We start from the raw sequence: 56,777 nt of genomic DNA on the forward strand, positions 1-56,777 counted from the left end.
ACGCCCGCCATCCCCCGGGGAGGGGGGGGCCGGGGGGGGGGTTGTGGGGGCGCCCCGGTTTTGTTATACCCCGCGGGGGCCCCCCCCCCGCCCCCCGCGGCGGGGGCGCCCCTGTCTTGTGCCTATGCGGGCCTAGATGCGGACCTGGACGGCGCGCGCGAGGCGGTCGTGCAGGCCGCGCCCGTCCCGGTCCCAGACCAGCGCCGGGATGACCAGGGCGAGCAGCACCGTACGCAGCACGACCCGGCCGAAGCCGAGGCGGCCGCCGCCCTCCGCGACGACGCGCAGGCCCACGAGCCGCTTCCCGGGGGTGAATCCCACGGTGCCGACGGTGAGGATGCTCAGCACCACGAAGAGGGCCAGCGTCCAGTTGCCCGTGGCGCTCGCGCTGCCGTGCGTGATCAGCCCGTATGCGATCACCTGGCAGCCGATCCAGTCGATGGCGAGAGCGCCGAGGCGGCGGCCGAAGCGGGCCACCGAGCCGGGCCCCTCCTGGGGCAGGCCGAGCCGCTGGCCCCGGTAGCCGAAGTCGACGCCCATGTCCTCGGCGGCCGCGCGGGGGCCGGAGAGCCAGGATCCGATTGCCTGTCTGTTGTCCACCCGACCACGGTACCGGTGGTGTCCGACAGCGTTCCGACGGGACCCTGGTTAACTTGAGCGAAACAAATGGGTCATGCTTGAGAAATCCCGCCTGCTTATGGTCTGGTCAGCGTGCGGCACCGCACTGACGCACCACGAGCTATAAAGCCCGCCCTGCCCCGGGGCCGGGAGTAGGAGGAGTTGGATGTTCCAGAACGCCGACGAAGTGAAGCAGTACATCGAGGAGAACGACGTCAAGTTCGTCGACGTCCGCTTCTGTGACCTGCCTGGTGTGATGCAGCACTTCACCATCCCGGCGCGAGCGTTCGACCCGGCGGAGGAGCTCGCCTTCGACGGCTCCTCGATCCGCGGCTTCCAGGCGATCCACGAGTCGGACATGGCGCTGCGCGCCGACATCACGACCGCGCGCCTGGACCCGTTCCGCAAGGACAAGACGCTCAACATCAACTTCTTCATCCACGACCCGATCACGGGTGAGGCCTACAGCCGCGACCCGCGCAACATCGCGAAGAAGGCCGAGGCGTACCTCGCCTCCACCGGCATCGCCGACACCGCGTACTTCGGCCCCGAGGCCGAGTTCTACGTGTTCGACAGCGTGCGCTTCGCGACCTCCGCGAACGAGGGCTTCTACCACATCGACTCCGAGGCCGGCGCCTGGAACACCGGCTCCGAGGAGAACAACCGCGGCTACAAGGTCCGCTACAAGGGCGGTTACTTCCCGGTCGCCCCGGTCGACCACTTCGCCGACCTGCGCGCCGAGATCTCCCTGGAGCTGGACGCCCAGGGCCTCCAGGTCGAGCGCCAGCACCACGAGGTCGGCACCGGCGGCCAGGCCGAGATCAACTACAAGTTCAACACGCTGCTGGCCGCGGCCGACGACCTGATGCTCTTCAAGTACGTCGTGAAGAACGTCGCCTGGCGCAACGGCAAGACCGCGACCTTCATGCCGAAGCCGATCTTCGGTGACAACGGCTCGGGCATGCACGTCCACCAGTCCCTGTGGGCCGGCGGCGAGCCGCTGTTCTACGACGAGGCCGGCTATGCGGGCCTGTCGGACACCGCCCGCTACTACATCGGCGGCATCCTCAAGCACGCCCCGTCGCTGCTCGCCTTCACCAACCCGACGGTGAACTCGTACCACCGCCTGGTCCCGGGCTTCGAGGCGCCGGTCAACATGGTGTACTCGCAGCGCAACCGCTCCGCCGCGATGCGCATCCCGATCACGGGCTCGAACCCGAAGGCCAAGCGCGTCGAGTTCCGCGCCCCGGACCCGTCCTCGAACCCGTACCTGGCGTTCGCGGCCCTCCTGCTGGCCGGCCTCGACGGTGTGAAGAACAAGATCGAGCCGATGGAGCCGATCGACAAGGACCTCTACGAGCTCTCCCCGGACGAGCACGCGAGCGTCCCGCAGGTCCCGACCAGCCTGGAGGACGTCCTCAAGGCCCTGGAGGCCGACCACGAGTACCTCCTGGCCGGCGGCGTCTTCACCCCGGACCTGATCGAGACCTGGATCGACTACAAGCGCACGCACGAGATCGCCCCGATCGCCCTGCGCCCGCACCCGCACGAGTTCGAGATGTACTTCGACATCTAAGAAGCGGCAACAACACAGCGGCCCCGCCACTCTCCCCGGAGAGCGGCGGGGCCGCTGTGTTGTTGCCGCTTCTCGTCCGCTCCGTAGACCACGCTCAGGGCGCAGGAGGGGCGGCTGCCCTGGCCTTGCGGAGCAGGGGCATCGCGGATGTCAGGTCGTGGAGGCAGCGGACCGCCAGTTCGGGTGGGGAGCCCGGGCCCGAGACCGGGGCGTCCGTCGTCGACCAGAGTTCCAGGGCGATGCGGATGGCGTCCGTCGCGGCCGCCGCGAGGAGGCGGACGCCCAGGGGGTCGGCGTCCTCGCCGGCCAGCCGGGCGATCACCGGGACCAGGCGTTCCTCGGAGTCCTGGTTCACGCGGTACCAGACCGCGCGCAGCGCCTCGTCGGTCGCGGCCGCGCGGAGCAGGCCCCGGGTCACCTCCAGGCCCTCCTCGACCGTCTGGGAGTCGCTCAGTGAGCGGGTCACCGCGCGTTCCAGGGACTCCGCGAGGGGGGTGGCGGGGTCTTCCTCGGCGAGCAGGGCGCGCCAGGCGTCACCGCCTCCCGCGAGCAGCGGGGCCACGGCCTCCTGCTTGTTGCGGAAATAGCGGTAGAACGTGCGCAGGGCCACGCCGGCGCGGTGCGCGATGTCCTCGGCGGTGGTGCCGTCGGGGCCGTGTTCGGCGAACAGTTCGCAGGCCGCGCGGGCGATGTCGAGCTGGGTGGCGGCCTTGCGGCGCTCGGTCAGCGACTGGGCTCCGGGGCCGGCCAGGGGAGAGTACGGACGTGGGGATCTCACGCGTGAAGCCTACCTTCCCGGTTCCCTGGTGAGTGCATGTTCTGACAGGCTGGCAAAACGTGTCATCTGACGAGTACGCTCGCGCCATGAACCGTTACGAAGGACGTCGCGTCCTCATCACCGGCGGCGGCTCCGGCATCGGCCGGGCCACCGTCCACCGCATCCTCGCCGAGGGCGGCCGCGTCCACACCGTGGACGTCAACGAGGAGGGGCTGCGGGGCACCGCGGCGCAGGCCGCCGCCGACGGGCACGCGGACCGCCTCACCACCGCCGTCCTCGACATATCCGACGAGGCGGCCGTGCAGAGCGGTGTCGCCGCCGCCGTGGACCTCCTCGGCGGGCTCGACGTGCTCGTCAACGCCGCCGGCATCCTGCGCTCCGCGCACACCCACCAGACCACGCTCGACTTCTGGAACAAGGTCATCGCGGTCAACCTCACCGGCACCTTCCTGGTGATCCGCGAATCGCTCCCGGCGCTCCTGGAGGGCGACCAGCCGGTCGTCGTGAACTTCAGCTCCACCTCGGCGTCCTTCGCCCACCCCTACATGTCCGCGTACGCGGCCAGCAAGGGCGGCATCCAGTCCATGACCCACGCGCTGGCCGCCGAGTACAGCAAGCAGGGCCTGCGCTTCGTCGCCGTCGCGCCCGGCTCCATCGAGAGCGGCATGACCACGGGCAACGGCCCGGGCCTGCCCGAGGACACCGACTGGAGCCTGTTCGCCAAGCTGGCCCCGGCCCTCGGCCAGGGCTTCGCCGGCCCGCAGACCGTCGCCGGAGTCGTCGCCATGCTGGGCTCCGAGGACGGCGCCTTCATCACCGGTACCGAGATCCGCATCGACGGCGGGACCCACTACTAGGGGGTCCTGGACGGTCAGCCTCTGAAGCGGTCCCACAGCCGGGGGAAGCGCTCCGCGAGCACGGCTTCGTTCTCGAAGTCCAGCGGGGTGCCCTCCGGCTCCGCCGCTTGCAACGGAATGCCCAGATCCGGCGCCACCGCCCCCGTCAGCTGCTCGTACGCCTCGTCTGCCGCGTACCCCAGCTCCTCGCCGTCCCCGTCGATCTCCTCGTCGAACTCGTCCAGGAGCTCCGCGAGCGAGTCGGGATCGTGCACCCCTCCCTCGAACACCTCCCGGCCCTGGCCGATCAGCCAGCACCGGAAGTAGTCGAACGCGTCGTCGCTCGCCCCGTCGAGCAGCACCCACGCCGCGCCCCACAGGTCCCACCTGTACGCCCGGTTGTACCGGGACTCGAAGTGCCGGGCGAAGTCCAGGACGGAGTCCGGATCGAGCTGCGCCAGCCGCTCCACGAGCAGCTCGGCGTGTTCCTCGGGGTCGCCCTCGGCGGCCTCGCGGGTACGGTCGACGATCTCCCAGAACTCCGTCTCGTCCATCACCGCTCCAGCATCACGGGTGCGCCCCCTCGCCGCCACTGCTCATACGGCCAAAGGCCGGTGTCCGACCCCCTGGAATCGGGGGTCGGACACCGGCCTCTGTCTTACGGTGTGCGTGCCTTACAGGCCGTAGCGCTCGCGCGCCTCCTTGATGGCGGACGCAGGCACCTCGCCGCGGCGGGCGAGCTGGGCCAGCGCGGCCACCACGATCGACTGCGCGTCGACACCGAAGTGGCGGCGGGCGCCCTGGCGGGTGTCGGACAGGCCGAAGCCGTCCGTACCGAGCGAGGTCCAGTCCTGCTCCACCCACTGGCTGATCTGGTCCGGGACCTGGCGCATCCAGTCGGATACGGCCAGCACCGGGCTCGTGACGCCCTCCAGCGCGCGGGTGACGTACGGGGTGCGCACCTCGCCGCGCAGCAGCGCCTCGTCGCACTCCAGCGCGTCGCGCCGCAGCTCGCCCCAGGAGGTGGCGGACCATACGTCGGCGGCCACGTTCCAGTCGGCTGCGAGCAGCTTCTGCGCCTCCAGCACCCAGTGGATCGCCGTACCCGAGGCCATCAGCTGGATCTTCGGGGCGTCGGCGGCCACGGCGGCGGCCGCCTCTGCCACGTCGGCCGCCGTGTTGAAGCGGTAGAGGCCGCGCAGGATGCCCTCTTCCACGCCCTCCGGCATGGCCGGCTGCACCTTCGGCTCGTTGTAGACCGTCAGGTAGTAGAAGACGTCTTCCGGCTTCTCGCCGTACATGCGGCGCAGACCGTCCTTGACGATCACCGCGATCTCGAACGCGAACGCCGGGTCGTAGTTGAGCGACGCCGGGTTCGTGGACGCGATCAGGTGCGAGTGGCCGTCCGCGTGCTGCAGGCCCTCACCGGTCAGGGTCGTACGACCGGCCGTGGCGCCGACGATGAAGCCCTTGCCGAGCTGGTCGGCGAGCTGCCACATCTGGTCGGCGGTGCGCTGCCAGCCGAACATCGAGTAGAAGATGTAGAAGGGGATCATCGGCTCGCCGTGCGTCGCGTACGACGTGCAGGCGGCGATGAAGTCGGCCATGGCGCCGGCCTCGGTGATCCCCTCGTTGAGGATCTGGCCGTCCTTGGCTTCCTTGTAGTACATGAGCTGGTCGCGGTCGACCGGCTCGTACGTCTGACCCAGCGGCGAGTAGATGCCGGCCGACGGGAAGAGGGACTCCATACCGAAGGTGCGGGCCTCGTCGGGGACGATCGGCACCCAGCGCTTGCCGGTCTCCTTGTCCCGCATCAGGTCCTTGACGAGCCGGACGAAGGCCATGGTGGTGGCCATCTCCTGCTTGCCGGAGCCCTTGATGAGCGGGGCGAAGGAACGCTCCGCCGGGGCGGGCAGGGCCACGTGCTTGACCTTGCGGGCCGGGGCGGGGCCGCCGAGCGCCGCGCGGCGCTCGTTCAGGTACTGGACCTCGGGGCTGTTCGCGCCCGGGTGGCCGTACGGGACGACGCCGTCGGCGAAGGCGCTGTCCGGGATCGGGAGCCCGAGCAGGTCGCGCATGCCCTTGAACTCGTCGATCGTCAGCTTCTTCATCTGGTGGTTCGCGTTCTTCGACTCGAACCCGGCGCCCAGCGTGTAGCCCTTGACGGTCTGCGCGAGGATGACCGTCGGCGCGCCCTTGTGCTCCAGGGCGGCCTTGTACGCGGCGTAGACCTTGCGGGGCTCGTGGCCGCCGCGGGAGCTGTGGAAGCACTCGGCGATCTTCGCGTCGGAGAGCACGCCGGCCAGCTGCACGAGCTCGGCGTCGGCGCCGAAGAAGTGCTGGCGGATGTAGGCCACGTCGCGGGTCGCGTACGTCTGGAACTGCGCGTCGGGTACCTCGCGCAGGCGGCGTACCAGGGCGCCCGTGGTGTCGAGCTGGAACAGCTCGTCCCAGGCGGAGCCCCACAGCGACTTGATGACGTTCCAGCCGGCGCCGCGGAACTGGGCCTCCAGCTCCTGGACCACGCGGAAGTTGGCGCGGACCGGACCGTCGAGGCGCTGCAGGTTGCAGTTGATGACGAAGGTCAGGTTGTCGAGCTGCTCGCGGGAGGCCAGGGCCAGGGCGGCGGTCGACTCGGGCTCGTCCATCTCGCCGTCGCCGAGGAAGGCCCAGACGTGCGAGTTGGCGGTGTCCTTGATGCTGCGGTTCTGCAGGTAGCGGTTGAAGCGCGCCTGGTAGATCGCGGAGAGCGGGCCGAGGCCCATGGAGACCGTCGGGAACTCCCACAGCCACGGCAGGCGCCGCGGGTGCGGGTAGGACGGCAGGCCGTTGCCGCCGGACTCCTGGCGGAAGTTGTCGAGCTGCTGCTCGGAGATGCGCCCGTCGAGGAAGGCGCGGGCGTAGATCCCGGGGGAGGCGTGGCCCTGGATGTAGAGCTGGTCGCCCGATCCGTCGGCCTCCTTCCCGCGGAAGAAGTGCTGGAAGCCGGTCTCGTAGAGCCAGGCCGCCGAGGCGAAGGTGGCGATATGGCCGCCGACGCCGTACTTGGAGCCGCGGGTCACCATGGCGGCCGCGTTCCAGCGGTTCCAGGCGGTGATCCGGGCTTCCATCGCCTCGTCACCGGGGAACTCCGGCTCCGCGGCGGTGGGGATGGTGTTGACGTAGTCCGTCTCCAGCAGCTTCGGCAGGGCGAGGCCGGCGGCCTCGGCGTGCTGGAGGGTGCGGCGGAGCAGGTATTCGGCGCGGCGCGTACCGGCGGCCTTGGCGACGGCGTCGAGGGAGGCCGCCCATTCGGCGGTCTCCTCGGTGTCGCGGTCCGGGAGCTGGTCGAGCTCGCTCGGAAGCTTTCCTACGGGGTCGGACATCGGTGTGCGCCGCCTTCCGGACAAAGGAGAGGTGGTGAAAAATCCCTGACGGGCAGGACAGGGTCGGTGGGCCCGGTTGGGGTCCGTCGACGACTGTAAATCGCTGATCGATGATCGATCAAATGAATGTGACATTGAAATGGCCATCCGGCCAAAAGTCGGCACCCGGTGCCATGGAATCAGGCACCCGGTGCCGGGCAAACCGGGACAGAACAACCCGTCAGGCGCGGGGGGCGCACCCCAGGACATGCCGCTTCACGAGCACCCCGATGTCCGGATCCTGACTGCGGAACGCCTCCACGAGGGCCGCGTGCTCCTCCGCGTACGACTTCTGGACGGTTCCCAGCCAGCGGATGGACAGGGCCGTGAAGACCTCGATGCCCAGGCTCTCCCAGGTGTGCAGCAGCACGCTGTTCCCGGCCGCCCGCACCAGCTCCCGGTGGAAGCCGACGGTGTGCCGCACCTGCGCGGTCCCGTCCTCCGTCCGGTCGGCCTCCCACAGCGCCGCCACGTGCGGCTCCAGCGCCGAGCAGTCCGCCGCCAGCCGCGGCGCGGCCAGTTCGGCCGCGATCTGCTCCAGGCCGGCCCGGACCGGGTAGATCTCCTCCAGGTCGGCCGCCGACAGGTTCCGTACGCGCACGCCCTTGTTCGGCGCCGACTCGATCAGCCGCAGCGTCTCCAGCTCGCGCAGGGCCTCGCGCACGGGCGTCTGGCTGACCTCCAGCTCCACGGCGATCCGGCGCTCGACGATCCGCTCGCCGGGCTTCCAGCGCCCGCTGACGATCCCCTCCACGATGTGCTCGCGGATCTGCTCGCGCAGCGAGTGCACGACGGGTGGGGTGATCATCGGGGCTTCATCTCCTGTGGGGCCGCGCATCGCTTCGATGCGTAGACAATACGGCGGAGTCGGCCGCGGGGATGCGTTCCTGGTCAGGGCCGTTGGGTGAGGCTGGTTACAAGGCGCTGCGCCGGATCACGCTCAGGGCCGTGACCGGACCCACCGACAGCCGGTACGCGCCCGGTTCGGGCGGCGGGAACGCGACGCCGTAGCGGCCGCCGCCCAGGCTCCGCAGGGCGCGGGCCGCCGGACGGCCGCCGTCGGCCGGGCGGAGTTCCGCCATGAGCAGCCGCGCGTCGTCGGGGGCCGTGACCGTGACCTCGTACGGGACCCCCGCGGGCAGTACGGGCGACACCTGCACCCCCAGCCGGGCGGCCGGGTCCGCGCCGTCCCCGCCGTCTCCGCCGTCCCCGTCGTCCGCGGCCCCGGGGAGCGGGGATCCGTCGCCCAGGAGGCCGCGCAGGGCCTCCCGTACGGCCCGGTTGTTCTGGAGCGAGCCGTGCTGCTCGTACGGGGTGCACGGGGCGTACGCGGTACCGGGCCCGGTGACCCCGCCGGCCCCGCCGAGGCGGGGGACCGTGCCGTCGCCGTCGCCGTCGGCCCCCGGGAGGAGGATCAGGCGGTCCCCGGCGTACCTCGCGGTCGTCGCCGTGGGCTGGCCCGTGCCGGCGATCGCGTACAGCCCGGCCCGCGGCGGGGCGCCGCGCAGGTCGGCGTGGAAGCGCGCCGCGTCCGCGAGCAGCGCCTCGTCCACGCCCGGCAGCCCCGGCAGGTCGCGGAGGTGCGCGAGCCCGTCCGGGCCCTCCACGCAGGCGTAGTCGGGGGCCAGCTGGTGCAGGGACGGCAGGCTGCGGGCGAAGGGGCCGAGGTCGGGGCCCGCGGTGTGCCCGCCCCCCACCAGGTCGGCCAGGGCCCGCACGGAGCCCCGGTGCGGGGTGCCCAGGGTGATCACGCGGCGGGTGATCCCGTGCCCGCCGAGGCGTTCCACGTAGTGCCGGGCCACGAGCCCGCCCATCCCGTGGCAGAGGAAGACCACCCGGGCCTCACGGCGCTCGGGGGCCGAGGCCCGCCAGCGCTCCAGCTCCAGGTCGATCCGGCCCTTCAGCCGCTCCGCGCTGTGGCGGCAGGACAGCCGCCAGTCGTACGGGAACGTGAGGAGGTTGTCCGATACGGACAGGGTGAAATGGCGTTCCAGCCAGCGCAGCAGGTCCGTGTAGCCGTCCACCGGGTGCCAGATGCCCGGCAGGGCGTGCAGATCGGGCATGAGGCCCACGGGGACGACCCCGTCGCCCGGGTCGCCGTCACCGATGTCCTTCGGGAGGCGCAGGGCGCCCATGGAGCGGCCGAAGCCGCGCAGGCCGCGTAACAGGGCCGGGCCGGACAGGTCCCAGACCGCTCTGCCGTCGGCGTCCGCCAGCCGGCTGCCCAGGATCCCCGGCAGTACCACGACGAGATCCGTCACCTGTGTCCGTGCCATACGCAGCCCCCCGAGATGTCACACATGGACCCACCAGGGTATGACGACGGCGCCCCCGCCCGAAGTGGTTCCGGGCGGGGGCGCCGTACGAGTCGCGCGCAGTGGGGCCTGGGCCTCAGAGGCCGAGCTCGACCTCGAACTCGCCGGCCTCAAGGATCGCCTTGACGGCCGAGAGGTACCGGGCCGCGTCCGCGCCGTCCACCAGGCGGTGGTCGTAGGACAGGGTCAGGTACGTCATGTCGCGGACGCCGATGACGGTGCCCTCGGGGGTCTCGATGACCATCGGGCGCTTGACCGTGGCACCGATGCCCAGGATGGCGACCTGGTTCGGGGGCACGATCACGGTGTCGAACAGCGCACCGCGCGAGCCGGTGTTGCTGATGGTGAAGGTCGCGCCCGACAGCTCGTCCGGCGTGATCTTGTTGCCGCGGACCTTGGCGGCCAGGTCGGCCGTGGCCTTGGAGATGCCCGCCAGGTTGAGGTCACCGGCACCCTTGATGACCGGGGTCATCAGGCCCTTCTCGGAGTCCACGGCGATGCCGATGTTCTCCGAGTCGAAGTAGGTGATGGTGCCCTCGTCGTCGTTGATCCGGGCGTTGACGACCGCGTGGGCCTTCAGCGCCTGGGCGGCGGCCTTGACGAAGAACGGCATCGGCGAGAGCTTGACGCCCTCGCGGGCCAGGAAGGAGCCCTTGGCCTGCTCGCGCAGCTTCATGATCTTGGTGATGTCCACCTCGACCACGGAGCTGAGCTGAGCCTGCGAGTGCAGCGCCTTCATCATGTTGTCGCCGATGACCTTGCGCATGCGGGTCATCTTGACGGTCTGACCGCGCAGCTCCGAGACCGCGGCGGCCGGGGCCTTGGCGGCCGGGGCGGCGGCTGCCGGAGCCGGGGCGGCAGCGGCGGCCTTGGCGGCCTCGGCGGCGGCCAGGACGTCCTGCTTGCGGATACGGCCACCGACGCCGGTGCCCGAGACCGACGCCAGGTTGACGCCGGACTCCGAGGCGAGCTTGCGCACCAGCGGGGTCACGTACGCGCCCTCGTCACCGGCGGAGACCGGGGCGGCGGGGGCGGCGACCGGCGCCGGGGCGACCGGAGCCGGAGCGGCCACGGGAGCCGGGGCGGCGACCGGAGCGGCAGCGGCCGGGGCGGCCACGACCGGAGCCGGGGCGGCGACCGGTGCCGGGGCGGCGACCGGGGCGGCGGCGACCGGTGCCGGGGCGGCGACCGGGGCGGCGGCGACCGGTGCCGGGGCGGCGGCCGGAGCGGCACCGGCGGCGCCGATGACGGCCAGGACGGTGCCGACCTCGGCGGTCTCGTCCTCGTTGATCCGGATCTCCAGCAGGGTGCCGGAGACCGGCGCGGGGATCTCGGTGTCGACCTTGTCCGTGGAGACCTCGAGCAGCGGCTCGTCGGCCTCGACGGACTCGCCGACCTGCTTCAGCCAGCGGGTGACGGTGCCCTCGGTGACGCTCTCGCCCAGGGCGGGGAGAACGACGTCCGTGCCGGAGGCGGCGGGCGCAGCGGCGGCGGCCGGAGCCTCGGCCACCGGGGCCGGAGCCGCGGGGGCCGCGGCGACCGGAGCCGGAGCGGCGACCGGAACCTCGGCCACGACGGTCTCGGCCTCGGCGGCAGCCGGCGCGCCGGAGCCGTCGTCGATGACGGCCAGCTCGGCGCCGACCTCGACGGTCTCGTCCTCGGCGACCTTGATGGAGGCCAGGATGCCGGAGACGGGCGACGGGATCTCGGTGTCGACCTTGTCGGTCGAGACCTCGAGCAGCGGCTCGTCGGCCTCGACGCGCTCGCCCTCGGCCTTCAGCCAGCGGGTGACAGTTCCCTCGGTGACGCTCTCGCCGAGCGCCGGAAGGGTTACGGAAACCGACATGGTTTCAGTTGCTCCTTACGAAAGTGCGGAAGTGGTCGTCGCGCCCGTGACTGTGGATTAGTCGTGGGAGTGAAGCGGCTTGCCGGCCAGGGCCAGGTGGGCCTCGCCGAGCGCTTCGTTCTGGGTCGGGTGCGCGTGGATGAGCTGCGCGACCTCGGCCGGCAGAGCCTCCCAGTTGTAGATCAGCTGGGCCTCGCCGACCTGCTCGCCCATCCGGTCACCGACCATGTGGACGCCGACCACGGCACCGTCCTTGACCTGGACGAGCTTGATCTCGCCCGCGGTCTTCAGGATCTTGCTCTTGCCGTTGCCCGCCAGGTTGTACTTCAGGGCCACGACCTTGTCCGCGCCGTAGATCTCCTTGGCCTTGGCCTCGGTGATGCCGACGGAGGCGACCTCGGGGTGGCAGTACGTGACGCGCGGAACACCGTCGTAGTCGATCGGGACGGTCTTCAGACCGGCCAGACGCTCCGCGACGAGGATGCCCTCGGCGAAGCCGACGTGCGCGAGCTGCAGGGTCGGGACGAGGTCACCGACGGCCGAGATCGTCGGCACGTTGGTCTGCATGTACTCGTCGACCAGGACGTAGCCGCGGTCCATCGCGACGCCCTGCTCCTCGTAGCCCAGGCCCTGGGAGACCGGGCCGCGGCCGACGGCGACCAGCAGCACCTCGGCCTCGAAGGTCTTGCCGTCCGCGAGGGTGACCCGTACGCCGTTCTCGGTGTACTCGGCCTTGTCGAAGAAGGTGCCCAGGTTGAACTTGATGCCGCGCTTGCGGAAGGCGCGCTCCAGCAGCTTCGAGCTGTTCTCGTCCTCGACCGGGACGAGGTGCTTGAGGCCCTCGATCACGGTGATGTCGGAGCCGAAGGACTTCCACGCCGAGGCGAACTCGACGCCGATGACGCCGCCGCCCAGGACGATCGCCGACTCGGGGACGCGGTCCAGGACCAGCGCGTGGTCCGAGGAGATGATGCGGTTGCCGTCGATGTGCAGGCCCGGCAGCGACTTCGGCACGGAGCCGGTCGCCAGCAGGACGTGGCGGCCCTGGATGCGCTGGCCGTTCACGTCGACGGAGGTCGGCGAGGAAAGGCGGCCCTCACCCTCGATGTACGTCACCTTGCGGGAGGCGACCAGGCCCTGCAGGCCCTTGTACAGGCCCGAGATGACCTCGTCCTTGTACTTCTGCACGCCCGCGATGTCGATGCCCTCGAAGGTGGCCTTCACGCCGAACTGGGCGGCTTCGCGCGCCTGGTCCGCGATCTCGCCCGCGTGGAGCAGTGCCTTCGTGGGGATGCAGCCGTTGTGCAGGCAGGTGCCGCCGAGCTTGTTCTTCTCGATCAGGGCAACGTCCAGACCCAGCTGGGATGCGCGCAGAGCCGCGGCGTAACCGCCACTGCCACCGCCGAGGATCACTAGGTCGAAAACGGTGCTGGCGTCGTTCGCCACGTCACGTCCTCCATGCATGTGCGCCGGGCACCGGTCCTCTGTGACCGGGCGGCGGCTGGTAATCGGCCGCTAGTTGTTCGGCCCTGTGGTGGGGGCCCTGTCCTGCCGAGAACCCATCTTCGCATTTGTCGGGGGAACGCGGGACGCCGGGCCCAGGATGTGGCAGGTCGTTCTGCCCGAAGTAAGGGTTACCAGTGCGTAGAAACCTACGGATTTCGTTGTCAGTGAACATGCCTCAAGCCTTGATCGAGTGTGTGATCAAGGCTTGAGACATGTCACAGACGGCGCTGTGGGGCTGCGTCAGCCCAGGTCGCCGGTGGCCGTACGCTCGGCCAGCCGCACCAGGGTGCGCACGGCCGAGCCGGTGCCGCCCTTGGGGGTGTAGCCGTACGGGGCGCCCTCGTGGAAGGCGGGGCCCGCGATGTCGAGGTGCGCCCAGGTGATGCCCTCGCCCACGAACTCCTGGAGGAAGAGGCCGGCCACCAGGCCGCCGCCCATGCGCTCGCCCATGTTCGCGATGTCCGCGGTGGGGGACTCCATGCCCTTGCGCAGGTCGGCGGGGAGCGGCATCGGCCAGGAGGCCTCGCCGACCTCCTCGGCGATCTCGTGGATCGAGGTGCGGAAGGCGTCGTCGTTGGCCATGATCCCGAAGGTCCGGTTGCCCAGGGCCAGCACCATCGCGCCGGTCAGGGTGGCGACGTCGACGATCGCGTCCGGGTTCTCCTCGGAGGCCTTGGTCAGCGCGTCGCCCAGGACCAGGCGGCCCTCGGCGTCGGTGTTCAGGACCTCGACGGTCTTGCCGCTGTACATGCGCAGCACGTCGCCGGGGCGGGTGGCGGAGCCCGACGGCATGTTCTCGGCGAGCGCGAGCCAGCCGGTGACGTTGACCGGGAGGCCCAGCTTGGCCACGGCCACGACGGAGGTGAACACGGCGGCGGCGCCGGACATGTCGCACTTCATCGTCTCGTTGTGGCCGGCCGGCTTCAGGGAGATGCCGCCCGAGTCGTAGGTGATGCCCTTGCCGACGAAGGCGAGGTGCTTCTCCGCGTCGGGGTGGGTGTAGGCGATCTTCACCAGGCGCGGCGGGTTCTCGGAGCCCTTGCCGACGCCCATGATCCCGCCGAAGCCGCCCTTGGTCAGCGCCTTCTCGTCCAGGACCTGGACCTTGATCCCGTGCTCCTTGGCGGTCGCGGACGCGACGGCGGCGAAGGCCTCGGGGGTGAGGTCGTTCGGCGGGGTGTTGATCAGGTCGCGGGCGATGTTGACCTCGGTCGCGACGACCGAGGCGCGCTCGACGGCGGCCTTGTGCTCCTTGTCGCGCGGCTTGGCGCCCAGCAGGACCACCTCGGCGAGCGGCTGCTTCGGGCCGCTGTTCTTGTCGGCGTCCTTGCCGCCCTTGCCGGCCTTCTGCTCGCCGCCCTGGTAGGCGGTGAAGGCGTACGCGCCCAGCAGCGCGCCCTCGGCGACGGCGGTGACGGCGGAGGCGTCCTCCAGGGGGAGGGCGAAGGCGGCCTTCTTGGTGCCGTGCAGCGCGCGGGCGGCGGAGCCGGCGGCGCGGCGCAGGGCCTCCTCGTCGAACGACTCGTCCTTCTCGGGGACGGGGCCGAGTCCGACCGCCAGCACGACCGGGACCTTCAGGCCGTCCGGCGCCGGCAGCTTGGTGGTCTCGCCTTCGGCGCCCGTGGCGCCGAGTGCGTCGAGCACGGCGGCGAGCTTTCCCTCGTACGCCTTGTCCACGGCCTCGGCGCCCGCGGCGACGACCGGGCCCTTGGGGCCCTTCGCCACGCCGACCACGAGGGCGTCGGCGCGCAGCGTCGCCGCGCCGGCAGTGCTGAGAGTCAGAGCAGTCACGGTGGTGAAGTCTCGCTTCCGTTTGTGTTGTGGGCCGAGTGGGTGGCCGGCCATCCGCAGCGATCGTATTCCGGCCCGACGGCCGCCAGAAATGAGCCTACGCGTACCGGCTCGTGCGCACGGCACTCGAAGGTTTGGCAAGTTGTTCGATCAAGACGCCGGGAGATTCACCCATCCGTGGTTTCCGCCCCAGGTTTGCCCCTTGGACCTGACGAGGTCCGAGAGACTCGACCCACTCTCGCAAGGGGACGCGGGGTCTCTTTGCATGATTTCCACAGAGCCTCCTCGGCCCGGCCGACCGCCATAGGGCCGTAGTCGAGTGATGCCTGCGGGGGGAAAGGCCGAAATGGTCAACAAGAACCGGATGAACAGGGCTGCCGCCGCGATGGGGGTGGCAGCGCTGATGTCCGTGGCACTGCCCGCCGCGACCGCGCACGCGGCCGTGACACCGCGCATCGACCTGAAGGTGCTCGTCGTCGACGACGGCGGCAGCTCGGTCGAGGCCATCACCGCGGAACTCCGGGACACCGGAGTCCCCTACACCAGGGTTCCCCTGGGCAGCGCAGGGCGCCCGGTGATCAACGCCGGGTTCCTCGGCGACACCGTCGACGGCCGGCCGCGCGCCAAGTACCAGGGCGTCGTGCTGCCGAACGAGAACCCGTTCGGCGAGGGCTCGGCCGAGATGGCCGCGCTCAGCGCGTACGAGACGACGTACGGCATCCGCCAGGTCGACGCGTACACCTGGGCCCACCCGGGCGTCGGCCTCGAGTACACCGACAACGGCGGCTACAGCGGGCAGCTCGACGGCACGCAGGCCGCCGTCACCGCCGCCGGCAAGGCGGGCCCCTTCAACTACCTCGGCGGCCAGGTCGCCTTCGAGGACAACTCCGCCCTGGTACCCGAGAGCTACGGGTTCATGGGCAAGCCGCGGGCCGGCTACACCAGCTACCTCGACGCACCCGTCGCCGGCGGCCGGGCCTCCCTCGTCGGCGAATACGCGCACGACGGGCGCAGCGAACTGGTCGTCACCTTCGGCTACAACCAGTACCAGCAGCAGTTCCGGCTGCTGGCCCGCGGCATCGTCGACTGGCTCACCCAGGGGGTCCACCTCGGCCAGGAGCGCAACTACTTCGCGGTCCACGTCGACGACGTCTTCGCCCCGGACGCCCGGTGGAGCAAGGAGCTCAACTGCACGCCCGGCGACTACGCCTGCGCCGGCGGCGAGGGCAAGGAGAGCACCATCCGGATGACCGCCGCCGACGCCCAGTACGCGGCGCAGTGGCAGACGAGCAAGAACTTCAAACTCGACCTCCTCTTCAACGCCGGCGCCGGCGAGGAGTGGAAGACCGAGAACGGCGGCACCGACGCCCTCACCGCGCAGCTCGTCGCCGACCGGGCCAAGTACCGCTGGATGAACCACACGTACACGCACCCCTTCCTCGGCTGCGTCCAGGACACCGCCACCATCCCGTGGACCTGTACGAAGAACGCCGCGGGCGCCGTCAACTGGATGAGCCGGGCCGACATCTCCGCCCAGATCCGCGACAACAACAACTGGGCCGCCGCCAAGGGCATCACCACCGACCGCACCGAGCTCGTCACCGGCGAGCACTCCGGCCTCAAGACCCTGCCGCAGCAGGCCCAGGACAACCCCAACCTGGCGGGCGCGCTCGCCGACAACGGGGTCAAGTGGGCGGGCAGCGACAGCTCGCGCGAACCCGCGCAGCGCGCCGTCGGCGCCGCCCTGACCGTCCCCCGCTACCCGATGAACGTGTACTACAACACGGGCACCAACGCGGAGATGGCCGACGAGTACAACTGGATCTACGCCAGCCGCGCCGACGGCGGCAGCGGGGTCTGCGAGGACAACCCCGCGAGCTCCACCTGCCTCCCGGCCCCGCTGAACACCAGCACCGGCTACCTGGACTACATCGTCCCCGCCGAGGCGCGGACCGCCCTGCGCCACGTCCTGGCCAACGACCCGCGTCCGCACTACGTCCACCAGTCCAACCTCGCCGAGGACCGCACCCTCTACCCGGTGCTCAACCAGGTCCTCGACACCTACCGCGCGCTCTACGCGCCCAGCGCCCCCATCGTGAACCAGAGCATGAAGGACACCGGCGTCGAGCTCAGCCGCCGGGCCGCCTGGGACAAGGCCATCGCCAACAACCAGGTCACCGCCTACCGCATCGGCACCGCCGTCACCGTCAAGGCGCCCTCGGGCGTCGTCGCCCCGGTGACCGCGCCCAACGGCACGAAGAAGCAGCTCCTGCTGGGCACCGCCGACTTCGGCACCGCCTACGCGGGCAGCCGCTCGGCGTGGACCGCGCCCGAGCTGCTGCAGAGCGCGGTCACCCTCAAGCTGCCCAGCTGACCACTGTCCGGCTGACCACTGTCCGGCTTCGACACCGGGTACCACCCAGCGCCGGCGCTCCGCACACGGGCGCCGGCCCCTTTTCCGTCCTGGGGGGACACAGCACATGAGCCATGGGCGCCACGTCACCATGCTCACCGAAGGCACCTATCCGCACGTCCACGGGGGAGTCAGCACCTGGTGCGACCAGCTGGTGCGCGGGATGCCGGAGGTCGACTTCAACGTCATAGCCCTGACCGGCTCGGGACGCGAGCCGGTCACGTGGGAGCTGCCCCGCAACGTCTACCGGCACACCGCCGTCCCGCTCTGGGGACCGGTGCCCGGCCGCGGCCGCCGCTCGCCCCTGCGGGGCAAGGCGCACCGCCGGTTCACGGCAACGTACGAAACCTTCCTGCTCTCCCTGCTCGACCCTCCCCCGCCCACCGCCGGGGGCGCCCCCGCCCACGGCGGGTTCTCCGAGGCCCTGCACGAACTCGCCGTCCTGGCCCGGGCCGGCCGCCTCGCCCCGGCCCTGCGCTCCGAAACGGTCCTGCGCCTGCTGATGGCCGTGTGGACCCGCCCGGGCCTGCCCACCGCCGCCGCGGAGCCCACCATCCACGACGCGCTCACCGCCACCGACCTGATCGAGCACGCGCTGCGGCCGCTGTCCGTACGGATCCCGCCCGACAGCGTCGCGCACGCGGTGAGCAGCGGGCTCGCCACCCTCCCGGCCCTCGCCGCCAAGTACCTCGACAAGGTGCCCTTCCTCCTCACCGAGCACGGCATCTACCTGCGCGAGCGCTACCTCGGCTACCGCACCGCCGAGCAGCGCTGGCCCGTCAAGGCCCTGCTGCTCGGCTTCTACCGGGAGCTCAACACCGAGGGCTACCGGCAGGCCGACCTGATCACCCCGTGCAACCAGTACAACCGCCGCTGGGAGGAGCGCGGCGGCGCCGCCCCCGACCGCATCCGCACGGTCTACAACGGCGTCGACCCGTACGCCTTCCCCGACGCCGGACCCGAACCCGAGGTGCCCACCCTCAGCTGGTGCGGGCGCATCGACCCGATCAAGGACCTCGAAACCCTCATCCGGGCCTACGCGTTCATGCGCGAGGAGCTGCCCGCCCTGCGGCTGCGCCTGTTCGGCCCGGTCCCGGCCGGCTGCGAGGAGTACAAGCTGCGCCTGGAGGAGCTCGCCGCCGGACTCGGCGTGGCCGACGGGATCTCGTACGAGGGCCGCATCGAGCAGGTCGCGCAGGCCTACGCGGCGGGCAGCATCGTCATGCTCTCCAGCATCAGCGAGGGCTTCCCCTTCAGCATCATCGAGGCCATGTCCTGCGGCCGCACCACCGTCTCCACCGACGTCGGCGGGGTGCGGGAGGCCGTCGGCGACACCGGGCTCGTGGTCCCGCCGCGCGAACCGGAGACCATGGCCCGCGCCACCCTCGCCCTGCTCCGCGACGACGAACGCCGGGCCGAACTGGGCCGCCGCTCGCGCAAACGGGTCGTCGAGAAGTTCACGCTCCACCAGTCCGTGGACGGCTTCCGGCACATCTACCGCGAACTCGCCGGACAGCCCGTCCTGCCCGCCCGCGCGGGCGGCGACTGGACGCAGCGGCTCGCCGACCCCTGGTACCGCGAACTCGCCGCCGACGGGAGCCTGTGGTGAGCGGATCCCTCTGGCTGCGCGTCCCCGGCGGCGACACCCTCCCCGCCATCCCCCGGCCCCGCCGCACCGGGCCGGGGGACCCCGGCCCGGCCGGCGACCCCATGGACCAACTCGCGGAACGCCTCGACGGGTTGATCGCGGCGGCCGTCCACCCCGACGAGATCGCCGCCGTCCTCGAATCCGACGGGATGACCGACGAGCACATCCGGCTCGCCTACGGCCGCCACGACTCCTTCGGCCTCGCCGAGGAGCTCTACGCCCGGGTGCCCCGGGCCTTCCCGGAGCCGGAGCACGTCCCCGACCCCTGGAAGGTCTCCCTCACCGCCTGCCTGCTGCGCGGGGTCGTCTTCGCGCTGCCCGGCCTCGCCTACGTCCTCGGCGCCCCCCTGCTGGAGGGCCCCAAGGACCGGCTCGGGCTCCCCGCCGGGACGCTGCCCCTGCTCGCCGGGGCGCTCATCGGCTGGGTGTGGGACCAGACCCTGTCCCACCGCGCCTACACCTGGCTGGGCCTCGGTGACCGGGCCGCCGCCGGGCGGACCCTGCTCGTCGGGGCCCCCGTCGGCGCCCTGCTCGGCATCGCCGCCGCGCTGACCGTGCCCGGCGGGCCGCCGTTCAGTTACGCGTTCGCAGCCGGCCAGGCCCTGTACGTCGGCGCCGCCACCGTGCTGCTGGTCCTCGGCCGGGAGCGGGTGCTGCTCGCCGCGCTCGGCCCGATGGCCGCGGGGGCGCTGTTCGCGCTCTTCACCGACCTGCCCGTGCGCGTACGGGTGGGCCTGCTGGTGGCGTCCCTGCTGGCCGCCTGCACCCTCGCCGTACGGGAGCTGCCGGTGGCCGAGGGCGTACGGGCCGGCGTGCGCCGGATCCGGGACCGCGCCGGACACCGGCACGGCGAGGGCCCGGTGCGCTGGCGGATGCTGCGGGGGGCCGAGGAGGAGTACGGCCCGCGCGGACCCCGGATCGGGGACTCCGTGCCGTACGGGATGTTCGGCCTGGGCACCGGCCTGCTGGTGCTGTACGCCGCCCTGGGGGAGGTGCTCGCCGGGGGGCCCACCGAGGCCGTCGCCGCTCCCTCGGCGGTGGCGCTCACCCTCAGCATGGGGCCCGCCGAATGGCTGCTGCACCGGTTCCGCAGCGGGAGCCTGGCCGGGCTGCGGGCCGCCCGCTCGCCCCGGCAGTTCTGGCTGCGGATGCTCGGCACGCTGGGCCGCTGCCTCGCCGCGTACCTGGCGGTGCTGCTGGCCCTCGGGCTGGCCGGCACCCTGCTCTGGCCCGGCGCCCCCGGCCTGACCGGGGTCCGGGCCGCGACCCTGCTGCTGCTCGGCGCCGTCATGTGGACCGGGCTGCTGCTCCAGTCCTTCGGGGCGGTCCGGCCCGCGGCCGTGGTCTGCGCCTCGGCGGCGCTCGCCCAGAGCCTGGCGCTGCTGCTGGGGCTGGGGCAGCCGCGGCTGGTCCAGCTGGTGGTGGCGGGCGCGGCCGCGACCCTGCTGGGTGCGCTCGTCTGTCTGCTGCTGGGCCGCGCGACGGCTCACCGCTGATCCCGCCGATGCCGTTGATCCCGCCGATGCAGTTGATCGCGTACAACGTCCTCGTACAACGTGACTTGGTACAACGTGACCCCGTACAAGAAGAAGGTCCCGATGCTGCTGGTGCCCCTCTACGAGCACCCCGCCGACCGGCCGGAGGACTGGGAGCGGCTGATCCGCTCCGCCGGCCGGCTGCACTCCGTGGTCCTCAACCCCGCCAGCGGGCCGGGCGAGGCCCCCGACGAGCGGTTCGCCGCCGTGGCGCGGCGGCTGCGCGACGCCGGGGTGCCCGTCCTCGGGTACACCGACACCGACTACGGGCGGCGCCCGCACTCCGCCGTGGTGCAGGACCTGCTGCGCCACCGCGACTGGTACGGCGCCGACGGGGCCTTCCTCGACCAGGCCTCCGCCGATCCGGCGCTGCTCTCCCACTACGGGCGGCTCGGCATCGCCGCCCGGGCCGCCGGCGCCCGTACCGTCGTCCTCAACCACGGGGTCCACCCGCACCCCGACTACGCCGAACTCGCCGATCTGCTGGTCACTTTCGAGGGACCCTGGGACGCCTACCGGGACGCGTCGGTGCCGCCCTGGACGGCCGACCACCCCGCCCAGCGGTTCTGCCATCTCGTGTACGCGGTCCCGCCGGGCGCGCCCGCGGCCGAGCTCGCCCGGCAGCGGGGGGCCGGGGTGCACTGCGCGGTCCCCGGGACCGGCGCGCACCCGTGGGGGACCCTCCCGTACGCCCTGGAGGCCGCCGGATGACCCGCCCGCCGCGCGGGGCGGTGGGGCGCGGCCGCGTCCTGCCGCTCGCCCTGCTGCTCCTGCTGGCCGCCTGCACCACCGTGGGGCAGGAGCCGGACGACGTGTCGCCCGCCCCGGCGCCGGGGGAGCGCTGGCAGCCCAGGCCCGGGGTCAGCTGGCAGTGGCAGCTCACCGGGAAGCTGGACACCTCGGTGAAGGCGGCGGTGTACGACGTCGACGGGTTCACCACCACCAAGGAGCAGGTCGACGGGCTCAAGAAGGCCGGCCGGCGGACCGTCTGCTACCTGTCCACCGGCGCCTGGGAGGAGTTCCGCCCCGACGCCGGCGCCTTCCCGAAGGTGCTGCTCGGCGAGGGCAACGGCTGGGAGGGCGAGCGCTGGCTGGACATCCGGCGGCTCGCCGAGCTGGAGCCGCTGATGGCGAAGCGGTTCGACATGTGCCGCGAGAAGGGCTTCGACGCGGTGGAGCCGGACAACATGGACGGCTACCGCAACACGTCGGGCTTCCCGATCACCGCCGGGGACCAGCTGGCGTACAACCGGCTGATCGCGAAGCTGGCGCACGACCGGGGGCTGGCGGTCGGGCTGAAGAACGACCTCGACCAGATCCCGCAGCTGGTGGGGGACTTCGACTTCGCCGTCAACGAGCAGTGCGCCCAGTACGAGGAGTGCGAGCGGCTCACCCCGTTCATCGCGGCGGGCAAGGCCGTCTTCCACGTGGAGTACGAGAACCGGATCGGCCAGTGGTGCGGGCAGTCGCAGGAACTGAAGCTCAGCTCGCTGCAGAAGAAGTACGAACTGGGCGCCTGGCGGCAGTTCTGCCCGCCCGGGGGCCCCTAGGTGACGGGCAGGACGGCGTGCACCCGGTAGCCGCCGCCGAACCGGGGCCCGGCGAAGCAGGAGCCGCCCAGGGCCGTGGCCCGCTCGCGCATGCCGAGCAGTCCGTGGCCGCCGCCCTCGCCGTCGTCCTCCCCGGCCGCGGCGGTGCCGCCGTCGTCCAGCACCGTCACCTCCACCGAGGCGTCGACCCGGACCACGCTGACCTCGGCCCGGACCTCGGGCCCGGCGTGCTTGCGCACGTTGGTCAGCGCCTCCTGGATCACCCGGTACGCCGCCAGGTCCACGGCGGCCGGCAGCGGATCCCGCTCCCGGCCCAGCTCGACCATCACCTTCACCGGCAGTCCGGCGTGCCGGAAGGTGTCCACCAGCTCGTCCAGGACGGCCAGCCCCGGCGCCGGTTCGGTCGGCGCCTCCGGGTCGCCGGACTGCCGCAGCAGCCCGACCGTGGCCCGCAGCTCGTTCAGCGCCGAGCGGCTCGCGTCCCGTACGTGGGCCAGGGCCTCCTTGGCCTGGTCGGGACGCCTGTCCATGACGTGCGCGGCCACCCCCGCCTGCACGTTGACCAGGGCGATGTGGTGGGCCACCACATCGTGCAGGTCCCGGGCGATCCGCAGCCGCTCCTCGGCGACCCGCCGCCGGGCCTCCTCCTCGCGGGTCCGCTCGGCCCGTTCGGCCCGCTCCCGTATGGCGTCGATGAACGCCCGCCGGCTGCGCACGGCGTCGCCGGCGGCCGCGGCCATCCCGGTCCAGGCGAAGATGCCGATGTTCTCCTGCGCGTACCAGGGCAGCGGGCCGGCCAGCATGGCCACGCCCGTCAGCCCCGCCATCGTGAGCAGGGCGATCCGCCAGGTGGTGGGCCGGTCGGTACGGGAGGCCAGCGTGTACAGGGCGATCACCGTGGACATGGCGACGGGGGCCCGCGGCTCGCCGGTGGCCAGCTCCAGCAGGCACAGCCCGATGGTCACGGCGAGCACGGTGCGGGTGTGCCGGCGCCGGAACACCAGCGCGGCCGCGCCCAGCACCATCAGCAGCAGGGAGAGCGGCTCGGGCGTCTGGGTCCCGAAGGTGGGCCCGTGCGGGCCGTGCGGATCGGCGAAGGAGCCGACGACCATGGAGACGAGCGCCCCGAGCGCGAGGACGGCATCGGTGGCGAGCGGATGGGCCCGCATCCACTGCCGGGTGGGGGCGAACGGCCCGAGGTCTGTCGTCACCCCGATACGGTACGGCCTGCTCCGGGCGGCGCGGGCGGGCCCGTCAGGTGCCGGGACGCTGCGGGGGCAGGGGGGCCGTCGGGGGCGGGCGCCGGCCGAGGGGGACGCGGGAACGTTCCGGCCCCCATCTCGCGCGGACCAGGCACACCGCCATGACGGCGGCGATGGCCGCGAGGTGCTCCTTGCCGGCCAGGTTGTCCTTGACCAGCACCTCGCCGATCATCACCGCGATCACGATCGCGCCGGTCAGGTACGCCCGGTACCGCCAGCACACGTAGATCGCGAGGCCGACCACCGCCGCCGAGGGCCCGGTGTCGTTGACGACGCGGTCGGACACGGGCAGGCCGAAGGGGTGGTCGGCGCCCAGCGAGAGCCCGATCCGCGCGTACGTGGTCCCGGCGAGGGTGGCGACGTAGCCGATGGCCAGCGTGCGCCACCAGCCGATGCAGATCTCCGAGATCCCGAAGACCAGCAGCATCTGGGCGAGCGCCCCCCACACGGGAAGGTCGAGGGCGGGGACGAACACGGACAGCGGGGTCCGCAGCAGGGCCAGCCACAGCGGGTCGACGGCTTTCACCGATCCGAGGTTCTGGACCGGCTGGAACCCCCAGGACGTGTTCTGGACGATCTGGAAGACCGAGGTCAGGCAGACGGCCCCCAGGGTCATCGGCGCCGCCCGCCACTTGTCGCGGACCAGGGCGTCCCGGACGGTCCAGAACAGGGGCCCCCACTCGCGGCGGGCGAACCGCCGCAGGGGGGTGGTCGTCCAAGCCGTCAACGATTGGTCTCCAGATGTTTGCGGTTCAGCCACTTCGGCAGCCCGGGAGCCTCCAGGAAGCCCTCGGCCCGGCCCGCCGCGATACCGATCCGCAGCAGGTCGGAGCTCTTCTCGAAGAGCATGAACCGCGGCTCCCAGATCGGCCGGTATTTGGCGTTGGCCCGGTAGAGGGACTCGATCTGCCACCAGCGGGAGAAGAAGCTCAGCAGCGAGCGCCACATGCGCAGCACCGGACCCGCGCCGAGCTTGGACCCCCGCTCGAAGACGGAACGGAACATCGCGAAGTTGAGCGAGACCTGTGTGACGCCGATCTCCTTGGAGCGTTCGAGGAGTTCGATGACCATGAACTCCATCAGGCCGTTCTCGGAATCGCGGTCGCGGCGCATCAGGTCCAGCGACAGCCCCTTGGGGCCCCACGGGACGAAGGACAGCACGGCGCGCAGATCGCCGTTGCCGTCGGTGCACTCCAGCATCACGCACTGGCCGTCGCCGGGATCGCCCAGTCGGCCCAGTGCCATCGAGAAGCCGCGCTCGGTGGCGCCGTCGCGCCAGTCGTCGGCCCGGGTGAGGAGTACGTCCATCTCGTCGGCCGGGATGTCGGCGTGGCGGCGGATCCGCACGGTGTAACCGGCGCGCCTGACGCGGTTGTAGGCCTGCCGGACGGTCCGCATGGCGCGGCCCTCCAGGGTGAACTCGTCGGTCTCGACGATGGCTTCGTCGCCCAGCTCCAGCGCGTCCAGTCCGTGGCGCGCGTAGATCTGCCCGGCTTCCTCGCTCGCGCCCATGACGGCCGGCACCCAGCCGTGCTCGCGGGCCTCGGCCAGCCAGGGCTCGATGGCGCCGGGCCAGGCCTCGGGGTCGCCGATCGGGTCGCCGGAGGCCAGCGAGACGCCGCCGACGACGCGGTACGTGACGGCCGCCTTGCCGGTCGGGGACCAGATGACGGACTTCTCGCGGCGCAGCGCGAAGTAGCCGAGCGAGTCGCGGTCGCCCTGCTTGGCGAGCAGCGCGCGCAGCTTCTCCTCGTCCTCCGCGGTGAGGGGGTCGACGGCGCGGCGCGAGCGGAAGGCGGCGAGCAGCACGGCGATCAGGAGCAGCGTGGACATGACGTTGATCACGATGTCCACCCAGCCGGGCGTGGTGATCGCGGCGTAGTCGCGGGCGTTCGGCTCCAGGGTGATCAGCCGCATCACGCCGTACCGCCAGCGGGCCAGGAAGGTGGCCTCGGCGGCGTCCGGGTCGGTGTTGGCGGCGCCGACGATCAGCGCGGCGAGCAGCGAGGTGCACAGCAGGCCGACGGCGCCGACCGCGGTGGCCAGCTTGGGGTTGGAGCGGTCGCCCTTGGCGTAGAACTCGCGGCGGCCGAGCAGCAGGGCACCGACGAAGGCCGCGGTCAGGGCGAGGGAGACCCAGTTCTGGGTGTGGTCGCGGAACTCCGGGTAGCAGAGGTTGAAGTCACCGCTGGTGCACGGGGCGAAGGCCGCGGTGGCGAAGGCCAGCAGCAGCATGCCGCTGAGCACCAGGTTCAGGATCCAGGCGGCCCGCTTGCGGCGGCCCATGGTGACCGCGAGCAGCAGTGAGAACAGGCCGGAGGCGAAGCCCGCCGTGAGCAGGTACGGGGTGTAGAAGTCGGCGGTGTTGTGCCGGCGCAGGTCCTGGCCGAGCGAAAGCCACACCGCGCTGAGGAAGTTGACGAAGGTGACGGCGCGCAGGTACCAGACCGCGAACGCGGCGCTGCGCCGCGAGCGGGCCGATCCCCGGCCGGTCTCCCGGCCGCCCCCCTCGTCTCTCTTCTCGTCTTTCCTGCTGTTCGTGTCCTTGCCGGATCCCCGGGCCGCCTTGGCGGCCTGTACGGCGGTCCGGTCGATGTCTGCGCTGGTCAAGCGGGCCTCTCCCATGAAACGCGATGATATGGGGCGCCGCCGTCCATGGGTGGCCCGGTCCGGGGCGCGCGGCCGGTCAAGCCGCCACCCCGGAGCGGGCGCCCGGGGGATTCCCCCCTTACTCCTTCGGCTCCTGCGCCGCCTGTTCCGGGAGCTGCGCCGCGAGTGCGGCGGCCGCCTGGACCAGGGGGAGAGCCAGCAATGCCCCGGTTCCTTCTCCCACAGTGACGCCGTGGTCGAGCACGGGGTTGAGTGCCATCCGGTCCAGGGCCTTCGTCTGGCCCGGCTCGCCGCTGGCCTGTCCGGCCAGCCACCAGTCGGGCGCCCGGAACGCGGCGCGCTGGGCCACGAGCCCGCACGCTGCGGAAACGACCCCGTCGAGGATGACCGGCGTACGGCGCACCGCGCACTGGAGCAGGAAGCCGGTGATCGCGGCCACGTCCGCACCGCCGACCGCCGCGAGCAGGGCCACCTGGTCGCCGAGGACCGGGCGGGCCCGGCGCAGCGCGTCGCGGATCGCCGCGCACTTGCGCATCCAGGTCAGGTCGTCGATGGGCCGACCGCCGCGCCCGGTGACCACGGAGGCATCAGTTCCGCACAGGGCCGCGACGAGCGTCGCCGCGACCGTGGTTCCACCGACGCTCAAGTCCCCCAGGACCACGAGGTCGGTGCCGGAGTCGGCCTCCTCGTCGGCGATCCGCATGCCGAGCCGCAGGGCCGCGTCGGCCTCTTCGAGGGTGAGCGCGTCCTCGACGTCGATGCGCCCGCTGCCGCGGCGCACCCGGTGGCGGACCACGTCCTCGGGCAGCAGCCCGGGCTCGCAGTCCAGACCGGCGTCCACGACCCGTACCCCGGCGCCGAGGCGCCCGGCGAGGATCGACACCGGGCTGTTCCCGTCGAGCACCGAGCGCACCAGCTCGTGCGCTCCGCCGGCGGTCCGGGCGGACACCCCCGCGGCGGCGATCCCGTGGTCGGCGGCGAACAGCACGACGCGGGGCCGCTCGATCGGGCGGACGGGCACCCGCCCCTGCGCGGCGGCGAGCCACTCGGCGAGCTCGTCCAGCCGCCCCAGCGCCCCGGCCGGCACGGCCAGCCGTTCACGGCGTTCCTCGGCGTCACGCCGGACGCCCCCGTCGGGGCGCTCGATCAGATCGGAGAAGTCGTCGAGATTCAGCGTGGTCATCTGCCAGAGCGTACAGCGGGTAAGGCCCTCCCCAAGCCCCGTCCCGCGACCTCTCCGGGCGGTGCGCGCACTCACTCCTTCAGGACCACCGCCTGCCCGGCCACCACCAGCAGGACGTGCTCGCACTCGCCCGCCACCAGGCTGTTCAGGCGCCCCAGTTCGTCACGGAAACGCCGCCCGGAAGCGGTCGCGGGAACGACCCCCGAGCCCACCTCGTTGCTGACCGCCACCACGGTGCGGCGGGTCGCGCGCACCGCGGCCACCAGCTCCGCCACCCGCTCCCGGAGCTCCTTCTGCCCCTGCCCCGTCCAGACGGCGTCGTCCCAGGCGCCCGCCCGGTCCATCGCGTCCGTCAGCCACAGCGCCAGACAGTCGATCAGCAGCGGCGGCCCTCCCTCCACCAGCAGCGGCGCCAGCTCGCAGGTCTCCACCGTGCGCCAGCTCGCCGGCCGCCGCTCCCGGTGCAGGCCGACACGCGCCGCCCATTCCGCGTCGCCGTCCCGGGAGCCGCCGGTGGCCACGTACACCACCTCCGGGAAGCCGGCCAGGCGCCGCTCCGCCTCGACGGACTTCCCCGAGCGGGCCCCGCCGAGCACCAGCGTCCGGCGCGGCAGGTCCGGCACCGAGTGGTGCTCGCCGACCGTCACCGTCGTCCCGTCCGGCACCGCCCGCGCCCCGGCCGCGGCGCACCGGCGCTCCAGCTCCCGGCCGGGCGGGACGTCGTGGTCCAGGTGCACCGCGATCACGTCCGTGGTCGGCCCGGCGGCGCCGCTCGCCCGCAGCCGGGCCAGCGCCTCCGGCCGGCCCAGCACGTCCGCGAGGACCATGTCGTACGGGCGCTGCCCGACCGCACCGTTCGTCCCGGCAGGCGCCCCGCCGGGCGGGAGGTACAGCAGCCGGCTCCCGTCCGGGCCGGTCACCTCGTACCCGGTGCCCGGCGCGTCCATCGGCACCGCCCGCACCCGGTGCCCGCTGATCACCGCGAGCTCCCGCCCGTCCGGCACCCGCCCGGCGGCCGGCAGCCCCGGGGGCAGCTCGACCGGCGGTCCGTCGTGCGGATGGGTGAGCAGGACCTGCCGTACGCCGGCCAGCGAATGCCCCGCGCGGGCGCCGGCCAGTACCGCCCCGGGGGTCAGGTCGAGCAGCAGCGCCCCGTCGACGAGCAGGGACGTCGCGGTGCGCGCCCGGGGGCCCACGGAGACCGCGCAGGCCGCGCAGGGACAGCCGGGGCGGGGCAGTCCTTCGGGTGTGCCGGTGCCGAGCAGAGTGAGTTCCACAGGAAGATCCTCCCGCGTCCCCGAGACTGCTGCGCGCCCGGCTACTCTGCGGGCAGACTCAAGGCGAGAAACGTGCGAGCAGCGGACGAGCAACGGAGGCGGACATGGCGTGGACGTGGCGGTTCGAGACGGCCGACGGCACCGAGACGAGCCCGGCGGTCGTGCCGGAGGAGTTCACCACGCAGGGCGACGCGGAGTCGTGGATCGGCGAGGTGTGGAAAGAGCTGCTGGAAGGCGGCACCGAGGCGGTGAAGCTGTCCGACGACAACGGCACCGAGCTGTACACGATGAGCCTGCGCGCGGCGCTGGACGCCTGAGCGGCAGCCGCTGACGCGAGAGGCCCGGACCCCGTACGGGGTCCGGGCCTCTGCCGTTGCTCCGGCGGTCCGGGGGTTCGCGGACGTCAGCCCCGTACGCCGCACAGGTGCAGCAGCGCGGCGACCCCGCGGTACGGGTCGGTCCGCCCGGCGCGGTCCTCGGCGGCCAGCAGCCGCTCCAGCTCCTCGTCCGGGGGCAGGTTCTCGCCGGCCTCGGTGCCGTCGGTGAAGACGCGTACGCCGTACCAGGTCGACAGCGGGGCGCCGATCCCGGACAGCGTGGCCGTGAGCCCGGCCAGCCGGTCGGCCCGTACGTCCAGGCCCAGCCGGTTCGTGTAGTCGGTGGTGTCGAAGGCGGCCAGCGCGGCCGACCAGTCGGCGCCCAGCCCCGGCCGCATCGCGAGGGCGTCGCCGTTGCGCACCAGCAGGGACAGCAGTCCGCCGGGCGCCAGCATCCGGGCCAGCCCGGCCAGCATCGCGTCCGGCTCGGGCACGTACATCAGTACGCCGTGGCAGAGCACCACGTCGAAGCTGCCCGGCAGGAAGTGCGCGCCGGTCTCGCGGCCGTCGCCCTCCAGGAGCTCGACCCGGTCCCGGATCCCGGCGGGCTCGGCCGCCAGCGCCTCCTGGGCGACGGCGAGCATGGCGGGATCCTGTTCCAGTCCGGTGACCTTGTGCCCGGCGCGGGCGAGACGCAGCGCCTGGGTGCCCTGGCCCATGCCGACGTCCAGGACGCGCAGCCGCTGCCCGACCGGGAAGCGGTGCGCGATCTGTTCGTCGACCTGCCGGCCCACGAGTTCCTGACGGACGGCGTTGCGCAGTCCGCCCAGCCCCTCGAGCCACAGCCTGGCGCCCCCCGCGAAACCGTCCCCCGACGCTCCGGGCTTCCCTCCGGTCAGGGCCGTTCCCCGCGCTTGACCTGCGGCTTCGGCAGACGCAGCCGGCGCATCTGAAGGGTGCGCATCAGGCCGTACGCGACCGCGCCGCGGCGCGGCTCGTCGGGGAAGCGCTGGGCGAGGGCCTTGTTCAGGCGGAAACCGAGGCCGACGGAGTCGACGAGGATCAGGGCGATCACCGCGAGCCACAGCAGCAGGGCGATGTTCTGGATGGACGGCACCCGCACCATGCTCAGCACCAGGATGATCACTGCCAGCGGCAGGAACATCTCGGCGACGGAGAAGCGGGAGTCCACGTAGTCGCGGACGAACTTGCGCACGGGGCCCTTGTCGCGGGCCGGCAGATAGCGCTGGTCGCCGTTGGCGAGGGCCTCGCGCTGCTTCGCCATCTCTTCGCGACGGCGCTCGCGGGCGCGCTTTGCATCCTCCTTGCGATTGCCGGTAGATGCCACGACGGTCTTGCGCTGCGACTGGGCCACAGCACGCTTCGGCGTCGGGCGGCCCTTCGGGGCCTGCGGGTCACGGGGCTGCGAGAGGTCGGCGCTCACCTTGTCGGTGGCGGCGGCCTTCTCTTCCTTGGAGGAACGGCTACCAAACACAAAACCCAAGCGTACGTGGTCGCGGCCGGGTACCCCACTCCGCCGGGGAACGATCCGGCAACGGCGGGCGTCTTCCCTGTGCAGGGTTCGTGACGCGGGCGCGCTCGGGGGAGCACCTACTCCCTAGGCCTGACATGGGCGGGGGTGGAGTCGTCCTGGAGGAGGAGCGCATCCGTACACGAACAGTGCGGTAATGGAGACAGGGCCCGTACTGTGGGTTCTGTTGGTGACCTGGAGCACAGTCCGTCTAGAAGGGGGCGCGCGAAGCCCATGAGCGGTGTCATGAAGCGTATGGGGATGATCTTCCGCGCGAAGGCGAACAAGGCCCTGGACCGGGCCGAGGACCCGCGCGAGACCCTCGACTACTCGTACCAGAAGCAGCTGGAGCTGCTGCAGAAGGTGCGCCGCGGCGTCGCCGACGTGGCGACCTCCCGCAAGCGCCTGGAGCTGCAGCTCAACCAGCTCCAGGGCCAGTCCGCCAAGCTGGAGGACCAGGGCCGCAAGGCCCTCGCCCTGGGCCGCGAGGACCTGGCCCGCGAGGCGCTGTCCCGGCGCGCCTCGCTGCAGCAGCAGGTCAGCGACCTGGAGGTGCAGCACCAGACCCTCCAGGGCGAGGAGGAGAAGCTGACGCTGGCCTCGCAGCGCCTGCAGGCCAAGGTGGACGCCTTCCGTACGAAGAAGGAGACCATCAAGGCGACGTACACGGCGGCGCAGGCGCAGACCCGCATCGCGGAGTCCTTCTCCGGCATCTCGGAGGAGATGAGCGACGTCGGCCTGGCCATCCAGCGGGCCGAGGACAAGACCGCCCAGCTCCAGGCCCGAGCCGGCGCGATCGACGAGCTGCTGGCCTCCGGAGCCCTCGACGACCAGAGCGGCCTCGGTTCCAAGGACGACATCCAGGCCGAGCTCGACCGCCTCTCGGGCGGTACGGACGTGGAGCTGGAGCTCCAGCGGATGAAGGCCGAGCTGGCGGGCGGCCCGTCGGCGCAGCAGCAGGCCATCGAGGGCGGTGCCCCCGGCAACGCCCAGCAGCCCTCCCAGACCCAGCACCGCTTCGACAAGCAGTAGGACGGGGCCCGTCATGATTGTCCGCATCATGGGGGAAGGCCAGGTGAAGGTCGCCGACAGCCACTTCGCCGAGCTCGGCAAGCTGGACGACGAGCTGCTCGCGGAGATGGAGAGCGGTGACGAGGTGGGCTTCCGGCGCACGCTGGGCGCGCTGCTGGAGGCGGTGCGGCGGCTCGGCGAGCCGCTGCCGGACGATGCGCTGGAGCCGTCCGAACTGATCCTCCCGGCGGAGGACGCCTCGCTCGACGAGGTCAAGGAGATGCTCAGCGACGACGGGCTGATCCCGGGCTGACACGGATGTGACGGCGCCCGGCCCGCCCCCCTGCGCGGGGGCGGGCCGGGCGCCGCTGTGCGTTCCGCTGTGTTCCGGGGTCTCGTCAGTGCTTCGTCGGCTTCGAGACCTGTGCCCGCACCGGGTCCGGCGTGCCACCGATGAAGTTCTCGAACTTGCGCCGCGGGGCGGCCCAGCGCCGGTCGTGGTGGAACGCGCGCAGCCTGGCCTTGGCCCGGGCCCGCGGACGTTTCGAGTAGAACCTCTTCGCGTACGGGGAGCCGGGCCGGGCCAGCCGGACCGCCCCGATCAGAGCCAGGAAGGGGATGACCGTGCCGAAGAACGCGGTGCGCGCCTTGCCCTTCCACAGGGCGATCAGGGCAAGGAAGAAGTTGAAGGCGGTGTTCATGACGACGAGCCCGCGACTCTGCAGCTCCTCGGAGGTCAGGTCGTTGACGCCGAAGGGCAGGAACCCGCCCAGCACCAGCGCCACCAGCGCGGCCGTCAGGACCACGATCTCCACGCTCTTGCGGCCCTGCTCGCTCCAGTAGACGTCGTCGAGGTGCAGGATCAGCGCGAACTCGTCCAGCACCAGCCCAGCGCCCAGCCCGAAGATCACGGCGGAGAGCATGGCGCCGAAACCGTGCCGGCCGCTGCCGACGGCCCCGAACCCGCCGATGATCACGAGGATGACGCCGGGCACCACGTGGTGGATGTGCACGCCGCCCGGGGTGATGTTCTTGAACGGCCCCCGTCCCGCCCGGATCAGGCGGGTGATCACGCGGGTGACCAGGAACGACAGAACGAACGAGAGCAGGGCGATGAGCAGCGGGAGTTTGCCCGGCTCGACGATGTTCCGGTACCACCAGTGACCCATACCGTCGGCTCCCCTGTTGTGGCAGCTCCCCGATTCTTCCCGTATGCGGCAATTTACCGCCCGCGGCGAGCGGGTAGCGTTCGCGCCGATGAAAGATTCGTTCGAAGACCAGCCACCCGAGCCGCCCGAGCCGCCCCTGACGCCGCCCGACGAGCGCGCCTCGCTGCGTGACGGCGTGCGCTTCGCCTTCGGCACGCTCACCGTGCTGCCCGCCCGCATCACCCGCTGGGACCGGCCCGCGGCCCGCACCGGCATGGCCTGCGCGCCGCTCGCCGGGCTCGTCGTGGGCACCCTCGCGGCCGTGCCGGGGGTGCTACTGCTGGTCCTGGGCGGCGGCCCGCTCCTCGCGGCGGCCGTCACCGTCGCCGTACCGGCCGCCCTGACGCGGGGGCTGCACCTCGACGGGCTCGCCGACACCGCCGACGGGCTGGGCAGCGCGAAGCCGGCCGAGGCGGCGCTGCGGATCATGAAGCAGTCCGACATCGGCCCCTTCGGCGTGGTGGCGCTGCTCCTGGTCCTGCTGGTCCAGGCCGGGGCGCTGGCGGACCTCTACGCCGAGAGCTGGGTCCACGGGGCCCTGGCGACGGTCATCGCGGCCGTCACCGCCCGGCTGGCCATGACGCTGGCCTCCCGTGACGGCGTTCCGCCGGCCCGCCCCGAGGGGCTGGGCGCGGCGGTCGCCGGGGTGCTCCCCAAGCGCTCGGCCGCCGGGCTCGCCGTACTGGTGACCGTGCTGGCCGGGGCCGCCGCCCTGCCGGTGGGGCCGGGCGCCGCCGTCCAGTGCGCGGGTGCGGTCCTGATCGCCCTGGCGACGGCGGAGCTGTTGCTCCGGCGGTGTGTGGGCCGCTTCGACGGAGTCACCGGAGACGTGTTCGGCGCCCTCGCCGAGATCTCGGCGACCGCGGCCCTCGTCGTCATGGCCCTGGGCTGACCGCCCTCCCCGGGGAGGGGAGCGCGTAGGGTGCGGGGCGTGGAAGAGACGCCGACGACCATCAGGGTGCTGCTCGCCGACGACCAGGCCCTGCTCCGCAGCGCGTTCAAGGTGCTGGTCGACTCCGAGCCCGACATGGAGGTCGTCGGCGAGGCCTCCGACGGCGCCCAGGCCTGCGCGCTCGCCCGGGAAACCCGGCCCGACGTGGTCCTCATGGACATCCGGATGCCCGGCACGGACGGGCTCGCCGCCACCCGCATGATCAGCGCCGACCCCGAACTCGCCGCCGTCCGCGTGGTCATGCTGACGACCTTCGAGGTCGACGAGTACGTCGTCCAGTCCCTGCGGGCCGGGGCCTCCGGCTTCCTCGGCAAGGGCGCCGAGCCCGACGAACTCCTCAACGCCATCCGCGTCGCCGCCGCCGGGGAGGCGCTGCTCTCCCCGGCCGCCACCAAAGGGCTCATCGCCACCTTCCTCGCCCAGGGCGGCGGCGCCGACCCCGGTGCCCCCGCCGCACACGCCGAGCGGCTCGCCGCGCTGACGGTCCGCGAGCGAGAGGTGCTCGTCCACGTCGCCGCGGGTCTGTCCAACGACGAGATCGCCGGACGGCTCGAAGTCAGCCCGCTCACCGTCAAGACCCACGTGAACCGGGCCATGGCCAAGCTGGGCGCCCGCGACCGGGCCCAACTGGTGGTCATCGCCTACGAATCGGGACTGGTCCGGCCCCGGGCCGACTAGGGGGTGTCCGGCACCGCGGCCGCCCACCGGGACCGGGAGCACGGCAGGGGGCAGAGCCGTGGAGTACGGCCGCGTACTGCGGACGCGGTACGCCGCACATAAAGACGCGGCACCTGGGGGCGACGCAGCGCCACCCCGGCGTACGGAAGGCTGAAGGCCCGCGGCCTTCAGGCCCAGCCCCGCGCACGCCACTGCAGAGAGATCCCACACCCATGTCCTGGCTGTCCCGCTTCAGCCTGGCCCAAAGAGCGCTGATCGGCCTCGTGTCGCTCACCGCACTGCTCTTCGGCGCCATAGCCATCCCGCAGCTCAAGCAGCAGCTGCTGCCGTCCATCGAACTGCCGATGGTGTCCGTGCTCGCGCCGTACCAGGGCGCCTCGCCCGACGTGGTGGAGAAGCAGGTCATCGAGCCGATCGAAGCCACCCTCAAGGGCGTCGACGGCATCACCGGCATCACCTCCACCGCCAGCGAGGGCAACGCCCTCATCATGGCCAAGTTCGACTACGGCGACAGCGGCACCAAGCAGCTCGTCGCCGACGTCCAGCAGGCCGTGAACCGGGCCCGCGTACGGCTGCCCGCCGAGGTGGACCCGCAGGTCGTGGCCGGCTCCACCGACGACATCCCCACCGTCGTCCTCGCCGTCACCTCGGACAAGGACCAGCAGGCGCTCGCCGACCAGCTGAACCGTTCCGTCGTCCCCGTCCTCGAAGACATCGAGGGCGTCGGCCAGGTCAGCGTCGACGGGGTCCGGGACCTCCAGATCGCCGTCACCCCCGACAACGCCAAGCTCGCCGCGGCCGGCCTCGACGGCGCCTCCCTCGCCCAGGGCCTCCAGGCGGGCGGCGCGACCGTCCCCGCCGGCTCCTTCGACGAGGCCGGCAAGAACCGGACCGTCCGCGTCGGCGGCGGCTACACCTCCCTCGCCCAGCTCCAGGACCTGCGCCTGAGCGCCGGCCCCGGCAAGCCGGCCGTGCGCCTGGGCGACGTCGCCACCGTCACGCAGGAGCCCGCCAAGGCCGTCTCCCTCACCCGGACCAACGGCAGGCCCAGCCTCGCCCTCGTCCTCACCATGGACAAGGACGGCAGCGCCGTCGCGATCTCCGACGCCGTCCAGGACAAGCTGCCCGGGCTGCGCTCCGCACTCGGCGCCGGCGCCGAGCTGACCGTCGTCAGCGACCAGGGCCCGCCCGTCGCCAAGTCCATCTCCAGCCTCACCACCGAGGGCCTGCTCGGCCTGCTCTTCGCGGTGATCGTGATCCTGGTCTTCCTGGCCTCGCTGCGCTCGACGCTGGTCACCGCGGTCTCCATCCCGCTGTCCGTGGTCCTCGCGCTGATCGTGCTGTGGACCCGCGACCTGTCGCTCAACATGCTGACCCTCGGCGCCCTCACCATCGCCATCGGCCGCGTCGTCGACGACTCGATCGTGGTCCTGGAGAACATCAAGCGCCACCTCGGCTACGGCGAGGAGCGCGAGGCCGCGATCATCGCCGCGGTCAAGGAGGTCGCCGGCGCGGTCACCTCCTCCACGCTCACCACCGTCGCCGTCTTCCTGCCGATCGGCTTCGTCGGCGGCATGGTCGGCGAGTTCTTCGGCCCGTTCTCCCTCACCGTCGCCGCGGCCCTGCTGGCCTCGCTGATCGTCTCCCTCACGGTCGTCCCGGTGCTCTCGTACTGGTTCCTGCGCGCCCCCGAAGGTGCCGCTGAAAACCCGGAGAAGGCGCGGCGCGAGGCCGAGGAGAAGGAAGCGAAGAGCCGCCTCCAGCGCTTCTACGTACGGGCCCTGGGCCTGGTCACCCGTCGCCGGATCGCCACCCTCGTCGTCGCGGCCGTCGTCCTCATCGCCACCTTCGGGATGGCGCCCCTGCTGAAGACCAACTTCTTCGACCAGGGCGAGCAGAGCGTCCTGACGGTCAAGCAGCAGCTGCCCCCGGGCACCTCGCTGTCCGCCTCCGACGCGGCGAGCCTGCGGGTCGAGAAGGCCCTGACCGAGATCAAGGGCGTCAAGGACTACCAGGTCACCATCGGCTCCTCCGGCTTCCTGGCCGCCTTCGGCGGCGGTACGGGCTCCAACCAGGCCTCGTACCAGGTCACCCTGGAGGACTCCGGCGACTCCGAGGGCGTCAAGAAGCGCATCGAGGACGCGCTCGGCAAGCTCGACGGCATCGGCGACACCAGCATCTCGGCGGGCGGCGGCTTCGGCAGCCAGAACCTGAGCGTGGTCGTCAAGGCCGGCCAGGCGGACGTCCTCGCCAAGGCCGCCGAGCAGGTACGGGCCGAGGTGGCCACGCTCGACGACGTCAGCGACGTACAGAGCGACCTCTCCCAGTCCGTGCCCCGGATCTCGGTGACCGCCACCCCGAAGGCCGCCGAGGCGGGCCTGAACCAGGCCGCCCTCGGCGCGGTCGTCGCCCAGGCCGTACGGGGCAACCCGGCGGGCAAGGCCGTACTGGACAACACCGAGCGGGACATCGTCATCAAGTCCGCGCACCCGGCCACCACCCTGGCCGAACTGCAGGCGCTCCCCGTCGGCCCGGTCAAGCTCGGCGACATCGCCGAGGTCAAGGAGGTCCCCGGCCCGGTCTCGATGACCCGGATCGACGGCGCCCGCGCCGCCACCATCACCGCGAAGCCGGTCGGCGACAACACCGGCGCGATCGGCGCCGAACTCCAGACGAAGATCAAGGCGCTGGACCTGCCCGACGGGGCCACCGCCACCATCGGCGGCGTCTCCGAGGACCAGAGCGACGCGTTCGCCTCCCTGGGCCTGGCCATGCTCGCGGCCGTAGCGATCGTGTTCATGCTGCTCGTGGCCACGTTCCGGTCGCTGATCCAGCCGCTGATCCTGCTGGTGTCCATCCCCTTCGCGGCGACCGGCGCGCTCGGCCTGCTGCTGGTGACCGGCACCCCGCTGGGCGTCCCGGCGATGATCGGCATGCTGATGCTCATCGGCATCGTCGTGACCAACGCGATCGTCCTGATCGACCTGGTCAACCAGTACCGCGCCCAAGGGCTCGGCGTGGTCGAAGCCGTCATCGAGGGCGGTCGGCACCGCCTGCGCCCGATCCTCATGACGGCCCTCGCGACGATCTTCGCGCTGCTCCCGATGGCGCTCGGCGTCACCGGCGAGGGCGGGTTCATCTCGCAGCCGCTCGCCGTGGTGGTGATCGGCGGCCTGGTCAGCTCGACCCTGCTGACGCTGCTCCTGGTGCCGACCCTCTACACGATGATCGAGCTCCGCAAGGAGCGCCGCCGCGCGAAGCGCGAGGCCAAGCGCACGGCCCGCCTGACGGTGGTCCCGACCCAGGAGGAGTCCTCGGACGAGGAGTCCCCGGTCAGGGTCTGACGCACGGTCCGGTGAACGCCGAAGGGCCGCCCCTCCCCGATCGGGGAGGGGCGGCCCTTCGGCGTACGGGAGGGGACGGCTACGGGAGGGCGAGCATGCGCTCCAGGGCGAGCTTCGCGAAGCTCTCCGTCTCCTTGTCGACCTGGATCTGGTTGACGAGGGTGCCCTCGGCCAGGGACTCCAGGGTCCACACCAGGTGGGGGAGGTCGATGCGGTTCATCGTCGAGCAGAAGCAGACCGTCTTGTCGAGGAAGACGACCTCCTTGTCCTGCGCGGCGAATCGATTCGCCAGGCGGCGGACGAGGTTCAGCTCGGTGCCGATGGCCCACTTGGAGCCGGCCGGGGCCGCCTCCAGCGCCTTGATGATGTACTCCGTCGAGCCGACGTAGTCCGCGGCCGCGACGACCTCGTGCTTGCACTCGGGGTGGACGAGGACGTTCACGCCGGGGATGCGGGCGCGCACGTCGTTGACCGAGTCGACCGAGAACCGGCCGTGCACCGAGCAGTGGCCGCGCCACAGGATCATCTTGGCGTCCCGCAGCTGCTGGACGGTCAGGCCGCCGTTCGGCTTGTGCGGGTTGTAGAGCACGCAGTCGTCCAGGGACATGCCCATGTCGCGGACGGCGGTGTTGCGGCCCAGGTGCTGGTCCGGCAGGAAGAGCACCTTGGTCTGCTGGGGCTCCCCTTGCTCGAAGGCCCACTCCAGGGCCTTCTTCGCGTTGGACGAGGTGCAGATCGTGCCGCCGTGCTTGCCGGTGAACGCCTTGATGTCGGCGGAGGAGTTCATGTACGAGACGGGGACCGTCGCACCGGCTATGCCGGCCTCGGTGAGCACGTCCCAGCACTCGGCGACCTGCTCGGCGGTGGCCATGTCGGCCATCGAGCAGCCGGCGGCCAGGTCCGGCAGGACGACCTTCTGGTCGTCCGAGGTCAGGATGTCCGCGGACTCCGCCATGAAGTGGACGCCGCAGAAGACGATGTACTCGGCCTCCGGCTTGGCGGCCGCGTCCTTGGCCAGCTTGAAGGAGTCGCCGGTGACGTCGGCGAACTCGATCACCTCGTCACGCTGGTAGTGGTGGCCGAGGATGAAGACCTTGTCCCCGAGCTTCTCCTTGGCCGCGCGGGCGCGCGCGACGAGGTCCGGGTCCGACGGCGACGGCAGGTCGCCCGGGCACTCCACCCCGCGCTCGCTCTTGGGGTCGGCCTCACGGCCGAGCAGCAGCAGGGCAAGGGGCGTCGGCTGGACGTCCAAAGGCTGGGCGGTGGTCACGACACGCACCCTTTCTGTTCTGCGACAAGGGGACTTCTGAAGCAGAGCTTCGACTTCTCGTCTATTTGACGCTATCTATGATAGCCGCTTCACGTCACTTTGACGATGCCGATAGTGTCGATGTGACGAATTCGCCCGGGATGAACCCCGCGGTCCGTCAGGTCCACCTCCGCGCGACGGTGTGCGAGCATGAATATCTGAAACATGCGTCGGGTCCGGAATGAATCCGCGGCCCCGCTCGTTGCCATCGACGGCAAGAGTCCGACGTTTCCCTGCCTTGGGTGGGGAGCCGCCCACTTCGGGAGTGAATGCAGATGTCCGTACAGGACGACAAGACCACTGTGAGCGACGGCATCCTCCTGTCCGACGCCGCCGCCGAGAAGGTCAGGACCCTGCTGGAGCAGGAAGGCCGCGAGGACCTGGCGCTCCGCGTCGCCGTCCAGCCCGGCGGTTGCTCCGGCCTGCGCTACCAGCTCTTCTTCGACGAGCGCTCCCTCGACGGTGACGTCGTCAAGGACTTCGACGGTGTGAAGGTCGTCACGGACCGGATGAGCTCTCCGTACCTGCACGGTGCCTCGATCGACTTCGTCGACACCATCGAGAAGCAGGGCTTCACGATCGACAACCCCAACGCCACCGGCTCCTGCGCCTGCGGCGACTCCTTCAGCTAAGCCTGTAGCGAGTACGGACGACGGGAGGCCCCCGGCACCGAAGGTGCCGGGGGCCTCCCGTGTGCTCGGCGGGCTACTGCCGGGGGAGCGGCTTGCCCGTCGTCGCGTCGATCACCTTGCGCTCGCCGAGAGGCTGCTGGAGGGTCGTCGACACCGTCATCTCCTGGGCGAGCATGATGCAGGCCCGGCCCGGCTCGTTCGGGGTGTCGGTGATCCTCACCGACACCGACCCGGCCTCCTCCCGCGCCTCCAGGGCGTACGTGCTGCACACGCCGCCCCAGAAGTTCACGGTCAGCTTCCGGTCGGCCTCCTGGTACGAGAACCCGGGCACGGTCCGCCCGCCCTTCGGAGCCGACGGCACGGCCGTGGCGTTCTCACCGGCCGGCTGGACCACCGTACGGCCGGGCCCGCCGTTGCTGCCCGCCACCTCGAACAGCCAGGCCGGCACCAGGCCGCGCGCCCCGTCCACGGTCCCCGGGGCCAGTCCGAGCACGGCCCCCTTCACGGTCTCGGTCCGCGGCGGCTTCATCGGCCGCGGCTCCGGGTTGCAGGGAGGCGTGTCCCCGGGGCCGACCGGGGTGTCCGGGGTCAGCGGGACCGAGGTCGCGCAGCCGCTGGGCCCCGGGTCCGTACCGCCGGATCCGGCCGAGGACCGGTTCAGCCGGGCCAGCGCCTCGACGGCCCCGACCACCGGCTGCTCGGCGGAGCGTACGGGGGCCTTCAGCTCACCGCTGCCCGCCACCACCTGGGAGTCCGCGCCCACGCTGACCTTCGTGGCCCAGCCCTGGGTGGGCAGCCCGTCGATCACCGGGTCTGCCGTCACCACGCGTACGGAGCCCTGCGTGAGCCGGGCGTCCAGCTTGGCCCCGCTCTGGCCGAGCGCCGCGAGCACCGGGGCGGCGGCGGCCTTGGCCGCCTCCTCGCTCACCGGGGTCCCGCCCTTGGCGTCCGTCCCGCTCCTGGCGTCCGTCCCGGCCTTGCCGTCCGCGCCGTCCGCCTGGGGGAGGGTGGCCGGGCCGCAGGTGTCCTTGCCGCGCTTGCAGTCGTCACCGGCGCCGCCCGTCCCCTGGAAGCGGGAGAAGTTCCAGGTCCCGGGGGCCTTGTGGTTCACCGTGAGCCGGGGTCCGGAGCCGTCGGCGCCCTCCCCGGCCTGCCAGGTCTCGCCGGTGAGCCGCGGGGTGCCCGGGATGCCCAGGGCCGCCGCGAGCCGCGCCGCCTCCTCCGGGCCGACCTCGCCGGTCGCGGCGAAGGACGGCGCGGTCGCCGGGGCGTCCGGGAGCTTCACGTCGGCCCGGTACGTCACCCCGCTGCCGTGCGGGTCCGGCTCACCGGGGGCGATGCCCGGACCGGAGGGGTTCGGCGCGACGCGGGGCGCCGAGGCCGCGCTGTCGGCCGTACGGGCGCCCTGCTTGCCGTCGCCCGAGGCCGCCGACGCCCAGTACGCCGTACCGCCGCCCGCGATCAGGACGGCGGCCGCGATCGAGCCGATGGCCCAGGCCGGCCGCCGCCGTGTGCCGCGTGATGTGTCGGGTTGTTCGCTGGTCACCGCTTGCTCCTTCGCCCTCGCCGCAGTGGCTGATGCGGCTGTGACGGAACAGACGGCGAACCGGTTCCCCTGTCCCTCGCTAGTCCCCGTACGCGGCCGTCGAGGCGATCAGGCGGGCCGAGGCCGGCGGGACGCTGATCCCGTGGATCTGCGAGGGCGCCACGCGGTCCGGCCGGGGGTCCGCCGGGACCGCCCAGTGCGGAGCCATCCTGGCGCAGTCACCCAGCAGCCGTGCGAAGCCGGGCCGCGTGTCGGCGGCGCCCTTCTCGGCCGTACCCGCGTACCCGAAACCATCGGTGTAGGTCATGGGGGCACGGTAGGCACGGCGCGGCGGGCGAAGAAAGACCTACTACGGGGTAGTTTCGTGCGGTCGGCGACCGGGCAGCGACCGGGTAGTTTTGAATGTCCCCCTCGCCGTCCTCCGCAGGAGCGTCCACGCCGTGCGTATCGCAGTCACCGGCTCCATCGCCACCGACCACCTCATGACCTTCCCCGGCCGCTTCGCCGACCAGCTCGTCGCGGACCAGCTGCACACGGTCTCCCTCTCCTTCCTCGTCGACAACCTCGACGTGCGCCGGGGCGGCGTCGGCCCGAACATCTGCTTCGGCATGGGCCAGCTCGGCGTCCGCCCGATCCTGGTCGGCGCGGCCGGGTACGACTTCGACGAGTACCGCGCGTGGCTGGACCGGCACGGCGTCGACACCGAGTCCGTGCGGATCTCCGAGGTGCTGCACACCGCGCGCTTCGTGTGCACCACGGACGCCGACCACAACCAGATCGGCTCCTTCTACACGGGCGCGATGAGCGAGGCCCGCCTGATCGAGCTGAAGGCGGTCGCGGACCGGGTGGGCGGGCTCGACCTCGTCCTCATCGGCGCCGACGACCCCGAGGCGATGCTGCGCCACACGGAGGAGTGCCGGACGCGGGGGATCCCGTTCGCGGCGGACTTCTCGCAGCAGATCGCCCGGATGGACGGCGAGAACATCCGCACGCTGATGGAGGGCGCGACGTACCTCTTCTCGAACGAGTACGAGAAGGGCCTGATCGAGTCGAAGTCCGGCTGGACCGACGAGGAGATCCTGGGCAAGGTCGGCACGCGCGTGACCACGCTGGGCTCGCGGGGCGTGCGGATCGAGCGGGTCGGCATGGAGCCGATCGTGGCCGGCTGCCCGGACGAGACGGCGAAGGTGGACCCGACGGGCGTCGGCGACGCGTTCCGCGCCGGGTTCCTGACCGGTCTCGGGTGGGGCGTGGGGCTGGAGCGCGCGGCGCAGGTCGGCTGCATGCTGGCCACTCTCGTGATCGAGACGCTCGGCACGCAGGAGTACACCCTGGCGCGGGCGCACTTCATGGAGCGCTTCACGAAGGCCTACGGCGAGGACGCGGCGTCCGAGGTCCGCGCCCACCTGGCGGCGTAGCCCTCCCACGCCTCATACCCCGGCGGGGGCCGGATCCGGCCCCCGCCGGGGTCATACCCGGCGGCGGACCGTGTACGCGACCCCCGCCGGGCGCGGGGCTTCGCCCACGTACGTGTGGCCGCGCATGGTGCACCAGGCCGGGATGTCCAGGCGGGCCACCTCGTCGTCCGAGAGGACGGTGACGGTGCCGCCGATCGGAACCGTGCCGATGGCGCGGGCCAGCTCGATCACCGGCTGCGGGCAGCGCAGGCCCAGGGCGTCGATCTCCAGCGCGTCCGACACCGGCGCCACGGCGGCCGGTTCGCCGACGCCGAGCGTGGCGCGGACCCCCGCCACCACCCCCGGCAGCACCTCCAGGAAGCCGTTCACCTCCTGCGCCGTCGTCCCCGACGGCAGGGAGACCCGTACGTTCCCCTCCGACAGCACGCCCATCGCCCGGAGCACGTGACTGGGGGTCAGCGTGGAGCTGGTGCAGGAGGAGCCGGAGGAGACGGAGTAGCCCGCCCGGTCCAACTCGTGCAGCAGCGTCTCGCCGTCGACGTACAGGCAGGAGAAGGTGACCAGGTGCGGCAGCCGCCGCTCCGGCTCCCCGACCACCTCCACGTCCGGCACCAGCCGGGCCACGCGCCGCCGGATGCGGTCCACCAGGATCCGCAGCCGGGCCGCCTCCGCGTCGGCCTCGGCCCGTACGGCCCGCAGCGAGGCCGCCGCCGCCACGACGGCCGGGAGGTTCACGAAGCCGGGGGAGCGGCCCGACTCCCTCTCGTCGGCGGGGAATTGGGGCGAGAAGCGGACTCCCTTGCGGACCGCCAGCAGCCCGACCCCCGCCGGACCGCCCCATTTGTGCGCGCTCGCGGTGAGCACCGACCAGCCGCCCTCCACCGGGCCCCAGCCCAGCGACTGCGCCGCGTCCACCAGCAGTGGCACCCCGGCCGCCGCGCAGACCTCGGCCACCTCCGCCACCGGCTGGACCGTGCCCACCTCGTGGTTGGCCGACTGGAGGCAGGCCAGGGCCGTCGACGCGTCCAGTGCGGAGGCGTATCCGGCGGGGGAGACCGCGCCCGCGCGGTCCACCGGGACCTGGGTCACCGTCCCCCCGGCGGCCTCGTGCGCCGCCGCCGCGTGGAGTACAGAACTGTGTTCGACCGCCGATACGACCAGATGACCGCCGACGCGCCGGCGACCGGCGAGCGCTCCCGCCACCCCCGTGTGAACCGCGTGCGTCCCCGAAGGAGTGAACACGAGCTCGTCGGGGCGACAGCCCACGGCCTCCGCCGCAGCCTCGCGCGCCGCGTCCAGCAGCAGCCGGGCGCGCCGGCCCTCCCGGTAGAGCCGGGCGGGGTCCGCCCAGCCCTCGTCAAGGGAGGCCTGCAACGCCTGCCGGGCCACGGGGTGCAGGGGAGCGGCGGACGCGGTGTCGAAGTACGGCATACGGGCACGCTAACCGGCGGCCGGCGACATTCGAGGTCAGGGGTCGTCAGATGGCCTCCGGAGGCCGCCATTCAGGGGGTGTTGCGCCGTCCCCCGTACGGCGGATCCATCCCTTCGGGGGCAGTAGCGGCGCGTTGGGCACCCTCCCCGCGCGACCCCAAATAGCGTCCAGTAGGGTTTGGTCCGCATAAACATCCAAACCCCTGCCTGCGTCAGGGCCGGCGACCGACCCGAATACGGCCGCGGCCGGCCGCGCGGGCCGAGACTCTCGGGAAGGCGCTACGTGAGTCCCTACGGCTCCGACCGCTCGCCGCGGCGCCCGATGCGGCGGAAGCTGCTGCAGGCGCTGACTGCGGGCGCGGTCCTGGCGACCGCCACTGGTTGCTCGTACAACTGGCAAGACTTCCCCCGGCTCGGAATGCCCTATCCGGTCACGGAGGAGGCGCCTCGCATCCTGTCCCTGTGGCAGGGGTCGTGGGCAGCTGCCCTCATCACGGGCATCCTGGTCTGGGGCCTGATCATCTGGAGCGTCATCTTCCACCGGCGCAGCCGGACGAAGGTGGAGGTCCCCCCGCAGACCCGGTACAACATGCCCATCGAGGCGCTGTACACCGTGGTCCCGCTCATCATCGTCTCGGTGCTCTTCTACTTCACCGCGCGTGACGAGTCGAAGCTGCTCGCCCTCACCCCGAAGCCGCCTCACACGATCAACGTGATCGGCTTCCAGTGGAGCTGGGGCTTCAACTACGTCGAGAACGTCGACGGCGATGCGGCGACCCCGAAGGCGGGCGAGGTTCCCAAGGAGCTCGCCAACATCCCGGACCGCTTCACCAAGGAATTCCCCGCGGGCGCCGAGGGCGTCTACGAGAAGGGCGTTCCCGGCGACCGGAACCTGGAGACCGGCAACCCCGGCCCCACGCTCTGGCTGCCCAAGGGTGAGAAGGTCCGTTTCATCCTGTCGTCGAACGACGTCATCCACTCCTTCTGGGTGGTCCCCTTCCTGTTCAAGCAGGACGTCATCCCGGGCCACACCAACGTCTTCGAGGTCACCCCGTCCCAGGAGGGCACCTTCGTGGGCAAGTGCGCCGAGCTCTGCGGCGTCGACCACTCCCGGATGCTCTTCAACGTGAAGGTCGTCTCGCCCGAGGTCTACCGGGCGCACCTCAAGGAACTGGCCGAGAAGGGGCAGACCGGCTTCCTCCCGGCCGGCATCAAGCAGACTGACCCGGCCCGGAATGCGGAGACGAACAAACTGTGAGCATCCTCAACGAATCTCAGGGTGCCGCCGCCGACTCGTATGAAAACGAGCTGCCGGTGCGGCGCAAGCAGCCGGGCAATGTCGTCGTGAAGTGGATGACCACTACCGACCACAAGACCATCGGCACGATGTACCTGGTCACGTCGTTCGTGTTCTTCATCATCGGCGGCCTGCTGGCGCTCCTCATGCGCGCCGAGCTGGCTCGTCCGGGCACGCAGATCATGTCGAACGAGCAGTTCAACCAGGCGTTCACCATGCATGGCACGATCATGCTGCTGATGTTCGCCACCCCGCTCTTCGCGGGCTTCGCAAACTGGATCATGCCGCTGCAGATCGGCGCGCCCGACGTGGCGTTCCCGCGGCTGAACATGTTCGCGTACTGGCTGTACCTCTTCGGCTCGACCATCGCGGTGGCCGGCTTCGTGACGCCGAACGGCGCCGCCGACTTCGGCTGGTTCGCCTACTCCCCGCTGTCGGACGCGGTCCGCTCGCCGGGCATCGGCGCCGACATGTGGATCATGGGTCTGGCCTTCTCCGGCTTCGGCACGATCCTCGGCTCGGTCAACTTCATCACCACGATCATCTGCATGCGCGCCCCCGGCATGACGATGTTCCGCATGCCGATCTTCACCTGGAACGTGCTGCTGACCGGTGTCCTGGTCCTGCTCGCCTTCCCGGTGCTGGCCGCCGCGCTCTTCGCGCTGGAGGCCGACCGCAAGTTCGGCGCCCACGTATTCGACGCCTCAAACGGCGGCGCATTGCTCTGGCAACACCTCTTCTGGTTCTTCGGACATCCAGAGGTGTACATCATCGCGCTGCCATTCTTCGGAATCGTCTCCGAGATCATCCCGGTCTTCTCCCGCAAGCCGATGTTCGGTTACATCGGCCTGATCGCGGCGACGATCGCGATCGCCGGCCTCTCCGTGACCGTGTGGGCCCACCACATGTACGTCACCGGCGGTGTGCTGCTGCCGTTCTTCTCCTTCATGACCTTCCTGATCGCAGTCCCGACCGGTGTGAAGTTCTTCAACTGGATCGGCACCATGTGGAAGGGCTCGCTGTCCTTCGAGACCCCGATGCTCTGGACGATCGGCTTCCTGGTCACCTTCACCTTCGGTGGTCTGACCGGCGTCATCCTGGCCTCGCCCCCGATGGACTTCCACGTCTCCGACTCGTACTTCGTCGTCGCGCACTTCCACTACGTCGTCTTCGGCACCGTGGTGTTCGCGATGTTCGCCGGCTTCCACTTCTGGTGGCCGAAGTTCACGGGCAAGATGCTGGACGAGCGCCTCGGCAAGATCACCTTCTGGACGCTGTTCATCGGCTTCCACGGCACGTTCCTGGTGCAGCACTGGCTGGGTGCCGAGGGCATGCCGCGCCGTTACGCGGACTACCTCGCGGCCGACGGCTTCACCGCCCTGAACACGATCTCGACGATCAGCTCGTTCCTGCTGGGCATGTCGATGCTGCCGTTCATGTACAACGTCTGGAAGACGGCGAAGTACGGCAAGAAGGTCGAGGTCGACGACCCGTGGGGCTACGGCCGTTCGCTGGAGTGGGCGACGTCCTGCCCGCCGCCGCGGCACAACTTCCTCACCCTGCCGCGGATCCGTTCCGAGTCGCCGGCGTTCGACCTGCACCACCCTGAGATCGCAGCCCTCGACCACCTCGAGGACCACAGCGTCGCCGCCAAGGCCGTCACCGGTGGCAAGGAGGCCGGCAAGTGAAGATCCAGGGCAAGATGTTCCTCTGGCTCTCCTTCTTCATCCTGATCATGGCCGTCGTGTACGGCGTGTGGTCGAAGGAGCCCGTCGGAACCACCGCGCTCTTCCTGGCCTTCGGCCTGAGCGTCATGATCGGCTACTACCTGGCCTTCACGGCCAAGCGCGTGGACGAGATGGCCCAGGACAACCTGGAGGCCGACGTCGCCGACGAGGCGGGCGAGCTGGGGTTCTTCTCCCCGCACAGCTGGCAGCCGCTCTCGCTGGGCATCGGCGGTGCGCTCGCGTTCATGGGCGTCATCTTCGGCTGGTGGCTCATGTACTTCTCGGCCCCGATCATCGTGATCGGCCTGTGGGGCTGGGTGTACGAGTACTACCGCGGTGAGAACCAGAACCAGTAGGACCGCAGCACCGAGACAAGGCCTGGGGCCCGGACACCTCCAATGGAGGAGTCCGGGCCCCTCGTTTGCAGTCACCCCGCGCGCAGTAATGGTCATACCTTCATAGCGTGGGCTCCATGAAGCACTCACCGCGTCTTTGGACGGTACTCAGCTGCTCCGTGCTGGTGGCGTCCCTCGGGGCCGGCGCCACCGCTTGCGGGCCCGGAGACAACCCGCTGTCAGCCCGCCCGTACGACGCGGGCGACCAGGTCGTCCTCAACCAGCCGCCGGGCGGGCGCCCCGTCGACCCCGAGAAGCCCTTGGAGATCACCGCCAAGGGCACCGGCGGCAGCCGGATCACCGACGTGTCCGCCGTGGACTCCCAGGGACGCCGTCTCGCGGGCGAGCTGAGCGCCAAGGGCGACCGCTGGCACAGCACCGCCCCGATGGCCGCCGGTGTCCACTACACGGTCCTGGTGAACACCGAGGACGAGCGCGGCGCTCCGGGGCAGCGCAGGCTGGCGTTCGAGACCACTCCGGCCGAGAAGGTCCTCAAGGTCGAATTCGGGCCGGACGAGGGCAAGTACGGCGTCGGACAGCCCCTCACGGCCGAACTCGACGAGCCCATCACGGACAAGGCCGCCCGGGCGATCGTGGAGCGGGGCCTGGCCGTCTCCACGCCGGCGGGCGTCGAGGGCGCCTGGCACTGGGTGGACGACAAGCACCTGCACTACCGCCCCAAGGATTACTGGCCCGCCCACTCCACCGTCTCCGTACGGAGCAATCTGGAGGGCATCAAGATCTCCGACGAGTTCCACGGGGCCGCGGCCAAGCCGCTGACGCTGGAGATCGGGGACCGCGTCGAGGTCACCACGGACGCGTCCGCGCACTACCTCACGTTCGAGCGCAACGGAGAAGTGATCAACACCATTCCGGTGACCACCGGAAAGCCCGGCTTCTCCACCCGCAACGGGGTCAAGGTGGTGCTCGGCAAGCAGTACTTCGTCCAGATGCGCGGCGACACCGTCGGCATCGGCGGCAGCGAGTACTACAACCTGCCCGTCTACTACGCGACCCGCGTCACCTGGAGTGGTGAATACGTGCACGCCGCGCCGTGGTCCGTGGACTCGCAGGGCTCCGAGAACGTCAGCCACGGCTGCACCGGCATGAGCACGGGCAACGCCGCCTGGTTCTACGAGAACATCACCGAGGGCGACATCATCCGGGTGATCAACAGTATCGGCGACGACATGGAGCCCTTCGGCAACGGCTTCGGCGACTGGAACCTGGACTGGAAGGAGTGGCGCGACGGCAGCGCCCTCCTCAAGGGCACCCAGGAAGGCCGCAGTCCGATCGACCAGGCCCGGCTGCGCCCGCAGGTCTGAGCCCGGCCGGTCCGGCCCGCCGGAGTCCGTACGCACGGACTCCGGCGGGCCGGCGGCGGCCGCGCGTCAGGCGGCCGACGACAGCCGGGAACGCACCAGGCCCGCCAGGGTGTCCGCGAACGCCACCGGGTCGACCGGAAGGGTCACCGCGGCGTCCGCGCGGCTCCAGGTGGCCAGCCAGGCGTCCTGCGGACGCCCCATCAGCAGCAGCACCGGCGGGCATTGGAAGATCTCGTCCTTGATCTGCCGGCACACGCCCATGCCGCCGGCCGGAACCGCCTCGCCGTCCAGCACGCACACGTCGATCCCGCCCGCGTCCAGCTCGCTCAGGACGGCCGGGAGCGTGGCGCATTCCACGAATTCGACCGGAGGCAGGTCCGCGGCCGGCCTGCGCCCGGCCGCCAGCCGCACCTGCTCGCGGGTGCTCGCGTCGTCGCTGTAGACCAGAACCCGTGCAGTCGACCGCATTTCGTTCCTCCACGGTGCCGTGAATCACGTTGATGTTGCGCGGGATGCTACTCCGTCCGACCCGCTGTCAACATCGGTTCGGACAGCCTCGCCGATGAAGGTCCCGGGGCCGATCTGATGGGCCGTTCGGGCCTTGCACACGCCCCTGACACTCCGAACGGCACCCCCCGGGGTGAGGGCGGGATAAGCGACCGACATAATGTCGGTCGTGGCGACAGCAACGACAGTAGATACCGGGCACGCGCACCCGACGGTCAACCGGCCGAACCTCGTCAGCGTCGGAACCATCATCTGGTTGAGTTCCGAGCTGATGTTCTTCGCGGCCCTCTTCGCGATGTACTTCACCCTGCGATCCGTGACAGGTGCCGAGTACTGGTCAGAGCAGGCTTCGGCCTTGAATCTGCCCTTCTCGGCGACGAACACGACGATCCTGGTGCTTTCCTCCCTCACCTGCCAGCTCGGCGTATTCGCAGCCGAGCGCGGTGACGTGAAGAAGCTCCGGTCGTGGTTCATGATCACATTCGTCATGGGTGCGATCTTCATTGGCGGCCAGGTGTTCGAGTACACCGAGCTGGTCAAGCACGAGGGCATGTCTCTCAAGTCTGGTCCGTACGGCTCGGTGTTCTACCTGACCACCGGCTTCCACGGTCTGCACGTGACGGGCGGTCTCATCGCCTTCCTGCTGGTCCTCGGCCGGACGTACGCGGCCAAGAGGTTCACCCACGAACAGGCCACGTCGGCCATCGTCGTGTCCTACTACTGGCACTTCGTCGATGTCGTCTGGATCGGCCTCTTCGCGACGATCTACCTGATCAAGTAGCGAACACGTCACCGGGCGAGACCCGGCACTCCATCCAGAAACACCGACGCAGAAGATCCTGACACCGGGGTAATCCGTGAAAAAGCTCTCCGCACGACGACGCCATCCGCTGGCGGCGGTCGTCGTTCTACTCCTCGCGCTGGCGGCCACTGGGGGGCTGTACGCCGCCTTCGCCCCCGCGGGCAAGGCGCAGGCCGATGAAACCGCCCAGTCCCTCGCCATCGAGGAGGGCAAGAAGCTCTACGCCGTGGGCTGCGCAAGCTGCCACGGAACCGGCGGTCAGGGTTCCACTGACGGCCCCAGCCTGGTCGGCGTCGGCTCCGCGGCCGTCGACTTCCAGGTGAGCACGGGCCGTATGCCCGCCCAGCAGCCCGGCGTGCAGGTGCCGAAGAAGCCGGTCATCTACGACCAGGCGCAGATCGACCAGCTCGCCGCCTACATCGGCTCCCTCGGCGCCGGCCCGATCGTGCCGACCGCCAAGCAGTACGACCCGGCGGGCGCCGACATCGCCAGGGGTGGTGAGCTCTTCCGCAACAACTGCGCGCAGTGCCACAACTTCACCGGCGAAGGCGGCGCGCTGACGAACGGCAAGTACGCCCCCAACCTTGAGGGCGTCGAGCCGAAGCACATCTACGAGGCCATGCTCACCGGCCCGCAGAACATGCCCTCCTTCCCGGACAGCACCATGCCGACGAAGGAGAAGAAGGACATCATCGCGTACCTCCAGCACGTGAACGGCGAGCAGTCGGTCAGCCCTGGCGGCCTGAAGCTCGGTGGCCTCGGCCCCGTTTCCGAGGGTCTGTTCGGCTGGATCTTCGGCCTGGGTGCGCTGATCGCTGTCGCCGTCTGGGTCGCGGCCCACACCGCTAAGGCCAAGAAGTCATGAGTAGCCAAGACATTCCCGAAGAGAAGCACCTGCCGAGCGAGCAGGGCGACGCGCACCACGGTGGCGTAGCAGTCGCGGACGACCCGTTCGCCGACCCGGGCCTGCCGGTCCACAAGCCCCGTATCCAGGACATCGACGAGCAGGCCGCGAGGCGCTCCGAGCGCACCGTGGCGATGCTGTTCACGCTGTCGATGCTGGCCACGATCGGCTTCATCGCCTCGTACGTGACCATCCCGGTCGACAAGATCGTCTACATCTTCCCGATCGGGAAGGTGAGCGGGCTCAACTTCGCCCTCGGTCTGACCCTGGGCGCAGCCCTCTTCTGCATCGGCGCGGGCGCGGTCCACTGGGCCCGCACCCTGATGTCCGACGTCGAGGTCGCCGACGAGCGCCACGAGATCGCGGCGCCGCCGGAGCTCAAGGCGAAGGTCATGCAGGACTTCGCCGACGGCGCGAACGAGTCGGGCATCGCCCGCCGCCCGCTGATCCGCAACACCATGCTCGGCGCGCTGTCGATGCTGCCGCTGTCCGCTCTCATGATCATGCGCGACCTGGGCCCGCTGCCCGAGGAGAAGCTGCGCAAGACCGTGTGGGCCCGGGGCAAGCTGCTCATCAACGACAACACGAAGGAGCCGCTGCGTCCCGAGGACGTGCTGGTCGGTTCGCTGACCTTCGCCAGGCCCGAGGGCCTGGAGGAGGAGCAGCACGACTTCCAGACGCAGATCGCCAAGGCCGCCCTGATGATCGTCCGCATCAAGCCGGAGGACATCAAGGACAAGCAGGAACTCGAGTGGTCCCACGAGGGCATCGTGGCCTACTCGAAGATCTGCACCCACGTCGGCTGCCCGATCAGCCTGTACGAGCAGCAGACCCACCACGTGCTCTGCCCGTGCCACCAGTCCACCTTCGACCTCTCCGACGGCGCCCGAGTCATCTTCGGTCCGGCCGGCCACGCGCTTCCGCAGCTGCGGATCGGCGTGAACGGTGAAGGCTTCCTCGAAGCGCTCGGCGACTTCGAAGAGCCCGTCGGTCCTGCATTCTGGGAGCGCGGATGAGCACTGCCACTGACACGAAGCGACCGGCGCCCTCCAAGGGCGAGCGGGTAGCGGACTGGGCCGACGGACGGCTGGGCATCTACAGCCTGGCCAAGTCCAACATGCGCAAGATCTTCCCGGACCACTGGTCCTTCATGCTGGGTGAGATCTGCCTCTACAGCTTCATCATCATCATCCTCACGGGTGTGTACCTGACGCTGTTCTTCCACCCGAGCATGAACGAGGTCGTGTACCACGGCTCGTACGTGCCGATGCAGGGCGTCCAGATGTCCGAGGCCTTCGCCTCGACGCTGGACATCAGCTTCGACGTCCGCGGTGGTCTGCTCATCCGGCAGATCCACCACTGGGCGGCGCTGATCTTCGTCGCCGGCATGGTCGTGCACATGATGCGCGTCTTCTTCACCGGCGCGTTCCGCAAGCCGCGCGAGGTCAACTGGATCTTCGGCTTCCTGCTGCTGGTCCTCGGCATGTTCACCGGTTTCACCGGTTACTCCCTGCCGGACGACCTGCTCTCGGGCACCGGTGTCCGCTTCATGGAGGGCGCGATCCTGTCCGTGCCGATCGTCGGCACGTACATCTCGTTCTTCCTCTTCGGCGGCGAGTTCCCCGGCGGCGACTTCGTCGCGCGGTTCTACTCGATCCACATCCTGCTGCTGCCCGGCATCATGATGGGCCTGCTGGTGGCCCACCTGATCCTGGTCTTCTACCACAAGCACACCCAGTTCGCGGGTCCCGGCAAGACGAACAACAACGTCGTCGGCATGCCGCTGCTGCCGGTCTACATGGCCAAGGCCGGAGGCTTCTTCTTCCTGGTCTTCGGTGTCATCGCGGCCATCGCGGCGATCGCCTCGATCAACCCGATCTGGGCGATCGGCCCGTACCGTCCGGACCACGTGTCCACCGGTGCGCAGCCCGACTGGTACATGGGTATGCCGGAAGGCCTGATCCGTGCGATGCCGGGCTGGGAGATCAACCTGTGGGGCCACACCCTCGTCCTGGGCGTGTTCATCCCGCTGGTCATCTTCCCGGTCGTGCTGGGCTCGATCGCCGCCTGGCCGTTCATCGAGTCCTGGGTCACCGGGGACAAGCGCGAGCACCACATCCTGGACCGCCCGCGCAACGTCCCGACCCGTACGGCCTTCGGTGTCGCCTGGATCGCGGAGTACATCGTGCTGCTGATCGGCGGTGGAAACGACATGTTCGCGCAGTACTTCCACCTCTCGATCAACAACATCACGTGGTTCGTCCGGATCGGCTTCTTCGTCGTCCCGGTCCTCGCGTTCATCGTCACCAAGCGCATCTGCCTCGGCCTCCAGCGCCGGGACCACGACAAGGTGCTGCACGGTCGCGAGACCGGCATCATCAAGCGCCTGCCGCACGGTGAGTTCGTCGAGATCCACGAGCCGCTCTCGCAGGGCAAGCTGCACACGCTGACCGCGCACGAGCAGTACAAGCCGGTCGAGATCGGCCCGACGGTCGACGAGAACGGCGTCGAGCGCAAGGTCGGCCGCAAGGAGAAGCTCCGCGCGAAGCTCAGCAAGGGCTTCTACGCCGAGAACAACCAGATTCCGAAGCCCACGGTGGAGGAGTACAAGGAGATCCAGAGCGGCCACGGCCACCACTGATCCCGCTTGAGGGACTGATTCAGGTCAGTTCTGGTGTCGCCACGGCAAGAGCCCCGTCCAGTGTCCGGACGGGGCTCTTTGCCGTCCCCGGGGCTGGATAGGCTGAAGCCCTTCCCATTCGAGTGGGCCCCGACACGGGGTGGCCGATCAACAGCAGGAGCGGACCATGAACGTTGCGACCCCGGCAGGCGGCGACAGCGTGGCGGCCCGCGGCTGGCCGGGCGTCCTCGACGCCCTGCTGACCGGCCAGGACCTGCGCGCCGACGAGACCGCCTGGGCCATGGACCGGATCATGCGCGGGGAGGCCACGGACGCCCAGATCGCCGGCTTCGTGGTGGCGCTGCGGGCCAAGGGGGAGACGGTCGCGGAGATCAACGGCCTCGTACGGTCCATGTACGGGCACGCCAACCTGATCGAGGTGCCGGGCCGGACGGTGGACATCGTCGGCACCGGCGGCGACGGGGCCAAAACGGTGAACATCTCCACGATGTCCTCGATCGTGGTGGCCGGTACGGGCGCCAAGGTGGTCAAGCACGGCAACCGGGCCGCGTCCTCCGCGAGCGGTTCCTCGGACGTGCTGGAGAAGCTCGGGGTCAACCTGGACCTCACCCCGGCGCGGGTGGTCGAGGTCGCGGAGGAGGCCGGCATCACCTTCTGCTTCGCGGTGAAGTTCCACCCGGCGCTGCGGCACGTGGCGGCGGCCCGCAAGGAGCTGGGCATCCGGACCACGTTCAACTTCCTCGGCCCGCTGACCAACCCGGCGCGGGTACGGGCGCAGGCCACGGGCGTGGCGGACGCGCGGGTGGCGCCCATCGTGGCGGGCGTACTGGCGGAGCGGGGCTCCTCGGCGCTGGTGTTCCGCGGGGACGACGGTCTGGACGAGCTGACGACGACCGCGACCTCCCGGGTGTGGTGGGTCCGCGACGGCCGGGTGGACGAGCAGTCGTTCGACCCGCGCGACGTCGGCATCCCGCTGGTCGACGTCTCGGCGCTGCGGGGCGCGGACGCCTCGTACAACGCGGACGTGGCACGCCGGCTGCTGGCCGGTGAGACGGGCCCGGTGCGCGACTCGGTCCTGCTGAACTCGGCGGCGGCCCTGGTGGCCCTGGACCCGGGCACGGGCCCCCTGGAGGACCAGATCCGCACCGCGATCGCCCGCGCGGCCGAGTCCATCGACTCGGGCGCGGCCCGCGCGGCCCTGGACCGCTGGGTGGCGGCCAGCAACGCCTGATCGTTTCCGGCCAAGGCCCCGGTCCAGCATGCGGACCGGGGTCTTGTGCGTGGGGGATCTTGTGGCAGGATGCTGACCAGGTCACGAGTGACAGCGTTTTGGCCCCGGCTCGCTGTCCGGCAACCCTCCTTCCGTGGCGGGGTGCCCCGGGTGATGACCAGGTCGCAGGCAGAAAGGCCTGCGGCAAGCGCGGATCCCTCGACACCAGGGGTCCTGGTCTCTCGAGGAGCTTTTCCGTGAGCAAGCGAATGCGATAGGGCGACTCCGCCCCTTCTTCACCCTCCGTGCGGTCCTGAGTCGTCCGTGCGTCGAGGTAACTCCCGTACCACTGGCACATGTGCATCCGCGCATCCGCATACCCGTTTCCGCGGATGCGTGCAGCGTGCACCCACGTACGGGCCGTCCGAAGCCATTCAGCCTGTCCTGCCGGGAGATACCGCCATGTCCACGTACCCGAACGCCGCCGTCACCACCGCCACCGCCGCCGTCGACCCCGCCTGTGCCCAGCCCCTGCCGGTCCTCGGCCGGGACGTCACCGTCCCGCTTGTCACCGGCGGCGAGGTCACGTACGCGGCTCTCGACTACGCGGCCAGCGCCCCCGCGCTGCAGCGGGTCTGGGACGACGTCGCCGCCTACGCCCCGTACTACGGCAGCGTCCACCGCGGCGCGGGCTACCTCTCCCAGCTGTCCACGGACCTCTTCGAGCAGAGCCGGGTGACGGTCGCCGAGTTCCTCGACTGCCGTCCGTCCGATCAGGTGATCTTCACCCGGTCCACCACCGACTCGCTGAACCTGCTCGCCGCCGTGCTGCCGGCCGGCTGCCAGGTGTTCGTCTTCGAGACCGAGCACCACGCCTCGCTGCTGCCGTGGGGGGACGCGCAGGTCACGTACCTCAACGCGCCGCGGACCCCGGCCCAGGCCGTGGAGAGCCTGGAGCGGGCGCTGGCCGGGCGGGAGCCCTACGGCCCGGCGCTGGTCTGCGTCACCGGCGCGTCCAACGTCACCGGTGAGCTGTGGCCGGTGAAGGAGCTCGCCGCCGCGGCGCACGCCCACGGCGCGCGGATCGTCCTGGACGCCGCCCAGCTGGCCCCGCACCACCCCGTTTCCGTTCAGGAGCTGGACGTGGACTGGGTGGCCTTCTCCGGGCACAAGCTGTACGCGCCGTTCGGCTCGGGCGTGCTGGCCGGCCGCGCGGACTGGCTGCAGCAGGCGGAGCCGTACCTGGCCGGCGGCGGCGCCTCCCGCAAGGTCGCCCGCCGCGCGGACGGCGGCGTCGACGTCGAGTGGCACACGACGGCGGCCCGCCACGAGGCCGGCTCCCCGAACGTGATCGGCGTGTACTCGATCGCCTCGGCCTGCAAGGCCCTGACCGAGGCGGGCTTCGACGGCCTCGTCGCCCGCGAGCGGCACCTGATCGCCAAGGTCCGCGAGGGCCTGGCGGAGGTCCCGGCCGTCCGCATCCTGTCCCTCTTCGGCGACGACTCCCCCCGGGTCGGCGTCATCTCCTTCGTGGTGGACGGCTGGAACAGCTCGCACTTCGCGGCGGCGCTGTCGGCGGAGTACGGGATCGGCGTCCGCGACGGCCTGTTCTGCGCCCACCCGCTGGTCCGCACCCTGCTGGGCAGCGAGCCGCAGGCCCAGGGGGAGTGCGGAGCCCCCGAGGCGGCCCCGGGCGAGCGCTCCCTGAACGCGATCCGCGTCAGCTTCGGCGCCGGCACCCCGGACGAGCACGTCGACCGCTTCGTGGGCGCCGTGAAGGAACTGGTCACCTCCGGAGCCAAGTGGCAGTACCGCACCGAGGAAGGCCGCTGCGTGCCGGCCGTCTGACGCCGTACGGATCATGACCTACTGGGATCCGATACCGACCGTCCGGGCCTGCGGGGAGGGTGAACCGCTCCCCCGGCCTCGCGGAGCGGGTGCCCGCGTACAACACGTCGTGGGACACCTGGCCCCACGCCTGGCAGGAGCCGCCCGGCTCGGCCCGGCGACAGCCTGCCGGGTCTCCGAGCCGCTGGGACGCTTTGCCGCGCACGCGGTACCGTGCGGCCGGGTGGCGGCTGGGGCGGAGCCCGGCGCACCGTGAGCCGCGCCGGAGGCGTCAGGCGTCGAGGCCGATGGCGAAGGCCGCTTCCAGGTCGTGCTGGGAGTACGTGCGGAAGGCCACGTGGGTGTCCGTCGCCTCGACGCCCGGGATCTTGCTGATGCGGCCCGGGATGATGTCCGCGAGGTTCTCGTGGCGGGCCACGCGGACCAGGGCGATCAGGTCGTACGTCCCCGTGACGGAGTAGACCTCGCTGACGCTGTCCAGCGCGGCGATCGACTCGGCGATCTCGGGGATGCGGTCCACGCTGGTCTTGATGAGCACGATCGCGGTGATCACGGTTGGCTGTCTCCCTCGGTGGCCGTCGCTGGTCGCCTCACTC

General features: G+C 71.2%; 49 protein-coding genes and 1 riboswitch (1 of these 50 running past the window's edge). Of the genes, 25 read left to right on the top strand and 24 right to left on the bottom strand.

Annotated features, from left to right (window positions below; genetic code table 11):
• Positions 1-132: 132 nt before the first annotated feature.
• Positions 133-600 carry an RDD family protein gene (locus tag ACIQU4_RS23685; RefSeq protein ID WP_403734097.1) on the bottom strand — a complete coding sequence of 156 codons (468 nt, stop codon included), beginning with the start codon at positions 598-600 and terminating at the stop codon, positions 133-135.
• Between the two features lie 184 nt (positions 601-784).
• On the opposite strand from ACIQU4_RS23685, the gene glnA reads away from it, so the two are divergent.
• Positions 785-2,194, top strand: coding sequence for a type I glutamate--ammonia ligase (glnA, locus tag ACIQU4_RS23690; protein ID WP_385576699.1), 1,410 nt, complete (start codon positions 785-787; stop codon positions 2,192-2,194).
• Positions 2,195-2,288: 94 nt separating this feature from the next.
• Here the strand turns inward: glnA and ACIQU4_RS23695 are convergent, their stop codons facing one another.
• Entirely contained in the window at positions 2,289-2,972 is a 684-nt protein-coding gene (locus ACIQU4_RS23695; protein WP_403734101.1) for a TetR/AcrR family transcriptional regulator, read from the bottom strand.
• Between the two features lie 86 nt (positions 2,973-3,058).
• Here ACIQU4_RS23695 and ACIQU4_RS23700 point away from each other — a divergent pair, with 86 nt between their 5' ends.
• The gene (locus tag ACIQU4_RS23700) at positions 3,059-3,829 is read left to right on the top strand and encodes an SDR family NAD(P)-dependent oxidoreductase (protein WP_385576693.1); all 771 of its coding nucleotides are present in this window, start codon (positions 3,059-3,061) and stop codon (positions 3,827-3,829) included.
• A gap of 14 nt (positions 3,830-3,843) precedes the next feature.
• Here the strand turns inward: ACIQU4_RS23700 and ACIQU4_RS23705 are convergent, their stop codons facing one another.
• The 7 genes from ACIQU4_RS23705 to ACIQU4_RS23735 all read right to left on the bottom strand — a co-directional run bounded on the left by ACIQU4_RS23705 (position 3,844) and on the right by ACIQU4_RS23735 (position 14,670).
• Positions 3,844-4,362, bottom strand: coding sequence for a DUF4240 domain-containing protein (locus tag ACIQU4_RS23705; RefSeq protein ID WP_403734104.1), 519 nt, complete (start codon positions 4,360-4,362; stop codon positions 3,844-3,846).
• 120 nt (positions 4,363-4,482) lie between these two features.
• Positions 4,483-7,173: a pyruvate dehydrogenase (acetyl-transferring), homodimeric type gene (gene aceE, locus ACIQU4_RS23710; RefSeq protein ID WP_403734107.1), complete on the bottom strand. Its 2,691-nt coding sequence runs from the start codon at positions 7,171-7,173 to the stop codon at positions 4,483-4,485.
• Between the two features lie 220 nt (positions 7,174-7,393).
• Entirely contained in the window at positions 7,394-8,017 is a 624-nt protein-coding gene (locus tag ACIQU4_RS23715; RefSeq protein WP_030156168.1) for a GntR family transcriptional regulator, read from the bottom strand.
• 109 nt (positions 8,018-8,126) lie between these two features.
• Positions 8,127-9,488 (bottom strand): lipase family alpha/beta hydrolase, encoded by a 1,362-nt coding sequence (locus tag ACIQU4_RS23720; RefSeq protein WP_403734109.1) that lies wholly within the window; start codon positions 9,486-9,488, stop codon positions 8,127-8,129.
• 115 nt (positions 9,489-9,603) lie between these two features.
• Positions 9,604-11,373 (bottom strand): 2-oxoglutarate dehydrogenase, E2 component, dihydrolipoamide succinyltransferase, encoded by a 1,770-nt coding sequence (gene sucB, locus ACIQU4_RS23725; protein ID WP_403734112.1) that lies wholly within the window; start codon positions 11,371-11,373, stop codon positions 9,604-9,606.
• Between the two features lie 57 nt (positions 11,374-11,430).
• Positions 11,431-12,819, bottom strand: coding sequence for a dihydrolipoyl dehydrogenase (gene lpdA / locus ACIQU4_RS23730; protein WP_030156163.1), 1,389 nt, complete (start codon positions 12,817-12,819; stop codon positions 11,431-11,433).
• A 300-nt stretch (positions 12,820-13,119) separates the two neighbouring features.
• Complete coding sequence (locus ACIQU4_RS23735; protein ID WP_403734115.1) at positions 13,120-14,670, bottom strand: leucyl aminopeptidase; 1,551 nt, start codon at positions 14,668-14,670, stop codon at positions 13,120-13,122.
• Positions 14,671-15,016: 346 nt separating this feature from the next.
• On the opposite strand from ACIQU4_RS23735, the gene ACIQU4_RS23740 reads away from it, so the two are divergent.
• The 5 genes from ACIQU4_RS23740 to ACIQU4_RS23760 all read left to right on the top strand — a co-directional run bounded on the left by ACIQU4_RS23740 (position 15,017) and on the right by ACIQU4_RS23760 (position 21,816).
• Complete coding sequence (locus ACIQU4_RS23740; protein ID WP_403734118.1) at positions 15,017-17,044, top strand: hypothetical protein; 2,028 nt, start codon at positions 15,017-15,019, stop codon at positions 17,042-17,044.
• Between the two features lie 106 nt (positions 17,045-17,150).
• On the top strand, positions 17,151-18,692 hold the full coding sequence (gene pelF / locus ACIQU4_RS23745) for a GT4 family glycosyltransferase PelF (protein ID WP_403734121.1): 1,542 nt from the start codon (positions 17,151-17,153) through the stop codon (positions 18,690-18,692).
• Complete coding sequence (locus ACIQU4_RS23750; RefSeq protein ID WP_403734123.1) at positions 18,689-20,227, top strand: hypothetical protein; 1,539 nt, start codon at positions 18,689-18,691, stop codon at positions 20,225-20,227. Before pelF ends, ACIQU4_RS23750 begins: the two co-directional genes overlap by 4 nt.
• 102 nt (positions 20,228-20,329) lie before the next feature.
• Entirely contained in the window at positions 20,330-20,977 is a 648-nt protein-coding gene (locus tag ACIQU4_RS23755; protein ID WP_403734922.1) for a spherulation-specific family 4 protein, read from the top strand.
• Complete coding sequence (locus ACIQU4_RS23760) at positions 20,974-21,816, top strand: endo alpha-1,4 polygalactosaminidase (protein ID WP_403734126.1); 843 nt, start codon at positions 20,974-20,976, stop codon at positions 21,814-21,816. The genes ACIQU4_RS23755 and ACIQU4_RS23760 overlap by 4 nt, the downstream gene beginning before the upstream one ends.
• Here ACIQU4_RS23760 and ACIQU4_RS23765 read toward each other — a convergent pair.
• The 5 genes from ACIQU4_RS23765 to ACIQU4_RS23785 form a co-directional block, all read right to left on the bottom strand.
• Complete coding sequence (locus ACIQU4_RS23765; protein ID WP_403734925.1) at positions 21,813-22,985, bottom strand: sensor histidine kinase; 1,173 nt, start codon at positions 22,983-22,985, stop codon at positions 21,813-21,815. The two genes, ACIQU4_RS23760 and ACIQU4_RS23765, sit on opposite strands and share 4 nt — an antisense overlap.
• A gap of 85 nt (positions 22,986-23,070) precedes the next feature.
• Positions 23,071-23,805 (bottom strand): hypothetical protein, encoded by a 735-nt coding sequence (locus tag ACIQU4_RS23770; protein ID WP_403734129.1) that lies wholly within the window; start codon positions 23,803-23,805, stop codon positions 23,071-23,073.
• A complete protein-coding gene (locus ACIQU4_RS23775) occupies positions 23,802-25,703 on the bottom strand; it encodes a phosphatidylglycerol lysyltransferase domain-containing protein (protein WP_403734132.1) in 1,902 nt (633 codons plus the stop codon). The genes ACIQU4_RS23770 and ACIQU4_RS23775 overlap by 4 nt, the downstream gene beginning before the upstream one ends.
• Before the next feature lie 103 nt (positions 25,704-25,806).
• On the bottom strand, positions 25,807-26,871 hold the full coding sequence (cobT, locus tag ACIQU4_RS23780; RefSeq protein ID WP_403734135.1) for a nicotinate-nucleotide--dimethylbenzimidazole phosphoribosyltransferase: 1,065 nt from the start codon (positions 26,869-26,871) through the stop codon (positions 25,807-25,809).
• Positions 26,872-26,942: 71 nt separating this feature from the next.
• Positions 26,943-28,148: a bifunctional adenosylcobinamide kinase/adenosylcobinamide-phosphate guanylyltransferase gene (locus tag ACIQU4_RS23785; RefSeq protein ID WP_403734137.1), complete on the bottom strand. Its 1,206-nt coding sequence runs from the start codon at positions 28,146-28,148 to the stop codon at positions 26,943-26,945.
• A gap of 104 nt (positions 28,149-28,252) precedes the next feature.
• Between ACIQU4_RS23785 and ACIQU4_RS23790 the strand changes: the two genes are divergently transcribed.
• The gene (locus tag ACIQU4_RS23790; protein ID WP_403734140.1) at positions 28,253-28,465 is read left to right on the top strand and encodes a hypothetical protein; all 213 of its coding nucleotides are present in this window, start codon (positions 28,253-28,255) and stop codon (positions 28,463-28,465) included.
• A gap of 86 nt (positions 28,466-28,551) precedes the next feature.
• Here the strand turns inward: ACIQU4_RS23790 and ACIQU4_RS23795 are convergent, their stop codons facing one another.
• A complete protein-coding gene (locus ACIQU4_RS23795) occupies positions 28,552-29,310 on the bottom strand; it encodes a class I SAM-dependent methyltransferase (RefSeq protein WP_403734928.1) in 759 nt (252 codons plus the stop codon).
• A 50-nt stretch (positions 29,311-29,360) separates the two neighbouring features.
• Positions 29,361-29,969, bottom strand: coding sequence for a DUF3043 domain-containing protein (locus ACIQU4_RS23800; RefSeq protein ID WP_403734142.1), 609 nt, complete (start codon positions 29,967-29,969; stop codon positions 29,361-29,363).
• 261 nt (positions 29,970-30,230) lie between these two features.
• Between ACIQU4_RS23800 and ACIQU4_RS23805 the strand changes: the two genes are divergently transcribed.
• Positions 30,231-31,028 carry a PspA/IM30 family protein gene (locus tag ACIQU4_RS23805; RefSeq protein ID WP_387288446.1) on the top strand — a complete coding sequence of 266 codons (798 nt, stop codon included), beginning with the start codon at positions 30,231-30,233 and terminating at the stop codon, positions 31,026-31,028.
• A 13-nt stretch (positions 31,029-31,041) separates the two neighbouring features.
• Entirely contained in the window at positions 31,042-31,320 is a 279-nt protein-coding gene (locus ACIQU4_RS23810; protein ID WP_403734145.1) for a hypothetical protein, read from the top strand.
• Between the two features lie 85 nt (positions 31,321-31,405).
• On the opposite strand, the gene ACIQU4_RS23815 is transcribed toward ACIQU4_RS23810, so the two are convergent.
• Positions 31,406-32,176 (bottom strand): hypothetical protein, encoded by a 771-nt coding sequence (locus tag ACIQU4_RS23815; protein WP_403734148.1) that lies wholly within the window; start codon positions 32,174-32,176, stop codon positions 31,406-31,408.
• 88 nt (positions 32,177-32,264) lie between these two features.
• Between ACIQU4_RS23815 and ACIQU4_RS23820 the strand changes: the two genes are divergently transcribed.
• The 3 genes from ACIQU4_RS23820 to ACIQU4_RS23830 all read left to right on the top strand — a co-directional run bounded on the left by ACIQU4_RS23820 (position 32,265) and on the right by ACIQU4_RS23830 (position 37,189).
• Entirely contained in the window at positions 32,265-33,107 is an 843-nt protein-coding gene (locus tag ACIQU4_RS23820; RefSeq protein WP_403734151.1) for an adenosylcobinamide-GDP ribazoletransferase, read from the top strand.
• A gap of 39 nt (positions 33,108-33,146) precedes the next feature.
• Positions 33,147-33,845 carry a response regulator gene (locus ACIQU4_RS23825; protein WP_403734154.1) on the top strand — a complete coding sequence of 233 codons (699 nt, stop codon included), beginning with the start codon at positions 33,147-33,149 and terminating at the stop codon, positions 33,843-33,845.
• A 212-nt stretch (positions 33,846-34,057) separates the two neighbouring features.
• Entirely contained in the window at positions 34,058-37,189 is a 3,132-nt protein-coding gene (locus tag ACIQU4_RS23830; RefSeq protein WP_403734157.1) for an efflux RND transporter permease subunit, read from the top strand.
• 79 nt (positions 37,190-37,268) lie between these two features.
• Here the strand turns inward: ACIQU4_RS23830 and nadA are convergent, their stop codons facing one another.
• Positions 37,269-38,468 carry a quinolinate synthase NadA gene (gene nadA, locus ACIQU4_RS23835; RefSeq protein WP_403734160.1) on the bottom strand — a complete coding sequence of 400 codons (1,200 nt, stop codon included), beginning with the start codon at positions 38,466-38,468 and terminating at the stop codon, positions 37,269-37,271.
• A gap of 305 nt (positions 38,469-38,773) precedes the next feature.
• Here nadA and erpA point away from each other — a divergent pair, with 305 nt between their 5' ends.
• Positions 38,774-39,130 (top strand): iron-sulfur cluster insertion protein ErpA, encoded by a 357-nt coding sequence (erpA, locus tag ACIQU4_RS23840; protein WP_008738845.1) that lies wholly within the window; start codon positions 38,774-38,776, stop codon positions 39,128-39,130.
• A gap of 73 nt (positions 39,131-39,203) precedes the next feature.
• On the opposite strand, the gene ACIQU4_RS23845 is transcribed toward erpA, so the two are convergent.
• Complete coding sequence (locus ACIQU4_RS23845) at positions 39,204-40,676, bottom strand: hypothetical protein (RefSeq protein ID WP_403734162.1); 1,473 nt, start codon at positions 40,674-40,676, stop codon at positions 39,204-39,206.
• Between the two features lie 79 nt (positions 40,677-40,755).
• A complete protein-coding gene (locus ACIQU4_RS23850) occupies positions 40,756-40,983 on the bottom strand; it encodes a hypothetical protein (RefSeq protein WP_403734165.1) in 228 nt (75 codons plus the stop codon).
• A gap of 133 nt (positions 40,984-41,116) precedes the next feature.
• Between ACIQU4_RS23850 and ACIQU4_RS23855 the strand changes: the two genes are divergently transcribed.
• On the top strand, positions 41,117-42,094 hold the full coding sequence (locus ACIQU4_RS23855; protein WP_403734167.1) for a carbohydrate kinase family protein: 978 nt from the start codon (positions 41,117-41,119) through the stop codon (positions 42,092-42,094).
• 51 nt (positions 42,095-42,145) lie between these two features.
• On the opposite strand, the gene ACIQU4_RS23860 is transcribed toward ACIQU4_RS23855, so the two are convergent.
• Positions 42,146-43,525, bottom strand: a complete 1,380-nt coding sequence (locus ACIQU4_RS23860) for a cysteine desulfurase/sulfurtransferase TusA family protein (RefSeq protein WP_403734170.1) — start codon at positions 43,523-43,525, stop codon at positions 42,146-42,148.
• 283 nt (positions 43,526-43,808) lie between these two features.
• Here ACIQU4_RS23860 and coxB point away from each other — a divergent pair, with 283 nt between their 5' ends.
• From coxB to ACIQU4_RS23880, 4 genes are all read left to right on the top strand, one after another.
• Positions 43,809-44,783: a cytochrome c oxidase subunit II gene (coxB, locus tag ACIQU4_RS23865; RefSeq protein ID WP_403734172.1), complete on the top strand. Its 975-nt coding sequence runs from the start codon at positions 43,809-43,811 to the stop codon at positions 44,781-44,783.
• Positions 44,780-46,510 (top strand): cytochrome c oxidase subunit I, encoded by a 1,731-nt coding sequence (ctaD, locus tag ACIQU4_RS23870; RefSeq protein WP_403734174.1) that lies wholly within the window; start codon positions 44,780-44,782, stop codon positions 46,508-46,510. The genes coxB and ctaD overlap by 4 nt, the downstream gene beginning before the upstream one ends.
• Positions 46,507-46,905 (top strand): cytochrome c oxidase subunit 4, encoded by a 399-nt coding sequence (locus ACIQU4_RS23875; protein WP_030291781.1) that lies wholly within the window; start codon positions 46,507-46,509, stop codon positions 46,903-46,905. The genes ctaD and ACIQU4_RS23875 overlap by 4 nt, the downstream gene beginning before the upstream one ends.
• Before the next feature lie 116 nt (positions 46,906-47,021).
• Positions 47,022-48,269, top strand: coding sequence for an Ig-like domain-containing protein (locus tag ACIQU4_RS23880; RefSeq protein ID WP_403734177.1), 1,248 nt, complete (start codon positions 47,022-47,024; stop codon positions 48,267-48,269).
• 66 nt (positions 48,270-48,335) lie between these two features.
• On the opposite strand, the gene ACIQU4_RS23885 is transcribed toward ACIQU4_RS23880, so the two are convergent.
• Complete coding sequence (locus tag ACIQU4_RS23885; protein WP_403734179.1) at positions 48,336-48,737, bottom strand: hypothetical protein; 402 nt, start codon at positions 48,735-48,737, stop codon at positions 48,336-48,338.
• Between the two features lie 199 nt (positions 48,738-48,936).
• Here ACIQU4_RS23885 and ACIQU4_RS23890 point away from each other — a divergent pair, with 199 nt between their 5' ends.
• The 6 genes from ACIQU4_RS23890 (at position 48,937) to ACIQU4_RS23915 (ending at position 56,181) form a co-directional block, all read left to right on the top strand.
• A complete protein-coding gene (locus ACIQU4_RS23890) occupies positions 48,937-49,557 on the top strand; it encodes a heme-copper oxidase subunit III (RefSeq protein ID WP_030863506.1) in 621 nt (206 codons plus the stop codon).
• A 76-nt stretch (positions 49,558-49,633) separates the two neighbouring features.
• Complete coding sequence (locus tag ACIQU4_RS23895; protein WP_403734182.1) at positions 49,634-50,443, top strand: c-type cytochrome; 810 nt, start codon at positions 49,634-49,636, stop codon at positions 50,441-50,443.
• Entirely contained in the window at positions 50,440-51,498 is a 1,059-nt protein-coding gene (locus tag ACIQU4_RS23900; RefSeq protein ID WP_403734184.1) for a Rieske 2Fe-2S domain-containing protein, read from the top strand. The genes ACIQU4_RS23895 and ACIQU4_RS23900 overlap by 4 nt, the downstream gene beginning before the upstream one ends.
• Complete coding sequence (locus tag ACIQU4_RS23905; protein WP_403734187.1) at positions 51,495-53,123, top strand: cytochrome bc complex cytochrome b subunit; 1,629 nt, start codon at positions 51,495-51,497, stop codon at positions 53,121-53,123. The genes ACIQU4_RS23900 and ACIQU4_RS23905 overlap by 4 nt, the downstream gene beginning before the upstream one ends.
• A 166-nt stretch (positions 53,124-53,289) precedes the next feature.
• On the top strand, positions 53,290-54,354 hold the full coding sequence (gene trpD / locus ACIQU4_RS23910) for an anthranilate phosphoribosyltransferase (RefSeq protein ID WP_403734190.1): 1,065 nt from the start codon (positions 53,290-53,292) through the stop codon (positions 54,352-54,354).
• A 79-nt stretch (positions 54,355-54,433) separates the two neighbouring features.
• A riboswitch (SAM riboswitch) is annotated at positions 54,434-54,550 on the top strand.
• A gap of 245 nt (positions 54,551-54,795) precedes the next feature.
• Positions 54,796-56,181: an aminotransferase class V-fold PLP-dependent enzyme gene (locus ACIQU4_RS23915; protein WP_403734192.1), complete on the top strand. Its 1,386-nt coding sequence runs from the start codon at positions 54,796-54,798 to the stop codon at positions 56,179-56,181.
• 271 nt (positions 56,182-56,452) lie between these two features.
• On the opposite strand, the gene ACIQU4_RS23920 is transcribed toward ACIQU4_RS23915, so the two are convergent.
• Together ACIQU4_RS23920 and ACIQU4_RS23925 are read right to left on the bottom strand one after the other, a co-directional pair.
• Positions 56,453-56,734, bottom strand: coding sequence for an Lrp/AsnC family transcriptional regulator (locus ACIQU4_RS23920; RefSeq protein ID WP_008738815.1), 282 nt, complete (start codon positions 56,732-56,734; stop codon positions 56,453-56,455).
• A protein-coding gene (locus ACIQU4_RS23925) for a rhomboid family intramembrane serine protease (RefSeq protein WP_403734194.1) crosses the window boundary here: on the bottom strand, positions 56,731-56,777 show its 3' end. 676 nt of this gene lie beyond the right edge of the window; the window shows 47 of its 723 coding nt (coding positions 677-723); the start codon falls outside the window, past its right edge — the gene reads right to left on this strand; the stop codon is at positions 56,731-56,733. The genes ACIQU4_RS23920 and ACIQU4_RS23925 overlap by 4 nt, the downstream gene beginning before the upstream one ends.

It is taken from the genome of Streptomyces sp. NPDC090741, assembly GCF_044769045.1.
GTDB lineage: Bacteria > Actinomycetota > Actinomycetes > Streptomycetales > Streptomycetaceae > Streptomyces.

Excerpts from the sequence above, each read along its gene's own strand:
- ACIQU4_RS23860 (WP_403734170.1), bottom strand. The coding sequence starts at position 43,525 with ATGCCGTACTTCGACACCGCGTCCGCCGCTCCCCTGCACCCCGTGGCC.
- erpA (WP_008738845.1), top strand. The coding sequence starts at position 38,774 with ATGTCCGTACAGGACGACAAGACCACTGTGAGCGACGGCATCCTCCTG.
- ACIQU4_RS23820 (WP_403734151.1), top strand. The coding sequence starts at position 32,265 with ATGAAAGATTCGTTCGAAGACCAGCCACCCGAGCCGCCCGAGCCGCCC.
- ACIQU4_RS23915 (WP_403734192.1), top strand. The coding sequence starts at position 54,796 with ATGTCCACGTACCCGAACGCCGCCGTCACCACCGCCACCGCCGCCGTC.
- ACIQU4_RS23790 (WP_403734140.1), top strand. The coding sequence starts at position 28,253 with ATGGCGTGGACGTGGCGGTTCGAGACGGCCGACGGCACCGAGACGAGC.
- ACIQU4_RS23705 (WP_403734104.1), bottom strand. The coding sequence starts at position 4,362 with ATGGACGAGACGGAGTTCTGGGAGATCGTCGACCGTACCCGCGAGGCC.
- ACIQU4_RS23885 (WP_403734179.1), bottom strand. The coding sequence starts at position 48,737 with ATGCGGTCGACTGCACGGGTTCTGGTCTACAGCGACGACGCGAGCACC.
- ACIQU4_RS23805 (WP_387288446.1), top strand. The coding sequence starts at position 30,231 with ATGAGCGGTGTCATGAAGCGTATGGGGATGATCTTCCGCGCGAAGGCG.
- glnA (WP_385576699.1), top strand. The coding sequence starts at position 785 with ATGTTCCAGAACGCCGACGAAGTGAAGCAGTACATCGAGGAGAACGAC.
- cobT (WP_403734135.1), bottom strand. The coding sequence starts at position 26,871 with ATGACCACGCTGAATCTCGACGACTTCTCCGATCTGATCGAGCGCCCC.
- ACIQU4_RS23765 (WP_403734925.1), bottom strand. The coding sequence starts at position 22,985 with ATGCGGGCCCATCCGCTCGCCACCGATGCCGTCCTCGCGCTCGGGGCG.
- ACIQU4_RS23775 (WP_403734132.1), bottom strand. The coding sequence starts at position 25,703 with ATGGGAGAGGCCCGCTTGACCAGCGCAGACATCGACCGGACCGCCGTA.
- ACIQU4_RS23890 (WP_030863506.1), top strand. The coding sequence starts at position 48,937 with ATGTCGGTCGTGGCGACAGCAACGACAGTAGATACCGGGCACGCGCAC.
- ACIQU4_RS23810 (WP_403734145.1), top strand. The coding sequence starts at position 31,042 with ATGATTGTCCGCATCATGGGGGAAGGCCAGGTGAAGGTCGCCGACAGC.
- ACIQU4_RS23755 (WP_403734922.1), top strand. The coding sequence starts at position 20,330 with ATGCTGCTGGTGCCCCTCTACGAGCACCCCGCCGACCGGCCGGAGGAC.
- ACIQU4_RS23740 (WP_403734118.1), top strand. The coding sequence starts at position 15,017 with ATGGTCAACAAGAACCGGATGAACAGGGCTGCCGCCGCGATGGGGGTG.
- ACIQU4_RS23830 (WP_403734157.1), top strand. The coding sequence starts at position 34,058 with ATGTCCTGGCTGTCCCGCTTCAGCCTGGCCCAAAGAGCGCTGATCGGC.
- ACIQU4_RS23760 (WP_403734126.1), top strand. The coding sequence starts at position 20,974 with ATGACCCGCCCGCCGCGCGGGGCGGTGGGGCGCGGCCGCGTCCTGCCG.
- ACIQU4_RS23905 (WP_403734187.1), top strand. The coding sequence starts at position 51,495 with ATGAGCACTGCCACTGACACGAAGCGACCGGCGCCCTCCAAGGGCGAG.
- ACIQU4_RS23850 (WP_403734165.1), bottom strand. The coding sequence starts at position 40,983 with ATGACCTACACCGATGGTTTCGGGTACGCGGGTACGGCCGAGAAGGGC.
- ACIQU4_RS23880 (WP_403734177.1), top strand. The coding sequence starts at position 47,022 with ATGAAGCACTCACCGCGTCTTTGGACGGTACTCAGCTGCTCCGTGCTG.
- pelF (WP_403734121.1), top strand. The coding sequence starts at position 17,151 with ATGAGCCATGGGCGCCACGTCACCATGCTCACCGAAGGCACCTATCCG.
- aceE (WP_403734107.1), bottom strand. The coding sequence starts at position 7,173 with ATGTCCGACCCCGTAGGAAAGCTTCCGAGCGAGCTCGACCAGCTCCCG.
- ACIQU4_RS23815 (WP_403734148.1), bottom strand. The coding sequence starts at position 32,176 with ATGGGTCACTGGTGGTACCGGAACATCGTCGAGCCGGGCAAACTCCCG.
- sucB (WP_403734112.1), bottom strand. The coding sequence starts at position 11,373 with ATGTCGGTTTCCGTAACCCTTCCGGCGCTCGGCGAGAGCGTCACCGAG.
- ACIQU4_RS23900 (WP_403734184.1), top strand. The coding sequence starts at position 50,440 with ATGAGTAGCCAAGACATTCCCGAAGAGAAGCACCTGCCGAGCGAGCAG.
- ACIQU4_RS23720 (WP_403734109.1), bottom strand. The coding sequence starts at position 9,488 with ATGGCACGGACACAGGTGACGGATCTCGTCGTGGTACTGCCGGGGATC.
- trpD (WP_403734190.1), top strand. The coding sequence starts at position 53,290 with ATGAACGTTGCGACCCCGGCAGGCGGCGACAGCGTGGCGGCCCGCGGC.
- ACIQU4_RS23700 (WP_385576693.1), top strand. The coding sequence starts at position 3,059 with ATGAACCGTTACGAAGGACGTCGCGTCCTCATCACCGGCGGCGGCTCC.